Annotated in this window: 42 protein-coding genes; 26 read left to right on the forward strand and 16 right to left on the reverse strand. The window is 47.7% G+C overall.

Translation table 11 applies throughout. The features are described 5' to 3' along the window. On the forward strand, window positions 1-556 hold a 556-nt coding region (locus KKE17_08785; protein ID MBU1710083.1), incomplete at its 5' end, for an NAD(P)/FAD-dependent oxidoreductase. Between the two features lie 13 nt (window positions 557-569). Continuing rightward, window positions 570-1475, forward strand: a complete 906-nt coding sequence (locus tag KKE17_08790) for a hypothetical protein (GenBank protein ID MBU1710084.1) — start codon at window positions 570-572, stop codon at window positions 1473-1475. Between the two features lie 20 nt (window positions 1476-1495). Here the strand turns inward: KKE17_08790 and KKE17_08795 are convergent, their stop codons facing one another. The 7 genes from KKE17_08795 to KKE17_08825 form a co-directional block, all read right to left on the reverse strand. Further along, window positions 1496-3124, reverse strand: a complete 1629-nt coding sequence (locus KKE17_08795) for a right-handed parallel beta-helix repeat-containing protein (GenBank protein MBU1710085.1) — start codon at window positions 3122-3124, stop codon at window positions 1496-1498. Continuing rightward, entirely contained in the window at window positions 3121-3876 is a 756-nt protein-coding gene (locus tag KKE17_08800) for a WecB/TagA/CpsF family glycosyltransferase (GenBank protein MBU1710086.1), read from the reverse strand. The genes KKE17_08795 and KKE17_08800 overlap by 4 nt, the downstream gene beginning before the upstream one ends. Next, the gene (locus tag KKE17_08805) at window positions 3876-5174 is read right to left on the reverse strand and encodes a hypothetical protein (GenBank protein MBU1710087.1); all 1299 of its coding nucleotides are present in this window, start codon (window positions 5172-5174) and stop codon (window positions 3876-3878) included. Before KKE17_08805 ends, KKE17_08800 begins: the two co-directional genes overlap by 1 nt. 182 nt (window positions 5175-5356) lie before the next feature. After that, window positions 5357-6238: a glycosyltransferase gene (locus tag KKE17_08810; protein ID MBU1710088.1), complete on the reverse strand. Its 882-nt coding sequence runs from the start codon at window positions 6236-6238 to the stop codon at window positions 5357-5359. Beyond that, window positions 6235-7365, reverse strand: a complete 1131-nt coding sequence (locus KKE17_08815) for a glycosyltransferase (GenBank protein MBU1710089.1) — start codon at window positions 7363-7365, stop codon at window positions 6235-6237. Before KKE17_08815 ends, KKE17_08810 begins: the two co-directional genes overlap by 4 nt. Window positions 7366-7369: 4 nt before the next feature. After that, window positions 7370-8605 carry a hypothetical protein gene (locus tag KKE17_08820; GenBank protein MBU1710090.1) on the reverse strand — a complete coding sequence of 412 codons (1236 nt, stop codon included), beginning with the start codon at window positions 8603-8605 and terminating at the stop codon, window positions 7370-7372. Window positions 8606-8694: 89 nt separating this feature from the next. Next, window positions 8695-8973 (reverse strand): hypothetical protein, encoded by a 279-nt coding sequence (locus tag KKE17_08825; protein ID MBU1710091.1) that lies wholly within the window; start codon window positions 8971-8973, stop codon window positions 8695-8697. A gap of 431 nt (window positions 8974-9404) precedes the next feature. Here KKE17_08825 and KKE17_08830 point away from each other — a divergent pair, with 431 nt between their 5' ends. The 6 genes from KKE17_08830 (at window position 9405) to KKE17_08855 (ending at window position 22487) form a co-directional block, all read left to right on the forward strand. Continuing rightward, entirely contained in the window at window positions 9405-15779 is a 6375-nt protein-coding gene (locus KKE17_08830; GenBank protein MBU1710092.1) for an SDR family NAD(P)-dependent oxidoreductase, read from the forward strand. Beyond that, entirely contained in the window at window positions 15772-18840 is a 3069-nt protein-coding gene (locus KKE17_08835; protein MBU1710093.1) for an acyltransferase domain-containing protein, read from the forward strand. Before KKE17_08830 ends, KKE17_08835 begins: the two co-directional genes overlap by 8 nt. A 482-nt stretch (window positions 18841-19322) precedes the next feature. Next, entirely contained in the window at window positions 19323-20117 is a 795-nt protein-coding gene (locus KKE17_08840) for an ABC transporter permease (protein MBU1710094.1), read from the forward strand. A gap of 54 nt (window positions 20118-20171) precedes the next feature. Next, a complete protein-coding gene (locus tag KKE17_08845) occupies window positions 20172-21413 on the forward strand; it encodes an ATP-binding cassette domain-containing protein (protein ID MBU1710095.1) in 1242 nt (413 codons plus the stop codon). Further along, window positions 21410-21880, forward strand: a complete 471-nt coding sequence (locus tag KKE17_08850) for an outer membrane lipid asymmetry maintenance protein MlaD (GenBank protein MBU1710096.1) — start codon at window positions 21410-21412, stop codon at window positions 21878-21880. Before KKE17_08845 ends, KKE17_08850 begins: the two co-directional genes overlap by 4 nt. A 10-nt stretch (window positions 21881-21890) precedes the next feature. After that, window positions 21891-22487: an ABC transporter substrate-binding protein gene (locus tag KKE17_08855; GenBank protein ID MBU1710097.1), complete on the forward strand. Its 597-nt coding sequence runs from the start codon at window positions 21891-21893 to the stop codon at window positions 22485-22487. 72 nt (window positions 22488-22559) lie between these two features. On the opposite strand, the gene KKE17_08860 is transcribed toward KKE17_08855, so the two are convergent. Further along, window positions 22560-23270: a DUF502 domain-containing protein gene (locus KKE17_08860; GenBank protein MBU1710098.1), complete on the reverse strand. Its 711-nt coding sequence runs from the start codon at window positions 23268-23270 to the stop codon at window positions 22560-22562. Window positions 23271-23597: 327 nt separating this feature from the next. On the opposite strand from KKE17_08860, the gene KKE17_08865 reads away from it, so the two are divergent. Then, on the forward strand, window positions 23598-24401 hold the full coding sequence (locus KKE17_08865) for an endonuclease/exonuclease/phosphatase family protein (protein MBU1710099.1): 804 nt from the start codon (window positions 23598-23600) through the stop codon (window positions 24399-24401). Here KKE17_08865 and KKE17_08870 read toward each other — a convergent pair whose 3' ends face one another. Continuing rightward, window positions 24402-24875 (reverse strand): hypothetical protein, encoded by a 474-nt coding sequence (locus KKE17_08870; GenBank protein MBU1710100.1) that lies wholly within the window; start codon window positions 24873-24875, stop codon window positions 24402-24404. Window positions 24876-25168: 293 nt separating this feature from the next. On the opposite strand from KKE17_08870, the gene cls reads away from it, so the two are divergent. The 8 genes from cls to KKE17_08910 all read left to right on the forward strand — a co-directional run bounded on the left by cls (window position 25169) and on the right by KKE17_08910 (window position 37307). Then, on the forward strand, window positions 25169-26629 hold the full coding sequence (cls, locus tag KKE17_08875; GenBank protein ID MBU1710101.1) for a cardiolipin synthase: 1461 nt from the start codon (window positions 25169-25171) through the stop codon (window positions 26627-26629). 166 nt (window positions 26630-26795) lie between these two features. Continuing rightward, window positions 26796-28229 carry a pyruvate kinase gene (pyk, locus tag KKE17_08880; protein MBU1710102.1) on the forward strand — a complete coding sequence of 478 codons (1434 nt, stop codon included), beginning with the start codon at window positions 26796-26798 and terminating at the stop codon, window positions 28227-28229. Between the two features lie 137 nt (window positions 28230-28366). Beyond that, window positions 28367-28771: a hypothetical protein gene (locus KKE17_08885; GenBank protein MBU1710103.1), complete on the forward strand. Its 405-nt coding sequence runs from the start codon at window positions 28367-28369 to the stop codon at window positions 28769-28771. Between the two features lie 371 nt (window positions 28772-29142). Continuing rightward, complete coding sequence (locus tag KKE17_08890) at window positions 29143-29499, forward strand: DMT family protein (protein MBU1710104.1); 357 nt, start codon at window positions 29143-29145, stop codon at window positions 29497-29499. Window positions 29500-29572: 73 nt separating this feature from the next. Then, window positions 29573-31222 carry an NAD(P)/FAD-dependent oxidoreductase gene (locus KKE17_08895; protein ID MBU1710105.1) on the forward strand — a complete coding sequence of 550 codons (1650 nt, stop codon included), beginning with the start codon at window positions 29573-29575 and terminating at the stop codon, window positions 31220-31222. Between the two features lie 239 nt (window positions 31223-31461). Beyond that, window positions 31462-34926 carry an ABC transporter substrate-binding protein gene (locus KKE17_08900; protein MBU1710106.1) on the forward strand — a complete coding sequence of 1155 codons (3465 nt, stop codon included), beginning with the start codon at window positions 31462-31464 and terminating at the stop codon, window positions 34924-34926. A 286-nt stretch (window positions 34927-35212) separates the two neighbouring features. After that, window positions 35213-36403, forward strand: coding sequence for a hypothetical protein (locus KKE17_08905; GenBank protein MBU1710107.1), 1191 nt, complete (start codon window positions 35213-35215; stop codon window positions 36401-36403). 37 nt (window positions 36404-36440) lie between these two features. Further along, on the forward strand, window positions 36441-37307 hold the full coding sequence (locus tag KKE17_08910) for an SGNH/GDSL hydrolase family protein (GenBank protein MBU1710108.1): 867 nt from the start codon (window positions 36441-36443) through the stop codon (window positions 37305-37307). A 93-nt stretch (window positions 37308-37400) separates the two neighbouring features. On the opposite strand, the gene KKE17_08915 is transcribed toward KKE17_08910, so the two are convergent. The 4 genes from KKE17_08915 to KKE17_08930 form a co-directional block, all read right to left on the reverse strand. After that, the gene (locus KKE17_08915; GenBank protein ID MBU1710109.1) at window positions 37401-37889 is read right to left on the reverse strand and encodes a universal stress protein; all 489 of its coding nucleotides are present in this window, start codon (window positions 37887-37889) and stop codon (window positions 37401-37403) included. Further along, window positions 37886-38827, reverse strand: coding sequence for a hypothetical protein (locus KKE17_08920; GenBank protein MBU1710110.1), 942 nt, complete (start codon window positions 38825-38827; stop codon window positions 37886-37888). Before KKE17_08920 ends, KKE17_08915 begins: the two co-directional genes overlap by 4 nt. A gap of 148 nt (window positions 38828-38975) precedes the next feature. Further along, window positions 38976-40976 (reverse strand): radical SAM protein, encoded by a 2001-nt coding sequence (locus KKE17_08925; protein MBU1710111.1) that lies wholly within the window; start codon window positions 40974-40976, stop codon window positions 38976-38978. Window positions 40977-40985: 9 nt separating this feature from the next. Next, complete coding sequence (locus tag KKE17_08930) at window positions 40986-42617, reverse strand: NAD(P)/FAD-dependent oxidoreductase (protein ID MBU1710112.1); 1632 nt, start codon at window positions 42615-42617, stop codon at window positions 40986-40988. A gap of 621 nt (window positions 42618-43238) precedes the next feature. Here KKE17_08930 and KKE17_08935 point away from each other — a divergent pair. Then, window positions 43239-43730: a hypothetical protein gene (locus KKE17_08935; protein MBU1710113.1), complete on the forward strand. Its 492-nt coding sequence runs from the start codon at window positions 43239-43241 to the stop codon at window positions 43728-43730. A 52-nt stretch (window positions 43731-43782) separates the two neighbouring features. Here KKE17_08935 and KKE17_08940 read toward each other — a convergent pair whose 3' ends face one another. From KKE17_08940 to KKE17_08950, 3 genes are all read right to left on the reverse strand, one after another. Continuing rightward, window positions 43783-44169 carry a YkgJ family cysteine cluster protein gene (locus tag KKE17_08940; protein MBU1710114.1) on the reverse strand — a complete coding sequence of 129 codons (387 nt, stop codon included), beginning with the start codon at window positions 44167-44169 and terminating at the stop codon, window positions 43783-43785. Between the two features lie 304 nt (window positions 44170-44473). Then, on the reverse strand, window positions 44474-45268 hold the full coding sequence (locus KKE17_08945) for a DsbC family protein (protein MBU1710115.1): 795 nt from the start codon (window positions 45266-45268) through the stop codon (window positions 44474-44476). Window positions 45269-45398: 130 nt separating this feature from the next. Then, the gene (locus KKE17_08950; GenBank protein ID MBU1710116.1) at window positions 45399-47900 is read right to left on the reverse strand and encodes an MMPL family transporter; all 2502 of its coding nucleotides are present in this window, start codon (window positions 47898-47900) and stop codon (window positions 45399-45401) included. Between the two features lie 364 nt (window positions 47901-48264). Here KKE17_08950 and KKE17_08955 point away from each other — a divergent pair, with 364 nt between their 5' ends. The 8 genes from KKE17_08955 to KKE17_08990 all read left to right on the forward strand — a co-directional run. Then, on the forward strand, window positions 48265-49077 hold the full coding sequence (locus tag KKE17_08955) for a VacJ family lipoprotein (GenBank protein ID MBU1710117.1): 813 nt from the start codon (window positions 48265-48267) through the stop codon (window positions 49075-49077). 66 nt (window positions 49078-49143) lie between these two features. Beyond that, a complete protein-coding gene (locus tag KKE17_08960; protein MBU1710118.1) occupies window positions 49144-49779 on the forward strand; it encodes an ABC transporter substrate-binding protein in 636 nt (211 codons plus the stop codon). Between the two features lie 369 nt (window positions 49780-50148). Then, a complete protein-coding gene (locus tag KKE17_08965) occupies window positions 50149-50664 on the forward strand; it encodes a DUF177 domain-containing protein (GenBank protein ID MBU1710119.1) in 516 nt (171 codons plus the stop codon). 89 nt (window positions 50665-50753) lie between these two features. Beyond that, window positions 50754-50945, forward strand: a complete 192-nt coding sequence (gene rpmF / locus KKE17_08970; GenBank protein MBU1710120.1) for a 50S ribosomal protein L32 — start codon at window positions 50754-50756, stop codon at window positions 50943-50945. A 10-nt stretch (window positions 50946-50955) separates the two neighbouring features. Then, entirely contained in the window at window positions 50956-52005 is a 1050-nt protein-coding gene (gene plsX / locus KKE17_08975; protein MBU1710121.1) for a phosphate acyltransferase PlsX, read from the forward strand. Continuing rightward, window positions 52002-52982, forward strand: coding sequence for a ketoacyl-ACP synthase III (locus KKE17_08980; protein ID MBU1710122.1), 981 nt, complete (start codon window positions 52002-52004; stop codon window positions 52980-52982). The genes plsX and KKE17_08980 overlap by 4 nt, the downstream gene beginning before the upstream one ends. A 159-nt stretch (window positions 52983-53141) precedes the next feature. Beyond that, the gene (locus tag KKE17_08985) at window positions 53142-54302 is read left to right on the forward strand and encodes an acyl-CoA dehydrogenase family protein (protein ID MBU1710123.1); all 1161 of its coding nucleotides are present in this window, start codon (window positions 53142-53144) and stop codon (window positions 54300-54302) included. Between the two features lie 233 nt (window positions 54303-54535). Further along, on the forward strand, window positions 54536-54873 hold a 338-nt coding region (locus KKE17_08990; GenBank protein ID MBU1710124.1), incomplete at its 3' end, for an electron transfer flavoprotein subunit beta/FixA family protein.

The raw sequence follows: 54873 nt of genomic DNA on the forward strand, positions 1-54873 counted from the left end.
AGGGGATTTCTCGGACCAGCCGCATAAGGCGGTAATTCAACCCTCCGAGGTGATTGAAGTTGCAGGAGAAATCCTTGATCGGATCAGTATCAGGCATTACGGTTATGACCCGACCATGGCGCCCAATGGCAAATCAGTGCTGATCATAACCTTCAAGGCATCCTATGATTACTGGAAAAAACTCCGTGGCAACCGCGTTGGGTATAATAAGGAGAAAAAGCAAGTTGCAGATCAGATTATCAAGGAACTTGCAAATCGCTTTCCCGGGATTGCTGAAAAGATTGAAGCGATTGATGTTGCAACACCTGTGACCTACGAACGATATACCGCTAACTGGAAGGGGGCCATCGAGGGCTGGCTGGTTACTCCTGATACCATTGGAATGGCAATGGCGGACGGCATGGGCAAGACGCTTCCCGGACTCAAGAATTTCTATATGGCCGGGCAATGGGTGGAACCGGGCGGCGGCATCCCGCCGGCCGCGATTTCCGGCAAAAAAGTCATTGAGATGATCTGCAAACAGGACGGCAAACCATTTAAGGCGCTAAAGTCATAGCTGGTATTTTTTCATGGACCCTGTGAAATTCATCATACTCGGCAACGCCCGAACCGGTTCGAATCTCCTGGTAGACCAGCTCAAGGCCTGCCCTGAAGTCCGCGTGCTCGGCGAATTATTTAATCTCAACAGCTTGAAAAAAGTGCTTCAGATTCGGTTTCTTGATAATCCGCTGCAATACCTTGAGGATCAACTGGCTCTCGCTGCTAATGATTCCATCAAAACCATCGGATTCAAGATTTTCTACTATCATGCCACCACGGGGCAACTCTTGCCGGGAAATTATCCGGACAAAAACATTGAATATGCCCCGCCGCATCTGAAAAAAAGGATCAACCGACTCCATGATCTTCTCCGGGAAAAATATAATCTGGAAGAACTTGGCCCCAAAATCCAGGGAGTTTGGGCGTATCTCAAAAATGATCCCGAACTCAAAGTGATTCATCTGAAAAGAAAGAATAAGCTTGCGACGTTTTTATCGCTCAGGCGCGCCTTTATGACCGATGAGTGGACAAAACCCAAAGGGGTAAAAGCACGGGCCATCAAAGCGATTAAAGACATACCAAGAAAGATTTCCGGGGCGGGGGAGATTAATAGCGGCAAATCATCCCGAGAGCCGGTATATCTCTCATATGAGGATTGCCTTGAGGCCTTTGAAAGGAGCACCGCCTGGGAACAGGAGTATGACGAGTTTTTCAAGGATCATGCCAAAACAGATATTCTTTACGAAAATATCAAATCAGATCCCAGGGTGGAGATGGAAAAGATTTATTCATTGCTTGGGCTTGAAGGCGAGGTGGAACTATCCGATTCTCTTGCAAAACAGAACCGTAAGCCCCTGTCGGAATCCATTGCCAATTATCAGGAACTCAAAAACCGATTTGCACAGACCCCTTGGCAGGAGTTTTTTATTGATTAGCGAGGTCTGGTGCTTGATCTTCAATCAACCTTGATTTTGGATTTACCTTTAAGCTCTGCCCCGGTCAAATCCGCAGGATTGGTATATTTTCCGCCCCATTTATAGAAATATTGGCCGCCTTTTGTGGTAATTGAATTTTCCTTAATTGTGATTCCCTGATTGTCATTCCATTGCTCTGTTTCATCGGAGACATAAACCTGAGACAGCTGGGAATCATGGATGGAATTTTTTTCGATAGCCGGTTTGACGGCAGCCTCGAGAAGCACGCCAACCTTGCAGTTTTCTATGGTATTCGAAGTCATCATCGTCTCAATGGGGGCATTGTCTTTACCCTGTCTGGAATTTACCGTCCCTATCTTTATTCCTGCACCGGATTCTTTGACCGTGTTGTTTTCGACTTTTACATAATTGGATTTATTTTCGACAAATATCCCGGCCTTGCCCACTCGTGAAATAGTGTTGTTTGCAATTATACCATGGGAGGAGCCGACATCGAACCAGATGCCGTTGATATTCTCAGCATAATCAACTATACAGTTTTCGACTTTAGCGCCGCGGGTGGCCATGATCTTGATGGCAGCGGATCGAGATCCACCGCCGCCCTGGATCGGCGGATAGTGGTTGTACATCCATTTGAAAGTGGTATCGGTTATGTGGATATCGTCGTTTTTCCCTTCAATCAAATCCTGTTTGTTGCCTCGGTAGGCGGCGATTCCCTGATCAAAGCATTCGATAAATCGGCAATTGGATATTGTTACGTAATCAATCTGTACGAGCACCACCGGTCTGTAGCATTTTTCAAATGTGCAGTTTTTAATTTGAATTTGTGAACGGAAATATTGATTTTTCGTGTCCCATTGAGCAAAAAAGATGCCGCCGCCGGCCTCGACCTTGTCGAGTTCAACAAACGAAACCCCGGTGTAACCGTAAAAATGCAATCCGTCGATGATAATTCCCCTGAAGACCTTTGAGCCGCTCTCAATAATTGCCGTTGCCAAAACCCCGACTTCAAATGTGTAATTATTTGCATCAAAGCCTTTATTATCAATATCTCTGGGAAAAACAGAGAGAGTGCCGTGTTGTGAATCAAAAAACCATTCTCCCGGTTCATTTACTTCCGATAAGGAAATTTCCTGGTGCGGCGGTATGGGGGTTGCCCCTATGGGATCGGCTTTGAGGAAATCCCCCATTTCTTGGCCATTGCTGTTCTGGATCAGGATACGAGGCTGGAATCTGTTTTTGTTGCTTTTTTTTTTGGAAAAGTTTTTAGCATCATCCCATATATTTCTTTGCCAGAGGGTCTTGCCGTTATTGTCATATTTCTGCCAGCCGCCGTTGATCGCAACGGTTCCGGTAAGCACTACTTTTTCGTCTTTGTAATTTCTGATGGTGATCGGCTGTTCATGGCTGCCGGTGATTTTGAGTCTTACGGATTCACGATACACTCCTTCACGGATATTCAAGATGTCCCCTGGACGGAGTTTCTTGACACCTTTGGATATTGTCTTCCATGGATGGATTATGGTGCCGGCTCCGGCCTTATCGTTTCCCTGGGGGGATACGAAAAATTCCTGTGCAAAAGCTTGTGCGCTGAACAGCAGGAAAATTATGATGAGCAGTAGTAATAATGGTATTTTGATCAGCTTCATGGTGTTAATCGTTCCCGCAAGACTCTTAAAATGAATACTGTGTTTCCGACCACATAGCGCTTGAACATTCTTTTCGGTTCCTGAAGAAGGCGATAGAGCCATTCAAGGCCGGCATCTCCCATCCATTTTGGACATCTTTGTTTGGTGCCTGATAAATATTCAAATGCCGCGCCGCAGGTTAGTATTATTTTTACATTTAGACGGTCCTCGTTTTCAAGTATCCATTTTTCCTGAAGCGGCATGCCAAGTCCAACAACGAGGATATCCGGGGTCGCCTGGTTGATTTGTTCCAGTATAGCATGGTTTTCATCTCCCTGTTTTGCAAAATATCCGTGATGCGTGCCGACTATGTTTATTGAGGGATTTTTCTGGCGGAAGATTTCCGCAGTCATTTGCGCAGCGCCATGAGGCCCGCCTAAAAGAAAAAGGCTGTACCCTTTATCGGTGATGAACTTGGCGAGAGGCAGGCCCCAATCGGCCCAGGTAAGTCTAGGCGGTATGGCATGCCCGAGGATTCTCGCACCCAGCACCAGGCCTGCGCCGTCCACACGGACAATGTCGGCGCGGTTGAAAAAATCCTTGAGCCACGGAAGTTTTGCGGCAAGATTCATGCTGTGGACGTTGCCGGACAAGACAAACCCTTTGTCGTTTCTGGCAATGATTTCGGCGATTCCGGCGTGAAGTTCACTAAGGGTGGCCGGGGTTATCGAACTTCCTGCAATATCGACTTTTTTGAGGGGCGAAGGGTTCATTATCCGATTGAATCCAGAAATTCTTTCATGGAGAGGACATAACTTTGCCGTTTGCCGCTGTGGGTCGAGTCGATGGAAATGAAGTTGTTGTCCTGGCTCCAGCGGGGATGGAGGTCGCAGCGGTTGTACTCATAATAGTTCCACGGAGTAAAAAAAGTGCCTACAAGATGCGATTTATTTTTTTCCAGATCATAAATTACCAATCGCTGATTCCTTGCTTTATCCGGATAGGTGTCGGTGAGCAGGAACCGGCCGTCAGTGGAAACCGAGCAATGGCCGTCACCGAAGTGTTCGAGAACATTTTCGCCGATAATTGATATATCCCCATTGGTTGCATTGACCCGGTAATATTTGTCGCCATGCTCATGGGTTCTTGCCCAGGCGACGAGAGTATCATCATCCAGCCAGTGATAATGGGAAACCATGCGGGCGTTCAACAATAGTTTGAGGCAGCTACCGTCATTATTTGCCGCATACAGCCTTGAGAAACGGCCTTGGGGGTTATAATACCGATGCAGGAAAACAAATCTCTCGCCATTGGAGGAATAGATCAGGTGATTCACCTTGTGGTCGGCTTCGAACATCTCGGGAACCGGATGGAGCCCCATAAGTTGCTTTAATGAAATGATCAGATGACCGATGCCGGTCTTGAGATTTATCCGCCATACACCGTCTTTTTCAGCATCCATTTTTCCTGTAAAATTATTTACTTCAGGGGCATATCCATAACAATCCCGGATCAGAAAGAGGCGTTTGTAATTGATGGACAGGGCTTCGGGTTTCCGGGGACTGAGCGCCTGAATCGGCCAGGGGATGAACTGCTCGTAAGTTGAACCTGGACGGATGATTTTCATTCCCAGGATGCCTTCGTTGATCACGTTGAACACCACGCACTGTTCCTGTTCCTGGTCGATTGTTGCCCATTGCGCCATTGCCCCTTGCTGCCAGTTCCAGGAAAGAGTGGTTCCCAGTTTTGCTGGGGCAGCCTTACCCTTTTCAAGAACTATAACTTCCAGTTTGCCTTTCTGCCAATGGTGGAGAAGCATTTTTTGCATATCGTCCGACCAGGGGGATTTGTCGTAATAGCCGTAGAAATATTCACCGGGGATTGGTTCGATTCTCGCCCACTCAAAGGCTGATTGTAACTTCACCAGCGGCTGCAGCCTGAATTGGAAGCCTCTTTTTCGATAAAAAACGTAGGTGAGGCGTTTATAGGATTCTTTTACAACAATGCGAAGCAATGGAAAATTCTCCAGCACTTTTGCAATTATCCTTTCGATTTTTGAATAGCCGCCCATAAGCCAGCGTCCTTCTGATTTTTGAGGCTGATTAACTAGTGTCTGTCCCTAAACGGTCTTTTTTCCCGATCTCTGTGTTATACGAAAAAAATAATGCTCGGAATATCCTACATATGCCTGTGCTTATTTTTTTCGTATGCCTTAATCTCGAACAAGAATCCTCGTTTATGGACAGACACTAACTACTCATCTTTTGTCCGAAACTGGGCGATTTCTGAAATCAGTTTTCCCGCAACAAGAAGGGAGAGAAACGATAACCGCCGGAAGATATTTCTTTTTTTTGTTGCTGCCCAGGCGGTTTTCAGGGTTTTTGCCAATCCCCATTTTCTTGTTTCCGTATTAAACGACCCCTTCTCGAATTTCTGTTTCAAGAGCCCTCTGGCAACGCCCGCCTTCCAGCGCACCCCAATATACCCTTTGAGGGTTTGGGGCCAGTGATGATAGTTTAGCGCATCTTCGGCATAGATAATCAACATATTATTGCGCAGCAGCTGGTGGCCGAAGTTACGGTCTTCCCCCCTTGTCAGGGATGTATCAAAAAAAATTCCATGGTTTTTTACCGGATTCATTTTGAAGGCAAGATTCATGCTGCAGATCATTGAGGGCGACTTGACGACATTGCCGTCTCTATCGCGAAGTTTGGGCATATCCTGGCTGATGAATTGCACGAGAGAAGCATACAGATTTTCAGGAAATAAATTATCTGTTCTGCCTTGAACTGCAACAGCTTGAGGATTTCTCAGGAAAGTTTGGTCAATTGTGTTGAGCCAGTGGGGATCTGCCACGGCATCATCATCAATAAATGCCAGTATTTCCCCCTTGCACTCTGTCAAAGCGGCGTTTCTGGCAGAGCTGATGCCGATTTTATCTTCAAAAACGTATTGTATGGGAAAATGTTGCGCCATCTGCTCGACTACTTTTTGGGTATCATCAGTCGATGCATTATCGATGATGAGGATTTCATCGGCCGGGCGTGTCTGGGCGGCAAGACTGTCCAGGGCTTTTTTCAGCAATGGCGCCCGGTTTCGGGTTATGATGGCAACGGTGATGGAACTTTTGTTCATTTTTTGTGTTTCTTGATCTGTTCCTTATACGTATCTTCAAGGATTTTTGTCTGTTTTTTCAGGTCGAATAATTCTAAGGCCCTTTTTCTGCCGATGACGCTCAATCTCTGCCACAGATCATTATTATCAAAGAGCCGCATGATTTTTTCTGCAAGTTCATGACTGTTTTTTGGTTTTGCAAGGCAATCGGCCAAATCTTCACCCAATGCTTCCCGGACAGGAGCTACATCGAATAAAGCCATGGGAAGCCCCATGGCCATTGCTTCCTGCACAAAGGTCGGTAAACCTTCCCACAGGCTCGGAACGCTCAGGACGGTTGCTTTATTCATCCATTCTTTTACCACATCATGGGGTTGTGTTCCCAGAAATTCGATGTTTTTCAGAGAGATCTGCGTCTGTTTCTCGAGAGTTTGACGATACGGTCCGTCACCGATCACCACAAGTCGAATGTCCGGCCTGAGTTTCTGGATTTCCGCCATGGCTTCAATCAAATACTGGCAGCCTTTGAATTCTTCCAGGCGGCTCACAAAAAGGACAACGGGTTCCCGCTGGATGGTCTGATCGGGTTTGAATTGGTCAAGATCGATGCCGATATAATGGACAAGGATTTTTCCTTCGGGATATCCCTGAGCCAGAAGCCCTTGTTTCACGGAGTTTGATACAGCAATGAAAAGGTCGGCGGTATGGATGAGTCTGGCACGTCTCCGAAGGTATATTTTAAAGGTGATTCTTTTCTGCTTTCTTTTCCACTCATCCGAAGTGTATGCGTCGGTGCCGTGAAAGGTGACGATCAGCGGGATTCTTTTGTTTTTATGGAGCGGCAGATAGAGGGTTGCGTCCTTTCCCATATGCACATGAACAAGGCGGGGATTTATTTCATTGATTTTTTTTTCAAGATACGGCGCAAAACCAAAAAGCTTATACATTGCCTCGCGGATAAGGCCCAGAGCTGTGCCGTTATTTAATAAAAAAACTTGATTATTTGGCAGCTCCAACCCGGGTACTCGCCGGGAGCCTATAAAATACGGCGTGAATTTCCTGAGCGTTCCGGCCTGGTTTCTGATGAAGGTTTCGGATGGTGGGAGGATAAGATCCCTGTAAATGATGATGGATTCCAGCGCAGTCATATCTTCAGTTATCTACCAGATCGGTTCTTGGAGCAGGGGGGATGTTGAAGCCGATCACCCCGGAGCCATTATTATCATTATTAAAGATCATGGCGTTAAGGGCTTTCCCCTGCATGTGAATAATTGTTTCCGCCGGTGACGGAGTATTAAAGCATACCCCGGCCAGTTCATTTACATCCGGAATCCTTGGGCCGGTGACCGGGTCATTAACCTGCCTGATATCAATAACTATCTTAGTACCTTTCTGCTGTACATTCCAATCAAGGTAATTCTGCATCAATCTGAAATTGAGAATCTGGGCGGTAGTCCCAACCCAGATCGATCCTTTTTGATAGAAGTCGGCAAGCATCTTCAAGGCTTTCGCATCTTCCGGCGGAAAAAGTTCATCCTCCAGCGCCGGCGGTTTTGCCAGATGCGTATAAATTATCATATAGCCTTGATTTTTCACCAGGTCTGAAAGCACTGATTTGTCGAGGCTGTATCGCAGACTATGGCGGGTAGGGTCCCAGAGTTTTTGACGATCCGGATGTCTGGCAAATCGATTAAAGGCGAGCATCGGGCTGCCATCGCGGAGAAATGTTTCGTGTGTAAGATCAAGAAGTTGTTGTGAAGTTCTAATCCGGGATGACCTGCGGAGCATCTGTTTGGCAGTATTTTTTAAAAGGTTTACCGCGATTCGTTTTAAGTTTTTAGATTTTACCCCGGGATGATTTGTGGATAAAGGCCAGGGTGAGAGTTCCGAGTTCCAGTAATATTTGATTCCCAATTCTTTGATAAACGGCATGGTGAAATAAGGTGATGTCGGGTTATCGCCTTGATATTCCGGCCAGAGTCTGGCATGTAAGTTCTGATAGTTATTGGGGGAGCCGTGATTGATCCAGATTGGAATCTGTAGGTTGGCGTGTGCAAAATCTGAATTGAGATTTTTGGCGATGGTTTGCAGAAATTCAGGTTTTGGGGGCCCATGATTAAAATCACCCCAGGCATGGAGCGAATCGATAAGCCCGTCACGAACCGCCTGAATGATAAACTCCGCTTCCTTGGGGCGATTCGAGCCGTCCGGGTTAAAAAAAGCCAGGTGGCGAGGATCATTGGCCACGGCGAAGAATGAATCGGCAACCGGCAGCCCCAAACCGTGTTTTGTGGAGTTGATAAATTTGTGAATTTCAATAAAGGTTTGAAGATCGCAATTATCAATATCCGAACACAAGGCCAGGCAGGCCTTGAAGGGATATGGCATGGGCCTCAGAGTTATTGATGTAGTTGGCTTTGTGTTTGCGAGAAGCATTTGATCTTTGGCGGATGTTGACGAGGTTTAAGCAAATAGTATCATAAATGTCTGGAAAGAAAATCAGCAACATATCGTACTTGAATGTCTTCCAGAATTGAGCCGTCTTCAGCAATGAAGAGCTCCTGAAAGGGGATATCATGCCGGCCGAAATGTTGATTGATTGCACCGACCAGTCGGATAAAATCAAGAGATCGGAGCTGGAGATCGCCCCCCAGATACGTATCAGCAGTAATATTGTGAACAGGCTGGCCGGATTGGCTCGCCATCTCAGTTATAATTGTAATGAGTTCATTGGTAATATCGTTGCTGGCAGTCATTTTGGTTCCTTTATAATCGGTAAAAATCAGAGTCAGAGTTAATCGAAACGTCAGCCAGGATATATGCCGGATAGATTTTATCTGCAGGATCTTTCGTCATATTTCAAGCAATATGCGGGTGTTGTCCTGGATATTTACCAAATTAACGGGTTTATTTGGCTTGACATTTCGACTGTTTTTTTATCATTAATGACGCATATGATTAGTTAAATCGTTCGTGAATTGGAAGTCAAATCCAAGGATAATGTAACAGTTTTTTCCCTTATAATTTCTGCATTTTCTATACTGAAAGGAAAACGTTAGGAAGTTACACTGAACAGAAAGAATATCAATAGAAATTTATTAATGATTTGTTGATTTGTTTTACTGGCACTACGAATGATATGAAAGCGGCAAGAGGATTTTTTTTACTTTGAGTGCATGGAGTTACAATGACTGAAAAGAAACAGATAGAATTATCAGAAAAATTGAACAGCAAACCTTCTGATATCGCAATCATCGGCATGTCCTGCCTCTTGCCCAACGCTGCCGATCTGCCTCAGTATTGGGATAATATCATTTACAAGGTAAACAGTCTTCGTGAGATCCCCGCCGACCGCTGGGATTGGCGGGAATTTTACAATGCTGATTCTGGAGACGAGCACTCGATCAATTCAAAATGGGGCGGTTTTATTGATCCGCAGCCTTTTGACCCGGCCGAATTCGGCATGCCGCCAAACAGTGTCCAGTCGGTGGAACCCCTGCAATTACTCACCCTGGCCACTGCGCAAGCGGCCCTTAAAGATGCCGGATATCTTGATAAAACGTTTCCCCGGGAGACAACCTCGGTGATACTGGGTATTGGCAGCGGTATTGCCGATCTTGCCCTGCAATATAGTTTCAAAGCCCATGCCCGTATGTTTTTCAAGGATGTTTCGGGGATCGACCAGAATCTGCCGAAATGGACCGAGGATTCCTATCCAGGCATATTGCCCAATGTGACTGCCGGTCGTATTGCAAATCGTCTGGATCTTGGTGGGGTGAATTTTGTAGTGGATGCCGCCTGCGGATCATCCCTCGGGGCGATTTATCAGGGAGTAAAGGAGCTTGAGACCGGCACCAGCGACATGGTGATTACCGGCGGTGCTGAAGGGAGTCAGAACCCGTTTGCTTATTTCTGTTTCAGTAAAACCCATGCCCTGTCTTCAACCGGCGAATGTCGGGTCTTTGATCAGGGCGCAGACGGCACGGTTTTGAGCGAAGGAATTGTCATTGTCATCCTCAAACGGCTTGACGATGCTGTCCGTGATCATGATCGAATCTACGCCGTGATAAAATCCGTTGCCGGATCCAGCGACGGCAAGGATAGGGGCTTGACGGCTCCCCGTCCCGAAGGTCAGCACCGGGCGTTGGAACGGGCTTACGCTAAATCCGGCGTTGATCCCGATGATATCGGTCTGATTGAAGCACACGGCACCGGTACGGTGGTTGGTGATCGCATTGAAATAGAATCCCTCAGCCGGATATTTACCCAAAAGGAGAATCAACCGCCGAAACATGCCATCGGCTCGGTCAAATCCCAGATCGGTCACTCCAAGGGGGCGGCCGGTGCGGCCGGACTGGTCAAGGCGGCCCTGGCGCTTTATCACAAAGTGCTGCCGCCCACCGCCAATGTGAAGTCGCCAAACCGGGCCCTTGAAAATACCTCCCTCTACGTCAATTCTCAAACCAGGCCATGGATTCATTCCAGGGATACGGTGGGACGTTGCGCCTCGGTCAGCGCATTCGGGTTCGGCGGCACGAATTTTCATGCAGTTCTTGAGGAATTTACTGCTGCTGAGAATTTCAAAGAGGCGCCGGTAAACAGGTGGCCGGAGGAGTTGTTTGTCTGGCGGGGTGAGAATCCTGCTGCAATACAAAAGAAGCTGCAGGGGTATGTGATAACGCTGCAGAATGCCGGGCCGCCAAGCCTGCTTGAACTTTCCTGTAAATTATGGGATGAGGCAAGGGCTTTTTCCGGAAAAACCCTGGCGATTGTTGCATCATCCAAAGAAGACCTCAGGAACAAGATTCTTAAATTCATCCGTAAAGCCGATGAGGCCGGCACCGGGAATCCTCTGGCCATCAATGACAGCCTTGGGATTTTTTATAACGATGAACCGCTTCTCGATACAGGAAAAGTCGCGTATCTGTTTCCCGGGCAGGGCGCGCAATATCCCGGCATGCTTAATGATCTTGCCGTGCATTTTTCTGAGGTGCGTATAGGTTTTGAGATTGCTGACCGGATACTTTCCGGGAAATATGATCAACCTTTGAGCGCCACAATATTTCCGCCGCCTTTTTTTACTCCCGGGCAGGAGGAGGCAGCTAAAAAGCAACTCAGCCGGACCCATACAACCCAGCCAGCGGTGGGTGCCGCAAGCCTGGGAATCTGCAATTTACTTGATTCCCTGGGTATCCGGCCGGAGCTTGTCTGCGGCCACAGCTATGGCGAACTTTCAGCGTTGCGGCAGGCAGGGGCCATAACTGTGGAAGATTTTTTTACCCTTTCCGAAATACGCGGCAGGTTGCTTGCCGAGGCAGGGAAAGAGAATCCCGGCGCCATGGCGGCAATTGATACGGAAGAAGAAATTGTTAAACCGATGCTTAGCGAGTACGTCGAATTATGGATTGCAAACTGTAATTCGCCAAAACAGACGGTTGTTTCCGGCAATATCGGAGAAATAGAAGCATTTGTCGAAAAAGCAAGGGCCGCAGGCTTTCGCGCCACCCGTCTTCCGGTTTCAGGTGCATTTCACACGCCCTTTCTCTCCACAGTTAAGGAGGCGTTTTCCGCAGTTTTACAGGATACTGATTTTTCCACAGGCACGGTCCCGGTCTACTCAAATACCAGAGCTGAACAATATCCCGGAGACCCTGCTGCAATGCGTGAGGTGCTTGCCGGGCAGATCATCAATCCGGTGCGCTTCATTGAGGAGATTCGGGCCATGTATGAGGCCGGGGCACGGGTATTTATCGAGGCAGGACCCCGCAATATTCTCGGCACACTTGTTACGCAGATTTTAGCGGATTTTCCCCATGCGGTAATCACCCTGGATAATCCCGGCGAACACGGGGTACGGCAATTATTGCTCGGTCTCGGGAGTCTGGCCGCCCAGGGAGTGAATGTCAACTTTGATCGATTATTTGCGGGAAGGATCCCAGTAGGGGAAAAGGATGGAAGAGCCACATCCTCTGTAAAGAAGAAAGCCAGTTCCACCAAAATCATGCTGAAGCTGGGGAAGACCTGGCCATCAGCCGAGTCGCGCAGCAGTGTAGCAAACAAGGCTGCGCAATCTGCTCTTGAAAGAATCCAAAAGAATCCTGCCATGGAAATGTTTGCAGCAGGCCGCGGGGCAGCACATATCGGCGACGGAGATATGGACGGAGTGATCATCCAGTATCAGAAGAGCATGCAGCGCTTTCTCGACATGCAGCGCGAAATAATGCTCACTTACCTGGAAGGCGCTCCCCCTGAGGGGGCGGCAAAATCTCAGGCCCTTAAACAGAATGGTGCGGGGGCAAATATTGTTGTGCCTTCTCCGGAACCAGTCCCGAAAGCACCGCAACCATTGACAGTCGGGCTTAATGCCGAGGTTTTGAAAGAGAAGATCCTTGCCCTGGTCAGCGACCGTACCGGGTATCCCCGTGATATGCTTGACCCGGATGCTGACATGGAAGCGGATATGGGGATTGATTCCATCAAGCGTGTGGAGATCCTGGGGGCCATTCAAAAGGAACATCTTTCCCAATACGATGAGCCCAATGCCCGGCAGACTCAGGATTTGGCCGAACGAAAAACCCTGCAGGGGATTATTGACTGGCTCATCGATTTTATCAGTTCCCAACAGGGGGTGGCGGAAGTTTCTCAACCAGTTCAGCAAAAAGCCGCCGGCCCTGACGTGAAATCCCGGATTCTCAATATTGTCAGTGATCGGACCGGGTATCCCCTTGATATGCTTGATCCGGCTGCGGACATGGAAGCGGACATGGGGATTGACTCCATCAAGCGCGTGGAAATTCTTGGGGCGCTGCAAAAGGAACTCCTCTCGCAATACGATGAGCCAAATGCCGGGCAGACCCAGGATTTGGGCGGCCGGAAAACCCTGCAGGGCATAGTTGACTGGGTGGTGGAATTTACCGGGGCAATCCAGCCTGGGGCAGGCGAGCCGGTAATCCCTCAACACACGAAAATCCTACAACCGGAAAAACTTGAAGTTCCTTTGCAGGCAGAGGATCTCATCTTGCCGCGCTACGAGGTGCGGATCTCTGAAATGCCTTTTCAGGAGGACGCGAAAGAGGTTCTGCCGGCAAAAGGGGTGGTTGTCATAACCGACGATGAGCAGGGCCTGGCAAGGGAAATCCAGGGAATTCTACAAAACAAAGGTTTGAGCACGGTGCTTCTTCGACTGAGTGAAGCCGAGGAAAGCAGCGCTGAAAATGAGCTTTGCTGCCGTTTTGATTCCTTTGAAGGGGCAAGCAAAGCAATTGGCACCATCCGTAAAAAATACGGACCGATCAGCGGCTTAATCCACCTTGCAGGGTTGCGGGAGATGATGCCCTACGATAAGTTGACCCTGAGCGAATGGCAGAAGAGGCTCAGGGAGGATGTGAAAAGTCTCTTCTATCTTATCAAGGCATCGGCTGCTGACCTGCAGGTCCAAGCGGAAACCGACCGGGCATGGATTGCCGGGATCACCAATCTTGGCGGTACGTTTACCCTTGAAGACCTGATCAGCGAATCGACCTTTAATCCCGGTCACGGCGGAATTGCCGGAATGCTAAAAGCCCTTCAGCGGGAATGGCCGGTTGCCACCTGCAAGGCCATTGATTTTGATCCGGTTCTCGACCAATCTTTTGTCGCCCAACAGATTGTCCGTGAGCTTACTTCGCTGGAATGGGATGTGGAGGTGGGATTCAGGGAAGAAAAAAGGCTTGTGGTGCGGGTTATTCCCACTCCGTTGATGGATGATCCTGAGAAACCAGCTCCACTTGCCAAGGATGATATTGTCGTGATAACCGGCGGCGCCCGGGGGATTACCGCGGAAATCGCCATTGAAATCGCTGAGCAGTATCAGTCGACCCTCTTGCTTCTCGGACGCTCTGCCCCCATTGAGCCGGAATCAGAGGATACGGTGGATTTATCCGATCACAAAGAGATCCGTGCCGCTCTATTTAAGAAAATGCAGGTAAAGGATAGTTCTGTAAAACCAGCGGATGTGGAAAGGGTCTTTAAGCAGATTCTAAGAACTCGAGAGATGTCGGCAAATTTCAGGGCCATGGAAAAAGCGGGCTCCATCGTGCGATATTTTCAGGCGGATGCCTGCGATGAACCGGCAATGACCCGGACCCTTGAGAAGATTTACAACGAATACGGCAGGATTGATGCATTTGTCCACGGCGCGGGAATTATCGAGGATGCATTTATTGAGTCCAAGTCGCCGGAGTCCTTCGAGCGGGTGTTTGATACCAAGGCGGAGAGTATTTTTATATTGGAAAGATTGCTCCGCGGCGAGACTCTGAAACTCATGGTGCTTTTTGCCTCGGTGGTCGGTCGTTTCGGGAATGCCGGACAATTGGATTATGCGGCCACCAATGAGGTAATGAACAAGGTTGCCTGCCGTCTGAACCGAAGATGGCCGGGAAGGATTCTCTCCATTGACTGGGGGCCGTGGGCCGATGCCGGCATGGCTTCCCCTGAAGTTCAGGCGCAGCTCAGAGAGCGTGGCATCAAACTCGTTGATCCGCCAAGAGGCCGGTACATGTTTGAGCGGGAAATCCGCCTGGGCCGCAAAGAGGATGTTGAAATTGTCATCGGCGGCGGACTCTGGGGTTCAAAGGACGAAGAAATCAGGCTCACCGACCAGGACGTTCTGCCATTGCTTGATGGCGATCCTCCCGGACTTGTCGGTCATGAAGTCTGGCACTATAACGAGATCATTGATCTGCCTCGGCATCCCTATCTCCTTTCCCATCTCATGGCGAGCAAACCGGTGATCCCGGTGGCAATCATCATAGAATTGATGGCGGAGATCATTAAATACGGCTGGAATGATTGGATTGTCACCGGCCTTGAAGACCTGCGGATCATCAAGGGAATCATTATTTATCCGGGGCGGACCGGCATCAGAATTACCGTGTATCCCACTGAATCACAGGCGTTGAAAGCCGGAACAAGAGTAGTGGAAGCCAGAGCCTTTCAGGCGGACAATCCCAAGTTCCCGACCCATATGGCGAAATTCACCCTGGCGCATCAATTGCCGGATTCGCCGCGCTATGATCCTGAAACACTGGGTGAATTGGAAGCTTATCCGCTTTCCATTGAAGACTGCTACGACCAGCTGCTTTTTCATGGCCCGAAACTTCAGCATGTCGAGGAAGTCCTGGGAATCGGTGAAAATGCCATTCGCAGCCGCATGAGAATTTCAGATCCTAAAGAATTTCTTGACCGATTCGTGGAACACGGCTGGATAATCGATCCGGTAATCATTGATTGCCTTTCCCAGCAGATTAACTTCTGGACCAGGGCGAAGCTGGGCTCTTCAAGCTTTCCCACGAACCTTGGCAGTTGCCGTCTGTTTAATGCGTCGCCGGCTGAACAGCTTTTTTGCGATACGCGAATCACCAGAGTCAGCAGCGGCGGCAGTCTGGTTGTGGCGGATATCCGGTTGTGGAACGATAAGCACGAGACCGTGATGCTTGTCGAAAACATGGAGTTTTCAAGCAGTGAGAAATTGAATTACCTGCACAAGGAAGAATTGAGATCGGAGATGATTCTAGATGATTGAGCCGCAAGATATAGCAATAATCGGCGCAGCCGGTGTTTATCCGAAAGCAGGGAACTTCAGGCAATTCTGGCGCAATATCCTCAACAAGGTGGATGCGATCACCGATGCCCCGGAAGAGTGGTTGCGGGAAGACCTCTATGATCCGAATTCAAGCGAGTTTCATCATGTGTATACGATTCGCGGCGGCTTCATCAACGATTATACCGATTTTGATCCAACCGAGTTCGGGGTGCTGCCCAACTCCCTGGAAGGGACTGATCCGGAACAGTTTCTGCCCTTAAACGTTGCCAAGGCGGCGCTGATCGATGCCGGATATTTTGAACGGGATTTCAACCGCGCACGCACCGGGGTGATATTAGGCCGTCAGACCCTTTTTCACCGGGCCAACTGCACCTATCTTCAGCAGGCCCATGGGGTGGGGCAAACCATTAAGGTTATTAAAGCGCTGCTCCCGGAAACCCCGGACTCGCTTCTTAATACTCTGGAACAGAAATTACGCGCCAGCATTCCGAAGGTCACCCCTGATAACTGCAGTATTGCCGCCCCCAGTCTGATCACCGGGCGCATTGCCAACCGCCTTGATCTGCAGGGCCCTAATTACGGGATTGACGCGGCCTGCGCCTCGTCGCTCATTGCAATGGATCAGGCAATCCTTGAACTTCAACGCAACCGCTGCGATATGGTGATCAGCGGCGGTCTCCAGGCCAGCAGTCCGTATGCGGTTTTTATCGTTTTCTGCCAGCTGAGCGCTTTGACGAGAAAAGCTTCGCTGCGTCCCTTCGGGGTTGGCGCGGACGGGACGCTGCTTGGCGAAGGCATGGGCATGGTGGTTCTTAAAAGACTGAGCGATGCGGAGCGGGACCATGACCATATCTATGCAGTGATAAAAAGTGTGGGCTCGTCAAGCGACGGCAAAGGCTTGGGTGTGCTGGTGCCACGCTTTGAAGGACAGCTCCTGTCCCTTGAACGGGCTTATGAGTCACCGGACCTTGATCCGCAAACCGTCGGGCTTATCGAAGCACATGGAACCGGCACTCCGGTTGGAGACGAAACAGAAATCCGCACGCTCAAACATTTTTTCGGGGAAAGAAAAGGCGAAATGCCTCATATGGCGCTTGGCTCTGTGAAATCGATGATCGGCCATAGTATGGCCGCGGCAGGCGCCGCCAGTGTGATCAAAAGCATGATGGCCCTGTATCATAAAGTTTTGCCGCCAACGTTGTGTGACGAGCCCGATGCAAAATTTGAATTTCCAAAAAGCACGATGTATGTGAACACTCAGGTCCGACCCTGGATTCACGGATTGGAAACTCCAAGACGAGCCGGAATCAATGCCTTCGGGTTCGGTGGAATCAATGCCCACCTGGTGCTTGAGGAATACCTGGGAAATTCCAATAACGATAAGCAGATTCCCATTCCCTTGGAATGGCCATCGGAACTGGTTTGCCTTAAGGCATCAAGCCGTGATCAATTACTGAAAGATATTGAGCGGTTGCTCGTGTATCTTATTGAAAATAATGATAAAAGTCTTGCTGATATTTCCTATACAATGAACTGCGATCAGTCTGGAACAGGAGATAAAATCCTTTCTGTTATTGCTCCAACGATTGATGGACTTCTCGATAAACTGACTTCAGCAAAGGAACAACTCGAACAATCAGATAAAACCATTTATGATCCGCGCGGCATTTTTTATTTTGCCGACCCTCTGGGGAAAAAGGGCAAGATTGCAATACTCTTTCCCGGGCAGGGCGCCTCTTACGTCAACATGCTTTCCGAGCTCTGTATGCATTTTCCGCCGGTCAGGGAATACTTTGACAAGGCGGATCGGATATATGTAAAGCACGGGTTTAGTACACCGTTGAGTCGGGTTCTGTACCCGCCGCCAGCGCATTCCATTGAAGATAAAGAAGCGCCGGGGCGTTTGATGTTTTTGCGGCATTACAATAATTCCGCCCTGTGGAGCGCTAACTCCGCATACTATTATCTAACAACAAAACTGGGTATTACAGCTGAGCTTTTTGCCGGGCACAGCACCGGGGATTTTAACGCTCTGATTGCCGCAGGCGCAATTCCTCCTGAAGCGGAAAACTTTATCGTTGATTTGGAACTGGACTTTAATGACCACGTGAAGGCATACGCTGAAAAACTTCCAAAGGTGAAAACGCTCACTGTCGGAGGGATTCTGCCGGAAGAAATCATAAAAGTGGCAAAAGAATCCAAGGGAGAAGTCCAGGTGGCCCTTGACAATTGCCCCAACCAGATTTTTCTCTGCGGCAGTGCGTCCGGGATTGTCCGCGCGCAGGAAAAACTTGTATCCAAGGGGGCGATCTGTCTGCCGGTGGCAATTAATCAACCATTTCATACAAGCTGGTACGAACCGCTTTTTAAACCATTACGCGAAAAATTTTCAGATATCCCCACTCAGAAAGCTCATGCAAAGATTTATTCAAGCGCCCTTGCATCAGACTATCCTGCAGATCCCGAAGAGATCCGCGATCTTTTCTTAAAACAGTGGATGATGCCGGTGCGGTTCCGTGAAACCATTGAAAAGATGTATGCCGATGGTGCACGGGTATTCCTGGAAGTTGGGCCGAACAGCAATTTATGCGGTTTTGTCCGGGACACGTTGGGAAAAGCCGAACATATTGCCGTACCACTTAATATGCAGGGTAAAAGCGATCTCAATCAGCTTAATCTTGCTTTGGGAACCTTGGCCGCCCACGGGATAGACTTGGATTTGGCTTATCTCTATGAGGGAAGGGAGGCAAAGGCTTTGCCGATCTTTCGTGAAATACAAACAGGTCAAGATACTGCTCTACCTAAAAAGAGCCGGGCGGTGAAATTAAATCAGGGGCTTCCCGTACTCAACCTGGATGAGGAAACAGTGCAACTCTTCAGGAGAACAATTCGAGCATCTTCAAGCGGTGTTGGGGATGAACTTCCCTCAGGAAAAAAGGAGGACGCAATGTCTTCATTCATGCAGACCATGGACCAATTTCTTTCCCAGCAGCATGAAGTCATGACCCGCTATCTTGCAAAGAAAAAATCGAAGCCTTAATGCCAAATCTTCAAGTACGGTTGTGGGCCACAAACCCCAAAATAAGGGCTCTGAACATGAACATTCAGAGCCTCCGCCGTTGCTCGAAGTCCAGGAGCCTGTCGGCGAATTCCGAATCTACTGCAGGGAGCGTAGACTCCGAAAACGATAAAATCGGTCCATATTTCCGAAAATCTGGTCTCGATTTCTCAATTTTTCGTACTATCTTAATTCTCCGACAGGCTCCTACTAGCGTTTATCTGGCCATAATGTTTAACTGTCAAACATTATGGCTAGAGCCGGGATTTTAATTGCTCACCTTGGATGAAGAAACAGTTAGCTAGTCCATTGGCAATGGCAATGCTTTTTAGGGTAACATCCTTAAATCAAGTCGGCTGCATCAGTTGGTTGACAAAATGATCAAGTAGCGCCATTAAGCAATTAACCTTCGGCTTCGCTCTTCTGGCTATCATGTCGGAAAAGAAAGGATCAGACGGATTCCAATGGTAAAGAACATAACTCATTTTATTGATAATTTGGGGAAAACCGGCATCGGAATTATTGATATGCTGGGATCTGTTCTGTTGTTTTTTCTGCGAGCCGTTATTTCTGTTTTTCAGCGTAAGCAGTTGGCGAGCATTGTAAAACAGATCTATTTTATCGGCACCAAGTCAATCCTCATCGTCCTGCTGGTGGGAATATTCACCGGGATGGTCCTGGGGTTGCAGCTTTATCATACTCTGGTCAAATTTGGCGCCGGCGGCGTTTTAGGCTCTGCCGTGGGTCTTTCCCTGATCAGGGAATTGGGGCCGGTGTTGACCGCCATGATGATTACCGCCCGGGCTGGCTCTTCCATGACCACCGAAATCGGCATCCAGCGGATTACCGAACAGATTGATGCCCTTTCCACCATGGGCGTCGATCCCATGGGTTACATCGTCAGCCCCCGGATTATTGCGGCGGTTATCAGTTTCCCCCTGCTGACAACATTTTTTGACCTGATCGGCATATTTGGCGGTTATATATCCGGAGTGCAGCTGCTCGGACTTGATTCCGGGGCATATTTTTTCAGGATTCAGTCAAGTGTTGAAATGGAGGACATAACCAGCGGTTTTTTCAAGGCAGTGACCTTCGCCCTCATCGTCTCGACAATCTGCTGTTATCAAGGATATTTCTGCCATCTTCAGAAAGACAGTCATGGCGCCAAGGCAGTGGGGAATGCGACGACAACCGCGGTCGTTACCTCCTGCGTGCTCATTCTCATTGCCGATTATGTGGTGACTTCATTGCTGTTTTAGCAGGCAAAAAAAAGCCGACAAAGGGCACTAAACAGGCTCCCGGGTTAGATATTTATGGATATTCCTTTGATTGAGTTCAGAAATGTTACCAAACGATTCAACGGTCTGACCGTTCTCGACGGTGTCAATCTGCAGATCAACCAGGGAGAAGTAACGACCATCATTGGCAAGAGCGGCAGCGGCAAGAGTGTGCTTCTCAAGCATATCGTCGGCCTGATGATTCAGGATGAGGGGAGTATTCTGTATAAAGGGCAGGATATTGCACAATTTTCCCCAAAGGAAAAAAAATCCTATTTCATGCAGATAAGCTACATGTTTCAGAATAATGCCTTGTTTGACTCCATGACGGTTTATGAAAATATTGCTTTTCCCCTGCAGTACACCACAAAATTGAGCGCCGGTGAGATCAGTGACAAGGTGAAAGTCAAGCTGGAGCAGACCGAACTTGTCGATATGGCGGGCAAGTATCCTGCGGAACTGTCCGGCGGCACCCAGAAACGGGTTGCTCTCAGTCGCGCACTGGTAACCGAACCCCAGTTGGTGTTGTTTGATGAGCCCACCACCGGGCAGGATATTGTGCGGCGGAACGCTATTCTCAGTATGGTTTCAGAGTATCGGAAGAAATTTGGATTTACCGCCGTAATTATCAGCCATGACATCCCTGATATTTTTTTTATTTCCGATCGAATTCTGGTGCTTCATGACGGAAAGATCGTCTTTCAGGGCACCCCGGAAGAGCTTGATGATTTCCAGCACCCGTTTGTGGACGAGTTTATTGAGAGTCTTGAGGGGTTTGAGGAACGTCTTACCGGGCTCTATTCCAAACGTGCATTCAAGATGCGCTATCAGAATGAGCTGAAGAAAAATGATTCAAGCGAAACATTTATTATAATCGCCTTCTCGGTCAAAAGTTTTGGATCGTATTGTGAAAAGGTCGGCTATACAGCCGGTCAGAAAATGATCAGGGCTCTGGGCCAGTATATGAACAAGCATTTCAGTGCGGTGGGTGGGTTTTCTGTAAGGCAGAAACTGAATCAGTTCATCACTGTTCTGCCTTTTTCAGATTATAATGAAGCCCGTGAGCTTGTCGAAGAATTTTCCCGGGATCTGGCCAGTGACGGGTTGGAAGAACTGAAGCTGCAAATACCGGAATGCGAGTGTGCCGAACTGAGTGTTCTGGTAAATTTTGCAGAGGGTAAATCCGGACAGGATGAGATACTGGATATTTTCAAGAAGGCCCGGAATAATCAAAAAGAGATTTTAAGAATACAAATCGGAAAGGGCAGTGCATCATGAAAAAATATTCCCAAGAGACAATGGCTGGAATTTTTGTGCTGGCAGGTTTAATCGCTATCGGAATCCTGACGGTAAAGGTGGGAAGCCTGACCCTGCTCGGCCAGGACACCTATTCTCTGTTTGCAAGATTCAAGACAGTTGCCGGACTGAACAGCGGAAATACCATTGAAATGTTCGGCATAGAAGTGGGCAAGGTCGCAGGGTTTACCCTGGATCAGGACAAACAGCTGGCCGTAGCGGAACTGAAGATCAGAAAAGGGGTAAAGATTTATGATGACGCCCTTGCTTCAATCAAGACCTCCGGATTGCTGGGGGATAAATATATCAGTATCGATCCAGGCGGCGGGTCTGACAAACTTTTGCGCCCCGGGGATTTTATCATTGATACCGTGCATCCCATGGATTTGCAGGATATGATCGGTAAATTCGCTTTCGGCAGTGTGCAGGAAGGCAAACCAGACAAATAAAGGAACATTGATGAAAATAATAATGGCTGTAATCCTGCTGGTTTTGATCCCTTCGGCACTGCTTGCCGCCTCGCCGATTGATTCCGTCAAGGTCAACGTGGATGAGGTTTTGCAGATCCTGCAGGATCCAGCTCTCAAAGGCGAGGAGCATAAAACCGCTGCAAAGGCCAGAATATGGGCGGTGGTTGACCGGGTTTTTGATTTCAGCGCCCTTTCGCAGCGAACCCTTGGCAGGAACTGGAACGCTATCTCTGCTGAGGAAAAGGAGACCTTCATTCGTTATTACCGGCTGTTCCTTGGCCAGATATATCTGGACAGGGTCATGGAATTTACCGGTGAAAAAGTTGAGTATGTCAAGGAGGTCATGCTGAGCGCCGAGAATTCGGAAGTGCAGACCAAACTCATATCGAACACTCAGGAGATTGAGGTCGACTACCGGTTGCTGAGATTCCAGGATGATTGGAAGGTGTATGATGTGGTGATCGAGGGGGTCAGCATGGTCCAGAATTATCGCAGTCAGTTCAATCAGATCCTGGCCAGGCAAAGCATGAAAGAACTCCTTGATATCTTGATTGAAAAAGTCGATAAAAAGCAGCAAAACAGATGAATTCCTGCTTGATATATCTTCCGGTGCAGAAGCTGTCTGTCTGAAGCGTTCTTCGCATGTCTTCCCGGATTTTTATTCAGGGGTTCTGGTGGCGGCCGTCAGGTCCCTGGATTCGGAAGGCGGGGCTGCCGGCTGGACGGCAATCCCTTGGCCCTTATCCGGCGGAACGACCATGCCGCCGGAAATGATCAACTTGAAGGCCTCGTCAGTAGTCATGTCCAGAGAGACCATCTCTTCTTCCGGCACCAGAATATAGAATCCCGAAGTGGGGTTGGGGGTGGTTGGCAGAAAGACGTTGATGACCTTTTTGTCCGTGATCCGCTGCACCTCACCCTTGGTGATCCCGGTGACAAAGCCGATGGCCCAGATGCCGCGGCGGGGATACTCGATGAGGACAACCTTGCGGAAGCCCTTTCTCTCCTGACCGAAAGTTGTGTCCGCCACCTGTTTGAACAGGGTATAAATGCTCTTGATCAGCGGGATTCTGTACATGAACCGTTCGAACATGCCCACGGCCAGGCGGCCGATAAAATTTGCGGTGAGCATGCCGGTGAGGATGATAAGCAGAATGCTGATGATAATCCCCAGGCCTGGTATTTTAAAGCCCAGCAATCTTTCCGGCTGCAGAAACGGCGGGATGATTTTATAGAAGAGAATGTCTACTCTGCTCACCACGGCATGGACGACCATGATGGTCAAGCCGATGGGACCAACCACGAGCAGGCCGGTGATGAAATAGGTTTTCAGCTTCTGTTCTAAAAAATGATTCAACTTGTTTTTCATGGCAATTCCTGGTCAACCTGAACTAGAACTTTTTAAATTGTATGTTTTCTGTCTTCTTTTATACTTAATAAATGCGGCAGGCTTTTTTCTCCCAGGATTTTTTTTTCGGATTATCCATGTTTCCCTATTGTCTGGGAAGAGGAAAAAGGTATCATTGAGACATCAATTTATCGATATTTCTGATATACCATTGTCAGTACACCGGGGGCAAATACTATAATCCGGTTTTATTTCCGGGTTGATAAACAATCCGGTTCCGTTGATGATCAGCGTTCCATGGGTTCATTAATCTTTTGAAGCAAAGATGTTGAGGGGAATTGCTGGCGGATGGAATTCAGGATTCTGAGTTATAACATGCATCGGGCCATCGGCCTTGACCGGCGTTTCCGTCCGGAGCGCATCGCCAGTATTCTGGCCCATCATGATGCCGATATCATACTGCTGCAGGAAGTTGATGTGGGGGTTCCGCGGTCGCGGATGCTGGACCTTGCCCGGGAAATGGCCGACCGTCTGGAATTTAGTCATGTTGCTGTCGGCCTTAATGTCAAATTGCGTAAAGGCATGTATGGCAATGCGACTTTGAGTCGTTTCCCTATCCTTCAGGAAAGAAATATTGATCTGACCATCGGCGCCCTCAAGGCCCGTGGCTGCCTGTTCACGAATCTGGAGCTGCCGGGAGATGTGACAGGAGAGATGCCTTTAGGCCTTGCCGTCTTCAATCTGCACCTTGGCCTGTCGGCCAGGGAAAGGACACAGCAGCTGGGGCGTCTGGTCCGGTCTGCCGAGTTCAGCCGACTTTCATCCCAGGATCTCTGTCTGGTTGCCGGAGATTTTAATGACTGGCGGACATTGCTGACCCCGATCCTTACCGAATTCTATGGTTTTACCTGCGCCACCGACCACGGGATCGTCACCCGCAAACCCTTGTTGACCTATCCATCCTTTGCTCCGGCCGGGGGCTTGGATAAAATATTTTGTCGCGGCAGGATAAATGTTCTCAACAGCCGCCGCTGCCGCCTGATGACCTCAAAAGTGGCAAGTGATCATCTGCCGGTTCTGGTAGATTTTCAGGTTCAGGATGCCGATGAGCATATTTCAGGGAAAACCACAGCGAGCAGGAATGCCGGTTGATTACTTGAATTTTGACAATACTTTCTGGGCGCCCTTTTTCAGTTCCTCCCAGGAGCTGTCGATTCCTTTCCTGACGGATTGCCATGCATCTTCACCGGCCTCGGAGAGGTCCTGCAGTTTTTCCTTGATCTCTTTTTCACTCTTTTCTTCCAGCCGTTTAATTTCTGTCAGGGCTTCCTCTTTGGTCTTGCCGATCATTTTCCCGGTGCTTTTTTTAAGGTCTTTCAGCTTGGCATTGAAGTCATCAAGTTCCGCCTTGATTTTATCTTTATACGATTCTTTCTGGCCGGAGTCTGCCGGCATACAGTCGCTTCTCCAGCAGCAGGCGTACTGATCGCAAGTAATCAGCCCGGTCTGAAAACAGGCGATATTGCCTTCCTTGATCTGGATGGCATGGATCAGGTCGGCCTTTTTCATTTTACCCGCGGAAATTCCCAATTCTTTTGCCCGTTTTTTAATTTGAACCATCTGCATGAATGAGCCTCCTTCAATGTTTAGAGTCAGTTTGTAATAGACCGTGATATTTTCTCTTGGTTTTATGGAATCCGTATATTTTGATTGTAGCTTGAGCATAATAGAACTCTGCAGAAAACAGTGGGCTTAAGTCAAGGAAAAAACACGGGCAATCTCGGCAAGTACCGGAAAAGATATAATCCTTGCATTGCAGGCTATTTTCTGAAGATCATAAGATACCCGTCAAGTGCGGAACTGATCATGGCGGTGGGCGGAGATTTCTGTCCCGATGCTAAGTGAATATACAGGAAACAATGGATACTTATTTACAATTCATTTTTGATTTCTGGCCGCATTTTGTAACGGCGGCCACCATCCTGTTCACGGTCTTGACCGCAGTGCATGTCATCATGCTGAAGCGTGATCCCCGGGCAGCCATCGGCTGGCTGGGTCTGGTCTGGTTCGCTCCGGTGCTGGGGGTCTGTATGTACTGGCTGTTCGGCATCAATAGAATAAAGCGGCGTGCCAGAACAAAATTCGCGGGCCGGGAAGCGGTTTATTTTCCCAGACAGGAAGTCGCTGTTTCTCCTGAACAGGTTGAGAATTTGTTCGGGCGGACCAATTCCGGGATGCAAGCCCTCTGTCGTCTGACGGACCAGGTGACCATGAAACCGCTACTGGGCGGCAACAGGATTGTTCCTCTGATAAACGGCGATCAGGCCTATCCGGCAATGCTTTCGGCAATTGAGGAAGCCTGTATTTCAATCTCATTGTCCACCTATATTTTTGACAATGATTCCTGGGGCCGGAAGTTCAGGACGGCCCTGCGTGAAGCTGTCCGGCGGGGAGTCGAGGTCCGGGTTCTGGTTGATGCGGTGGGTGCCCGTTATTCATTCCCATCGATAGTCGGCGGGTTGACCAGCGATGGGGTACTGGTATCCAGATTTATGAAAACTCTGCTGCCATGGCGTTTCAGATATGTGAATCTGAGGAATCACCGGAAAATAATGGTGACGGATGGAAAGACTGGATTCACCGGGGGAATGAATATCAGGGGGGGCCATGTTCCGGAGGGCAAGGCCGATTATCCGCTGCAGGATATCCACTTCAAGATTCAGGGTCCGGTGGTGGCTGGACTGCAGCAGGTCTTTGCCGAGGATTGGCTCTTCAATACCGGGGAAAAGCTTGAGGGGCCAGCCTGGTTTCCGGTTCTTGAACCATGTGGAGAGATAATCGCCCGCGGGATATCGGACGGACCGGATGAGGACTTTGACAAGCTTCGGTTTGTGATGATGGGGGCGATTGCCGCGGCCAGGACTTCCATAAGGATCTCGACCCCATATTTTGTGCCTGACAACGACCTCATCACCGCGCTGCAGGTTGCCGCTCTGCGGGGGGTGCAGGTCCAGATTCTGCTTCCTGCCACAACCAATCTCCGCATGGTCAAGTGGGCATCTGATGCCTCACTTGAGGATTTGGTCCGATCCGGTTGCATGATCCTTTATTCGACAGCGCCGTTCGATCACTCAAAACTGATGGTGGTTGATGGGGAATGGGTGCTCCTTGGTTCCGCCAACTGGGATGCAAGAAGCCTGTCGCTTAATTTCGAATTCAATGTGGAATGTTACGACAGAAGATTTGCCCGGATCGTGGAAGATATTCTCGACCGCAAGGTGGGGAATTCAAGGGAGCTGATCTTAATGGACCTGATCTCAAAGAATATTGCGGTGCGATTCAGAAATCGATTTTTCCGATTGTTTTCACCGTATCTGTAAGGGATAATTGTTTTTATTCCAAATTGAACAGGCAAGGCGAAACATTTAACAATCCCCCTGTGGGATGAAAACACTACCCTTTTGGGGCAGTCCCCAGTGCCGGGAGTCCTTGTTCCTGCCACCGGGCGCTACAAATATTGAAGATAAATTCAGGAGATAGTATTTCATGCTAAGACGGACAAAAATTGTGGCCACAGTGGGTCCGGCGACTGCAACGCCGGAACAGCTCGAAAGGCTATGGAGGGAAGGTGTTGATATCTTCCGGCTTAATTTTTCCCATGGTAATCTTGAGGAAAAGCGCCGGATATTAGCGGATATCCGTTCTCTTCCCCCCTTGACTGGACGTGAAGCGGCTGTTCTTGCTGATCTGCAGGGGCCGAGAATTCGTGTGGGCCGACTCCTTGATGGTGGGATCCTCCTTGAAGAAAACAGTGAAGTCATCATGACAACCCGGGATGTAATCGGCCATGGAAATCTTATCCCGACGGATTACTCCAGGCTTCCCGACGATGTGTGTCCCGGCAGCAGAATCCTGCTTGATGAAGGGCAACTTGAAATTGAAGTGATTGAGTCTGTGAGGACTGAAATACGTTGCTGGGTGGTGATCGGCGGATTCCTGAAGGAGCGTAAGGGGATCAATCTCCCGGGAATAAATATTTCCGCGCCGATTCTTTCCGCGCGGGACATGGAGGACCTTCAATTCTGTATGGAAAACGGTGTTGACCTTGTGGGGCTGTCTTTTGTCCGGTCCGCAGCTGAGGTGGTGCAGGTCAAGGAGATCATCAGCCGAGGTGGTGCTGGTTGCCGGGTTATCTCTAAGATTGAAAGACAGGAAGCCATAGAGGATTTTGACGCGATACTTCAGGAATCGGACGGGGTGATGATCGCTCGGGGGGATCTCGGGGTCGAACTCGGACCCGAACGAGTGCCGCTTATCCAGAAAGATATTATCAGAAGGTGTAACCGGGCTGGGAAACCGGTGATCACCGCCACCCAGATGCTTGAAAGTATGATGAGGAGTTCAATCCCCACCAGGGCCGAGACCTCTGATGTGGCCAATGCAATTCTCGATGGAACCGACGCAGTGATGCTCTCCGGAGAAACAGCGATAGGGAAATACCCCATACAGGCCGTCCAGGTTCTCAAGCGGGTTTCCCTTGATGTTGAGAATACCGTTCATGATAAGTGGCTGAAGGATGAAAGGAAGAGCACAGGAAAAGATCTGCTTCCGGCGGACGCCATTGCCCAGGCGGCCTGCAGTCTGGCGAAGATTGTAGGGGCAAAGGCTGTTCTGGCTTTTACCCGCAGTGGAAGAACTGCCATGCTCATATCAAAATACCGCCCTGTTCTTACGGTGCTGGCCTTCACGCCTTCAATTGAAGTGCAGCGCTATCTGAGCCTGATGAACGGCGTATATTCCTTTCAAGTGACGTTGAAGGGGAGCGTTGAGGATCAGCTCCGCTCGGTTGAGAGTGTGATTTTTTCCTCAGGAATTATGAGGCAGGGGGAAAAGGTGGTCATAGCCATGGGCTGCCCGGTGAAAATTGAAAGTGAGACCAATCTCCTCAAGGTGCACCGCCTTGGGGAAGAGCATCTGTAAACAAATTGATGAATGAGCGGAATGTTCAAATGAGCCTAGGCATTATCTGATCTTCATCTGTCCACTTTAGGCGTTTATCACAGTTGAGCAGTCATTGACAAAACACAGGAGGCAATATGGCAAAAACAGCGCACACCATGATGAAAAAAATTGGTATCTGGATCGATCACCGGGAGGCAATTCTGGTCTTCCTGAAAGGCGACCAGGCAACAGTTGAGCGTATCGAGTCAAACGCCGAAAGCCACTTCAATCCATCGGGCGGATGGAAGGCAGGTGGCACCTCCGTGGCCCAGGCAATATCAAAGGAGCAAAAAGCGGATGAGCGTCGCATGCACCAGTTTCATAACTTTTATCAGGAGGTAATCAAGAAGGCCGGTCAAGACTACAAAATCTACATCTTTGGCCCCGGTGAGGCTAAGCTGGAATTGGTAAAGGAAATTGAGAAAATAAAAGACCGGCAGGACAGGATTGCAGCAGTGGAAACCAGTGACAGGTTAACCGAAAACCAAATAGTTGCAAAGGTGAAAGCATTTTTTTCATAGTCAGGGAATCGGCAGATACCAATGGCTGCTGAACCATGAAATCTTGAATCGACCGGTCGGGGCGACATCTGGGGGTATCCTTTAGGGGGCCCCCTTTTTTTTCGGCTGGGATTGGGAAGAATAAATTCCCTGTGGGCGTTTTCATTGGAATGATGTTGTTTTGTTGATTGACAAACAATTTTTCAGAGGTAGATTTTTTTTGGAGAATTGATCAATCTTCAGGAATTATCCGGTTTCCGGATAAAATGAATTATTACTGAGTTGTCCGGTGAGAACAAGTGCAACACCATAGATCAATACAATAAAGACAGCTATTTGAATTGGAGTTTATCCAGAAACGATTTAATTATTTGTTATGTGAAGGAAAAAGAATGCGCGCCTATATCATATCCGCAGGACTGCTGTGTTGCAGTAATATATTCATGACCTTTGCATGGTACGGTCACCTGAAAAACCTTTCAAGCAAGCCATGGATAATTGCCGCTCTGGTCAGCTGGGGCATCGCTCTCTTCGAGTATTTATTACAAGTTCCGGCAAACAGGATTGGCTTCCAGGTGATGAATCTCGGGCAGCTTAAAATTCTTCAGGAAGTAATAACCCTCCTGATTTTTGTCCCTTTTTCAGTATTCTTCATGGAAGAAGAAGTCCGATTGGATTTTTTATGGGCAGGGCTCTGTATTCTGGGAGCTGTGTTTTTCATCTTCAGACAAAAAATATTTTGTGCATAACACTTAAGCGGGCTTCCGGTTGTCAAGACTTGTTACCAGGCAACAAAAGAGGAACAGCAATCATAGGGTATAGATGACGGATTTCGATGCGGATACAATTGTTATAGGCTCCGGTTCAGGAGGGTTGAGCGCAGCGCTTGCTCTGGCGCGCGCCGGGCAAAAGGTTCTGGTTTTAGAGCAGCACTATGTCCCTGGCGGCTGGTGCCACAATTTCAGCAGGGGGGGATTTTCTTTCAGTCCAGGGGTGCATTATATCGGTGGATTGGGACCTGGCGGTGGAACCAGGGAAATTTATGAAGGTCTTGGCGCGGCCAATGACCTTGTGTTTTTTGAACAGAATCCTGAACACTACGAGCATTGCCATATTGCTGGAGTAAAATTTGATTACCATGCTCATCTTCCCACGATGACTGATCGTCTTCTGCAGAGGTTTCCTAAGGAGCAAAAGGGTATTGGAGCGTATATGGAGCTTCTGCAGAATCTTGTGCGCCAGCTTCCCCTGATATTTGAGATCAACGGCATTAAAGATATCCTGCTGATGCCATATCGTACCAGGCATATCGGCCGCTACGGACTCTACAGCCTGAAACGGATTCTTGAGGATCGGATTGCCGATCCGGTTGCCCGTGGGATTCTTTCGATTCAGTGTGGTGATCAGGGCTTGCCGCCATCGAAGACCATGATGCTGCTGCATGCCGGGATGGCCAGGCATTACGAGCAGGGTGGGTATTATCCGCATGGCGGTGGCGGAGCCATTGCTCAGGCACTGGTCAAGGCGATTCGGAGTGCGGGAGGCGTTGTCAAGATGCGAGCCGGTGTGGACAAAATACTTACTGAAGCAAACGGCAGAAGGCGCAGAGTGGTAGGTGTTAGACTTGCCGATGGAAAAGAACTGCGTGCTGCACATGTCATCTCAAATGCTGATCCGCACAAGACTTTTTATGGCATGGTGGGTGAAGAAAACTTGAGTTCGAAGTTGAAAAAGCGCCTGAATAAAACCCGTTATTCGTTAACTTCGCTGCTGTTGTTTTTAGCGGTTGATATGGATATGAAAGCCGCAGGGCTTGATTCCGGAAATATCTGGTATTTTGCAGAAACGGATTTTGATAGAGTTTTTATTAATGCTCAGGATCCCAGGCTTTATGAAAAAGATGCCTTTGAAGCATTGTTTATTTCAGCTCCGACCCAAAAAGATCCAACCCGCTATAACGGCAGGGGCCATACCATAGAAGTTGTCACCTATGTCGGGTATGAGGCGTTTCGGAAATTTGAAGGAACTGAATCCGGTTCCAGAACAAAAGAATATGAAATTCTCAAACAAAAAATCATTACAATGTTTTTCAAGACTCTGGAGCGGGCTGTTCCAGGGATTACTGAGCATGTTGTGTTTTGCGAACTGGGAACCCCGATGACCAATTCGCATTACATACATTCCACCGATGGCTGTGCCTATGGAACAGAAAAAAATTACTCACAGATTGGTCCAATGGCATATCGGGTCAGAACTGAAATTAAGGGTTTGAGATTAGCTGGTGCCAGTACGGTATCTCATGGGGTTTCCGGGGCGGCTGTATCCGGATTACACGCCGCAGCGTCTATCGTCGATTGCAAGTGGCCGGAGCTGCTTAATCCTGAAGGGCAACAATTAAGGACCTATCCGTCTGAGGATCAAAGCGACTGGCCCCAATGGCTTAAGGAAAAAATTCGATTACCGCGTGGGTAAGAGTAGATGAAGTACAGTATCAGCGCGATTTGCCTTCATTCTGATCATATCAAGTTTCCCTCTCTGAATCAGGAATAAGCTCCAGGCTTGACATAAATCCCCATTCCATGTGACTATTAACGATAAGATTGGTATGGAAATTAAAGATATCTTCTATCTGACGTTGAGAAAAACGGCTGAAGATAAATGGTGTTTATTAATTTTATTCAAGATTGATCAATAAGATCGTTGGCAGGTATATGACAGAAGCTAATTGTACAAGAAACTATCTCTCAGACAATCTATTGCCAATATTCTATTTTTCCCTGGTTTTTACATTCCTGAGTATTTCCCTGTCTGAAGCCACAGAGAGCTTTGCTTCCATCCAGAAACCTGATCAGGTCACTCTTCAGCTTAAATGGACCCATCAGTTTAATTTTGCCGGTTACTATGCAGCTGTCGAAAAAGGATTTTATAAAGAGGCCGGACTGGAAGTAACGATCAGGGAAGGTAAGCCCGGCATGGATTTTGTTAACGAAGTAGTCTCCGGGCGCGCCAATTACGGTGTGGAGATGCCGGAGCTTTTGATCGCCCGCAATAACCGAAGACCGGTGGTCGTTCTGGCCGCTATATTTCAACACTCCCCGCAGATCATTCTTGCACGGGCCGATTCCGGCATCAGATCACCGCATGATTTAATCGGGAAAAAAGTTATGTGGCGATTTGACAGTGCCGCAGAACTTCGAGCCATGCTCAAAGATGAAAATGTCCCTCTCGAACAGATCGAGTTTATGGAGTTGTCATGGGATATTAACGACCTGATCGATGGAAATGTCGATGCCCTGCATGCGTATGTCACTGATCAGCCATTGATGTTAGAGCAGGCCGGTATAGAGAGCGTAAAGCTTTACCCGATACAATACGGGATTGATTTTTATGGTGACTGTCTCTTTACGTCGGAAAAAGAAATATCTGTTCATCCGGAGAGAGTAAGAGCTTTTCGAGAAGCGTCCCTGCGCGGCTGGGCCTACGCGATGAATAACCCGGCAGAAATAATGGATAGTATCCAGAAAAAGTACGGGACGAAAAGCTCAATGGAGTTCATGCAGCACGAATTTGAACACATCAATCAGCTGATGCTTCCGCAGCTTGTTGAAATTGGCCATATGAACCCGGGCCGGTGGAAGCACATCGGCGATACGTTCGTGAAACTCGGAATGCTTAACCCTAATTATTCTCTGGCCGGTTTTCTTTATGACCCGGATCCTCAACCTGACTCTGCAAAGGTTATGAGAATTCTTTGGATTCTGTTGAGTGCGATAACGATCATTACCCTCAGCGGAATAATTTTGTTTGTTTTTAATCGGAAGTTAAAAAGAAAGGTCCTGGAAAGGACCAGACATCTTACAGCTGAAATTGCTGAAAGAAAGCAAGCCGAAGAGGCCTTGTATGAGAACCAGATTATTTTCCAATCCTTTCTTGAAAACAGTCCGGTATATATTTTTTTTAAAAACCATGAAATCCGTTCTTTGAAGTTGAGCAGAAACTATGAACAGATGCTTGGCATGCCCCTTAAAGACCTCATTGGCAAAACAATGGATGACCTTTTTCCTTCTGATCTGGCAAAAAGCATGATTGAGGATGACAAACGAATCCTGCGTGAGGGGAAAAATATAACTGTGGTTGAGGAATTTGGTGGCAGAACTTACGAAACTACAAAATTTCCAATATCCTTTGATCAAAAGCCAACCATGCTTGCCGGTTTTACACTGGACATCACTCGTCGCAAAAAGGCCGAGGATGATCTGCTTGAAAGAACCAATTTCCTTGATAAGATCATCGACAGTTCAGCCCTGAGCATGTGGATTTCTGATGAAAAAGGAACCGCCATCAGGACCAACCCTGCCTGCCTGGAGTTCTTCGGAGCTACAGAGGAGGAGGTCATCGGCAAGTACAATCTCTTCCATGATGCTGTCATAGAGAAGAATGGGTTCATGCCGGTTATTAAAGCTGTGTTTGAAAAGGGGGAAGCTGCCAGTATCATACTGGACTACGATTTCGGCGCCGTTGGCCATGTTGCTGTTAAAAAGCCCACCCACAAGATCGTAAAATCAGTCTTTACGCCGGTTCTGGATAACCATGGCACGGTTTCCAACGTCATAGTCCAGGCAATAGACCTCACAGATATAAAAAAGCAGGAAGAGGCATTACGCAAGAGTGAAGAACGCTACCGTCTTCTGTATGCCAAGACCCCGGCCATGTTGCATTCCATTGACCGGAATGGTCAGCTGATCGATGTCAGTGAGACCTGGCTTGAAAAACTCGGATATCAGAAAGATGAAGTGATTGGCCGCAAATCCATCGATTTTCTTACTGAAGAATCAAGGCGTTACGCTTCTGAAAAAGTGCTGCCGGAATTTTTGCAGAAAGGGCACTTAAATGATATTACATTTACCTTCGTGAAAAAAAATGGGGAGGAGATGGATGTTCTTCTTTCAGCAGCGGCTGAAAGGGATGAAGAAGGAAATATAGTTCGTTCCCTTGCCGTGTTGGAGGACGTTACAGAAAAAAATCGTCTTGAAGCTCAACTCCGTCATACGCAAAAAATGGAAGCCATCGGCACATTGTCCGGGGGGATAGCGCACGATTTTAACAATATTCTTGCGGCAATCCTTGGCTACACTGAGATGGCTCGTGATGACATTCCAGAGTGGAGTCCGGCAAAATTTCAGATTGAAGAGGTTTTAAAAGCTGGTAATCGTGCGAAAGACCTGGTGAAACAGATATTAGCCTTCAGCCGTAAAGCCGAACAAAACCGAATCCCCGTACAAATTCCTCTATTAATTCAAGAGACTTTGAATTTCCTGCGGGCCTCAATCCCAACGACTATTGAGATCAAGCTCAACGTTGATCCTGATTGTGGATCAATATTAGCTGATCCGACTCAAATTCATCAGGTTCTCATGAACCTCTGTACTAACGCCGCCCATGCCATGGAAAAAGACGGAGGAATTTTAACTCTTGATTTGCGTGAAGTTGATCTGACTATTGCTGATCTGGGAAATGATATAAACCATAGGCCTGGGTCTTACATTTTGCTGGAAGTCAGGGATACTGGTTCCGGCATTGAAAAAGAACTTCTTGATCGAATATTTGATCCATACTTTACAACAAAAGAGGTCGGCAAAGGATCAGGCATGGGCTTGGCTGTAGTGCATGGAATTGTTCGCAGCCATGAAGGGTTGATTACTGTTGAGAGTACTCCTGGGCAAGGAACTGCATTTAAGCTGTTTTTCCCGAAAATTATGGATGAAGTTGAGGCCATTGCCCCTGATACCAGCCCTCTTCCCGTGGGCAAGGAGCATATTCTTATTGTTGATGATGAACCCAGCATTTCGACGCTTACCCAGAAACGATTAGAAATGTTGGGGTATCAGACGACTGCAATGACAAGCAGCGTTGAAACTCTCGAGCTTTTCCGGTCTGCCCCCAATGCCTATGATCTTGTTATCACAGATCAAACCATGCCCTACATGACAGGCGAAAAACTGGCAAAGGAATTACTGAAAATAAGGCCGAACCTCCCGATTATAATGTGTACTGGTTATAGTTCAAAAATAGATGCAGACAAGGCAAATACTCTCGGCATCAGCGCATTTATCATGAAACCGGTGGACAACAAGGAATTGGCAAGAACGGTGCGACAGGCTTTGGATGCTTCGTGATGTACGCATTTTCAAGAAAATTGCCGACGTCCAATATTTATGTGGTTCCCGGAAGATTCAATTTGGTTCCTATGATTTCATCTGGGATTTTTGCCGGACTTCCACGATCCATATCACAAAAGTCAAGCTGGGCCCTTGGAAAACTCCTTAACGGAGCTTGAAAGATTTGCAGCAATTATTTCTCCCCAAATTAATTCTTTGACTAAGAGATATAACCGGTTAAATATATATTGTCTAATGGGCTGCTCGTTGTCAGCACCTATCAATTGTAACGGATGAGGAATGGATGAAAAGATTTATTGTTTTAATGGTACTGATATTTATGGGGAATGGTTGTTCTTTAATCCATCAAAGCAAACAGCCCGAAAGATCCGGGAAAGAAAGTATTGTTAATTATAAGGATAAGGATAATTTGTTTTCACTGACAGCAAAAGAAACTGAAATTTTTAGAAATCTTCCTGATGATAGTGACCAGAAATGGATTATACCTAATATAAGTATTAATAGTGTTAATAATAGCATATATGTACAGTTGATACATAATGATATACCAATAAAAACTGGAGATATTGTATTAAGATTAACAGATAATATGAAATCGTTTGCAGTAGCAATTACATCATTATCTGGATATTCCCATTGTGGAATCATATTAGAGGAAGATGGAAATCTGTTTGTTGTTGATATTCATCCGGATGATGATAAAGAGAAAAATTCAATCAGGAAATCAGCTTTAAAAGATTGGGTAAAAGATGATGATACTACAAAAATTATTCATGCTCTTGTATTAAGACCAAAAGAAAAAATTGATAAATCCACGATGACTTTAAAGTTAAATGATTATTTATCGCGAAATATAGAATTCGATTATGACTTTCAATTTAATAATAATAAAAAAGATAAAAACTTATATTATTGTGCTGAACTGATATATGAAATTTTGCAGGAAGTTTCTGAAACTAAATGGGAAACCTTGCAAGCTGAGGAAATTGTAAGAACAGTTGGCAGCAAAGTTGTCGACATTGTTAATATACGAGCAAATCAATCAGATTTAAGAATTAATAAATTCAGAAATTTGCTGGTGAGCTATGGCGGTAATAATGATAAAACAAAAAAAGGCTTGATTACGCCAGCAAGTTTTGCTTTCTCCTCAAATTTAGAAAGAATTGGCTATGTAACAAGTAAATATATTAACAACTATTCAAAATCAATGTATTTATATAAGAGAACAGAAAAGAAGTATTTAGCACTGATGTCATTGCATGCAAAAAGTACATCCATCCCGGATGAGACCATTAAAGAAAGTTTTTTAAATAAAGGACTTTCAGAAAAAGATTTAAATCAAATCATGTATGTCATTAAATCATATAAGGGTGAGTTTTATAACTCAGATACCTTAATTTATAACATGATGAAATTATACGCTGAAAACGATATGACATATGAATATATATATTATTGCCTGCAAGAAATATGAAATAAGCGATAATTTTTTTAAATTAACAATGAGTATTATGTCAGTAGCAATATTTTTCTTGTTATTGAACGGATGTACTCTTACTCAATCATTATTCAGTAAAGAATCTGATAATTCAGTAAAAGACAGTTTTATATATGTTGCTCTCGGCGATAGTATTCTTATCGACAAATGGGCCGGTGGTGAAGATTGTAACTGTGGTGCATCTTCTTTATTGTTAGAAAACTTAAATGATAAATTTCCTTATTATTTTGGTAAGGATTTGCTCACTCTTTTTGCTGATGCGAAGTTGATATCATTAGCAAAAGATGCGGCTCTTTTTGAAGGATTTTTAGATGATCAAATCGATGAATTCAAATCAAAAAAAATTATTCCTGATTTAGTTACTATCAGTATTGGCGGAAATGATTTAGTTCAGTTTTTGAAAACAAAGTTACATGAGTCAAATAAACCAGAATTAAATATCTTTATTGCTAATTTTGAACAAAATCTTCTAGAACTTGAAAAGTTTATCACCTATCTCAACAGCCAGAATGAAGATATCATAATTTTTCTTCTGAACATCTATGACCCGACTGATGGCCTGGGTTTTGATTTCACACGAAATGAATTTCTGAGTCGATCCAACAATTTAAAAATGTATTTTCTGCTTAATCAGTTGAACACAAAACTCGCTGTATTTTCTGCAAAAAACAACCTGCAACTTATTGATATTCACTCACATTTTCTAGGGCATGGATTATCCGCCGTCAAATACAAAGACATTAACCCTTTCTATGACCCGGGAAATGATACATTCTGGTATCATCCGCAAGTAATAATTGATGTCAATGGTCTGGGAGCTCATGAGATACGCAAGCTGTTGTATGACGCGCTGAATACCCAATTGGACAAAATGGATTGAATACTTTTTTCGATTTTCATCTAAGCCAATTGAGAAAAAAGTACCGGGCAGCCCCATTAATTCCAAAGAGTCCATTAGATTGAGTCGGTGATTTTATTCCACTACCATGACCGCACAGTTTTTTGCATGATGCAGGATCTTGTTGGAGGTGGAGCCGAAAACGAACTCCTCATTGTGAGTCAGTCCTCGCCTTCCAACCACCACAATGCAACATCGGAGTTTGGCCTGTTCTTCGAGGATGGCGTCGCCGATGGATACGCACTGTCGGACCGAGAGCCTGGTTTCGAGCTGATTTTCCTTAAAGCCTGCGTCGGTGAGGATTTCCTTGTAGCCGGTCATGATTTTTTCCATTTTTTTCTTTTTGTCTTTTAACCACTTGGCACGCTCGGCTTCGCTGTTGAAATAATCTTCGGAAGGCTGCGGGATGATGGAAAGCAGAGTGATAAAGACGTCTTTATTGTCCCCGAAAAAATCGGCCAGATACATCACCGCCCGTTTGGAATTGTCAGACTCATCGACTGCCACCAGCAGGTGGCGTTCGGTATCCCGGCGCGCAAGATCACTGAAGGTTTGTTTGTTCATGATTTCCTCCCTGAAATTTTACTTACATCTTCCCGGGCCTTGGCCAGATCGTCCAGCATCTGGCCCGTGGTCTCGTAAAATATTTTTGCCCCAATGGAAAAATGAAGCAGAATTCTGTTTAATGAGTCAGGTATATATGGGTAGATTTTTTTGAGATTTGCCACCCTGTTTTTATACGAGATGTTGAGATCTTCGCCCCAGAGGCTGTCAAAGAGGTCCCGCTGGTTGTTATACAGGTCCGGCACCAGGACGTCGCCGCGGCCGGTCAGGAAGATAATAATATTGCCCAGCCCCTGCAGGTCGAATCCCCACATGGATTCACCGTGCATGTAGTTGTAGTCGAAGTCGATCCAGCGGTTAGTCTTGAGTTCCCTGTCATGGATGATATGATCGCGCCGGATGTCGCCGTGCTTCTCGCCATGATCGTGGAGGAACTTAATGGCCGTGACCAGTTCGATATATTGGTCCAGGACCTCCAGAAAATAATTATGAAAATAATCCTCATGGTCGGCGCCGTAGTCGGCAATGATCTGCTCATACGTTTGGCCGGGAATGAACTCCAGAATGCGCACGATATTATCGGCCGAGTCCAGGACCCAGTGGCCGTGCATGAAGTTCTTGTGCTTGGCCACCAGATCGAGGATGCGCGCCTCCTTTCTGGGGCTGCGAAAGCATCTGATCATGACCTCGCCGACTTTTGTCTCAAACTCTTCATGGAAGACCAGTTTCAGAATCTTGGTTGAGCCGTCGTTGAGATCAATGGCTCGCCTTACCCAGTATTTCGGCTCATCATCCAGGCCGAAGCGGCCTTCCTTTTCATAGCGCTTGACCCAGTAAAGGGTTGCGCCGAGGACAATCACATCGTCATATTCGACTTGGAAGAAGTCGCTGGTGTCGGTGATGATCTTAAACTTCTTCGGTACACGCTCCGGCCCCATGCTATGGGCAATCAGGGCTTCGGCAGCCTCCCGGGACAGGGGATTTGATTTCTGCATCGATTTGCTTTCCATATTTTATGGTAGCACTCAACAGAGGGGGAAATGCAAAGATTTTTTGCAAAGAAATGCGGGCTGGAGGTAATTCTGCTTATTTTTTCTGCAGGGCCTTGTGGAAATGATCAAAACTCAAAGGGGCCGAACCATTTTTCTTCGGTTGTAATGCCTCGGTGAGATACCGGTTCATGAAGGCCTGCTCCCGCCTCCGGCAATCTTTCAGAGAGAATTTCAGGTGAAGCGGCGACGAACCGTCTTTGCAGCGTTTTTCCGGGGCAGGTTGTTGCCAGGGATGGGCAAAAACCCTCGGGCCGGAATGCAGCAGACAGAGAAAGGAGTGATGGGTGGAGATCGCCCCTGCCCAGGGGTAATGGTCAAGATGGTAGCGTTGGGAGATGGTGTCGATTTTTTCTTCAAGCAGATCGTGGTCCGGCGACTGAGAGTTGTTTCCGGCCATGCGGAAAAGGGGGAAAAGCCGGAAGATATCACCTTGCGCATGGTAAACAGAAGCGATGCCGTATTGTTCCGGATGGCAGGAAATAAGTGAGCCGGGGGTGAGGTTGAACTCACCGGCAATGAATTGGTCGACCATCCCGCTTTGCTCATCGATAAGGGCAAGGGTCTCAGCCGCTTCCAGCTCCGTTTCGCCGGGATGATTGAGAAAGGTCATCCAGCTTGTAGAAATCCCGGCCTGATGAAAATTACGATTAATCCGGCGGATCAGGCCTGTATCGATGCCTTTGTTCATCAGACGCAGGACCCGATCAGAACCGCTTTCGATGCCGAAGGCAACGGCCCGAAGTCCGGCCTGGTAAAGCAGACGGCAGCGTTCCGGGGTATAGGATGATTCGATGCGAAGGTCGGTTGACCAGCGGATATCAAGGCCCTGGTCGATGATCCTCTGGGCCAGGGCCAGGGCATAGGCCGGAGAAAGGACATCGGCGGAGAGATAAAAATTCGTTACGCCGAATTTTTCCTGCAGAATCTGCAGGTCGGCAACCGCCCGTTCCACTGGAATTTCACGGTAGCTGTGGCGGCCTGATTGATTAAAACCATAGCTGCAGAATGAGCATTTGTTCCAGTAGCAGCCCCTGGTCGGGCTGTACAACAGCATCCGGTCAGGAGCGAGATAACGGTCAGGTTCAAGGTCGGCATAGTCGGGGGTTGCCGCATCGGCAAGGTCAAAGGTCAAGGCGGGGCTGCGGATAAGGGTTCCAGGAGCCCTTCCTTTCATCATAAGATTTGGGATGGCGGCGAAACATTCCGCCTCCTGACTTTCAGCGTCCAACAGCGGCAGGAGCTGTTCCAGGGTTTTCTCCCCTTCCTGCATGCCAACGGCGTCCACATAATCGAAGATCCGGTTGACTGTTTTCGTGTCGCTGTTGCCCACAATCTGATCAATGCATGGACCGCCCAGCATCAGGAAACAAGCAGGGAACTGTTCCTTGATTAACCGGCAGAGGTAAAAGGTCTCGGGGATCTGGGAGACAAAGGTGAGGGAAATGCCGATAAACCGGGGATTGCCAAGGTTGCTCAGTTGCCGCCGATAAAATTGGTCAAAGGGACTGCGCTTCTCCGCAATATAATCCTCTAGGAGATTGAAATCCCAGGGAGCCACCAGGTGGTCGGCCCGGTTGAAGCTGAACCGGAAGGGGAAACAGACCGCTTCCATCACCTGAAAAAGTTCTTCAAAACCGTCACGGGCCCGGAGATAGGTTTTTTTATGATAGAATTGCTGAGGGTCCTTCATGACGGAGAGGCACTGGGATAAATCCCGGCAAAGGGGAAGTGCCTCGGCAACGCGCCGATACTCCATCTGTTCATATAAAGTCAGGCGTTTGCGGCTGTTTAACTCATGAAATCGGGCCGTCAGCTTCTGTTGCCAGCCCTCCATGGTTTCAGCGGCCAGGAGAAAGTAAAGGCCCTCAATATTATAATCCCGTAACGCAACGCTGATCCCACGTTGGCGCAGATATCCTTTGAGAGTCGGTAGTCCCACATACGTCCAGGTGGGATCGGCAAAGGGCGGAAAGATCAGAAAAGAGGAGTTTGTCTGGTCTGTGGTCTGCGTGTTGGTTTGCGAGTCGATAATCATTTATGCAGGTTACTCGGTGTGCTCGTCCTGACCGTAGCAATCCAGCAGGCTTATGGCCACGGCTTCGGCAACCTTGATGCCGTCCACGGCCGAGGAGAGGATGCCCCCGGCATAGCCTGCGCCTTCGCCGGTGGGATACAACCCTTTGGTGTTGATGCTCTGTAGATCAGCGGCGTTACGGGTGAGGCGGACCGGTGACGAGGTGCGCGTTTCCACCCCGGTGAGTACGGCATCAGCCAGATCAAAGCCTTCAATTTGTTTGGCAAAGGCGGGCAGGGCCTCGCGGATGGCCTCGATGGCGTAATCCGGCAAAGCGGCACTGAGGTCGCAGAGGTGGATACCGGGGGTATAGGAGGGCTGCACCGAGCCAAGCTGGGTGGAAGGACGGCCGGCCAGAAAATCGCCCACCAGCTGTGCCGGAGCCTGATAGTTGCTGCCGCCCAGTTCAAAGGCCCGCGATTCCCAGAAGCGTTGAAACTCCATACCGGCAAGTGGACCGCCAGGATAGTCAGCCGGAGAAATGCCCACCACGATGCCGCTGTTGGCGTTTCGCTCCTTGCGCGAATATTCGCTCATGCCGTTGGTCACCACTCGACCGGGTTCGGAAGTGGCGGCAACTACAGTGCCGCCCGGACACATGCAGAAGCTGTATACCGACCGGCCATTGCCGGCGTGATGGACCAGTTTGTAGTCTGCGGCGCCGAGTAGCGGGTTGTCGGCATTTTTCCCGTGGCGGCTGCGGTCGATGAGTGATTGCGGGTGCTCGATGCGAAAGCCGATGGAAAATGGCTTCGCCTCCATGGATATGCCGCGCCTGTGGAGCATCTCAAAGGTGTCACGGGCACTGTGGCCGATGGCGAGAACAAGATGACTGGTGGCGAGGTGTTCGCCGCTTGCCAACACGATACCGCGCACCTGGCCGTTTTCGATATCGATATCATCCATCCGGCTCTGGAAGCGAAATTCTCCTCCCAGCGCCTGGATGGTGGCACGCATCTGTTCGACAATGCCCACCAGCCGGTAAGTGCCGATGTGCGGCTTGCTGACATAGAGAATTTCCGGCGTCGCCCCGGCCTGGACAAATTCTTCCAGGACTTTTCTGCCGTAATGCTTGGGATCTTTGATCTGGGTGTGCAGCTTGCCATCGGAAAATGTCCCGGCCCCGCCTTCGCCGAACTGCACATTTGATTCCGGATCAAGGATGCCTTTGCGCCACAGACCGAAGGTGTCCTTGGTGCGTTCCCGCACCGCCTTGCCTCTCTCCAGAAGCAGCGGCCGGAATCCGGACTGGGCAAGGACCAGCCCGGCAAAAAGGCCGGATGGTCCCATGCCGATGATTACCGGCCGGGTCGGGAGCGCATCCCTGGGAGCACGGGCGACAAAATGATAGGTGGTGTCCGGTGCCTGCCTGAGATGCGGGTCGCCCTCGAATCGCGTCAGGATGTCGGCCTCATTGGCCACCTCAACATCAAGGGTGAATATGAAGACGATGGCGTGAGATTTTCGCGCATCAACGCCGCGACGGAAAATCTTATAGCTGATGAGATCGTCTGGCTGGATGCCAAGCCGCATGGTGATTGCCTTCCTGAGGTCGGCATCACTATGGTCAAGGGGAAGTTTGAGTTCTGTCAGTCTCAGCATGGTATGAATCGGGCCTGGTGGCCAACGTTGATCAGGAACGGTTGCATGGCGGTGGCTATGGACAACCCGGCGCCGGAATTGTTGGTTTTCAATGAAATCATTCAGGGCGCGTGTTGGCGAACTGCCTGTTTCCTTTAGTGACTTATTATCGATTATATTGAGGACTGTCAACCTCAAACTTGATCATGCTGGGAAGGCGCCTCATGCGCATTTGCAAGTCATCTGGAACCCAGTCAAATATGACAGAAATCATCCATTCCGGAGGCACAATCAATCTCTGACGCCCAATTGCATTTGATGGAAAATTTGCAGTCCTGAGAATGTGGAGGTGTTGATATGGAATCCATTGACAAACCTGTCGCGCCGAGCTATTTTCTCGCAATCATCACAAATAATTGCAATAAACATTGTAATAAACTTTTTTTGCTGATGAAATACTTACACTTGTTCGAGGGTGAGTTTCACAAGTTTCCTTAAATTCTCTAAACCAGCTGATACCGTGTTCATGGCGATTTGACTTTAATGTCACCTGCCGTGGGTTTTGGACGTGGCAGATTTTGCTTTGTATCGGCTTTTAGGGCAGTTTTCAAACACTTATAATATACTACTGTGAGGAACATTATGCGTTTATGTGCGATTTGTGCCGGGCAGGGCAAATCATGCTGTGTCTGCCGCGATATACTGGTCAGTGATGGGGATCTGCAAAGAATTGCCGCCCATACCGGATCATGGGATTTTTTTGAAACGCGACTCCCGCAGACCGTCGCCTATCTTGACCAGGACGACGACCCTAACTGGAACAACTATACACTGCAGTTAAACGGCACCCGAAGAGTTCTGAAATACACCCGGCCCGGTATCTGTTGCTTCCTGACCGATACCGGTTGCCTGTTGCCGGAACATATCAGGCCACTGGTTTGCCGCCTGCACCCCATGGAGTTCAACGAGGCCAGGCTCACTGGTCTCTCGCCGGAATGCCCGGCCGAGCATCTGCCGGAAGGAGAGTCGGTGCTTGCCAATCTTGAGATGAATGTTGACCTGGCCGAGAACTGGCGGCAACAGCTTTATACAGAATTGCGCGGCTCACATCAGCTCCGTCCCAAGGCGGCGTGAAGAGTAGTAACGCACCAGGTCTGTCCGGCGGCTCATGATAGAAGCAATTTTTTCAGGCGGCGATGGGCAGGGGGGTCGGGTTGTCGGGTTGCCAGTGGTGTGGTTGAAGAGGGTCCAGATTAAATCTGGCGCGGACTTTGTCACAGTCCGGTTGTGGTCTGCCGTCCTGCCATGAGGAGATAAAGTTACGGCAGACCGATGAGCGCCGGGAATGGATGGCACAGTGGACCTTTTTACCGATGATCCCCATTAAGGCTTTACAGCGTGGATTCTGGCCGTTTGTCCCGAGCATGAAGGCGCGGTGATGCGATAACTGGCCGGTCAGTTCAATTGGTACACAGCTAACGTCCTCTCCTGCCTCAGACCAGTAAAAAGAGACCCGGTAGGAGGCGCAGCAGGCGCCGCATTCGAGGCAGGGATTATTGCTTGTGCCGATCATGCGTAACTTTCTGAAATCAAATAGGAAATTTGTTTATCTGGCTGTAGCGCGCAAGAATATGCGATAAGTTGAAGGAAAAAGCAATGAAAAAAGATGTCGGAAGGTAAAAGGAGGTCAGATTTTTGACCTTGCCAAATGGATCATTCAATAAAATTTAAAAGGCTTTCATGAGTATTTACACACCAACTTTCTGTTTTTTTTCAGATTAGAACACCTGGTCCTCCCTGAGTCTCGTAACTCTCGCGAACCTATCCAGGTCAAGGCCAGTTATTACTCTGTGCCTTCTGGCCCGGTGTCCGGATTTTTACTTCTTCTTACCCTGTTTTTCGTCTTCTTCCATCAACTGGATAATCATCTCTGCCTGTTTATAGCCGGGGATTACGCGACCATCGGGGTAGATCAATGTCGGGGTTGATTGGACACCGATTTTCAGCGCCAGGGCAATGTTCTTGTCAATTTCGTCGGTATCACAGTCCGGAGGAGGGATTTCTTTGCCGGCAAGGCTGTCTTCCAGTAATTGTGCAGAGTTTTTGCAGATGATGGTTTTGGCCTTTTCATACGCCTTTGGGTGAGATTGCAGCGGAAACATTTTAATGAAAAAGGCAATATCAGGGTTTTTCTCAACCACGGCTTTCATCTCAGAGTGGATTTTCATGCAGTAACTGCATTCCGGATCATCAAACACAATGATTTTTTTTGGTGCATTCGGGTTCCCGATGATTATGGCTTTATCCAACGGAACCTGAGTGATGTCAATTTTATTCAGGCGGATGAATCTGTCGCGGGTGACATCTGTTTTGTTGTTCAACCTGAGGATTGATCCGGTGAGTATATATTGTTTGGAGAAATCAATATAAATGGGAATGGTCTTGTCCCGCTGCTTGATGTCCACGGCCCATAGTCCGGGCACTTCACTGAAGGTAATGTCCATGACCTCAATGGATTTATCGTTGAGAAGCGTTACAGCCTCTTCTTTGGTTAAGTTGTGGCAATCCTTGCATTCTCCTGTGCCGCAGCCGTCCTTGACAAAGGAGGTTGCTGGGGAGGTCATGATGAACAGTATCGAAAGAAAAATTCCAGTGATTACCAATGGTTTCATTTTGTTTTGCGCCTGTTATTTGTTGAAGGTTTGGTTTGCTGATTCGATAACTTGATATGTGATTAATGAGTGTTTTTCAATAAAATTGTTCCGCAGCAACAGGATTTCTTTCCCGGGAAATTTATTCGGGTTAGGGATTTTCAGTTTTTACCTGTTCCGGGCCAAAGGGTTTCAGGAGGATTATCAGTTGCGGCAACAGGGTAAGTGCCGCAAGCAGGGCCACGACCATGGCGAATCCGGTAAAGATTCCAAAATAGATGGTCGGGATGAAATTGGACATGATCAGGATGGAAAAGCCGATGATAATCGTCAATGATGTATAGTACATGGCTTTACCGATACTGCCGTGGCATCGGTAGACCGTAGCCAGATAATTCCGGTCAACGGGAAATTCCGCTTTGAACCGATGTATATAATGGATGGTGTCGTCAACCGCGATGCCGATGGTTATCGCGGCAATGGTGATGGTCATCATGTCCAGGGGGATGCCGAACAGGCCCATGGTTCCCAGTACCATTGCAGCGGGCAGCAGGTTCGGGACTATGGCAATCAGCGCAACCAGCAGCGAGCGGAAAAGCACCATGAACATCAATACGATCCCCAGGAATACCATGCCGATAGTGAGAATCTGTGAACGGTAGAGGCTTTGCAGCATGTTGTTATAGAGGACGAACATATTGGTGAAATGGATCTGGTCGTCGCTCAAACCCAGCTCTTTTTTTACGAAACCCCGGATGTTTTCAAGCAGCTCTTTTCTCTGTAGATTTTTGTCGGTCTCGGTTGCCCGCATGGTAATCCGCGCTTGGGGAATGTCTTCTGAGACATAGGGGTCAATCAGAAGTTTCCGGATGTTTTCAGGGCTTTTCTTGTGCAGCAGAGAGATTTCATAATTTTCAAGAGATGTATTGTCATTGAGGCGTCTGGCGATTTTCATTGCAGTGGCGATTGACAAAACCTCGCCGATTTCGGGGAAATCTTCGAGATAATCATGAACTTTTTCGATCTGTTCCATTCGGAAGGATGAGGCGAACCATGCGGTTTCGTCGTCCTTATCTCCTAATTCATCAAACGGGTCGATTTCATCAGACTCCTGCTTTGCCGTGACGGCCTTAAAGTCGATTATCAGATCAAGGGGGGTTGTGCCGCCCAGTTTCTGGTCAATGAGTTTCATTCCCTGATAGATCTCGGTTCTTTCTCGGAAATAATCTATAAAGCGGTTTTCAACTTTGAGTTTGGAGATGCCGATGCCGCTGACAATCGTAAGGATTATGCTCGCTATAAGAATTTTCCCGCCATGGGCTTCGGTGATTCGTGCAAAAAACAGCGTAAACGGGGGCCTGGATTTTTTTTTGGTATTTTGGGTTTCCTCGGAGCCTTTGGCGAGAAGCACGGCGGTGGCAGGAAAGAGTACAAAAGAAAGAATAAAGGAAACGATCAGTCCGATGGTCATCATCAAGCCGAAATCCATTACCGGGCGGATGTCGCTGACCAGAAGAGATATGAATGCGACAATGGTGGTGAGGGAGGTATACAGGCAGGGAATCACTTTGAGGCGTACTGTTTCACGGACCAGGGTTCGCTGGTCGGCATCGGGCATTTGTGCATGGAGTTCGCGATAATGGACGATCAGATGAATGGTGAGCGACATGGTGAAAATCAGCATCAGGGAGATGAAATTTGATGAAATAACTGTTACCCGCCAGTCGGCGTAGCCAAGATAACCGATCATCGTCAGGCCTGCGGCAAGACAGCAAAGCATGGGCAGAATTACCCAGCGCGGTTTGCGGAAGATGATCGCCAGGGTGATGAGCAGGAAGAAGAAAACGCCGATGCCGAAGACGATAAGGTCGTTTCTGATAAAGGCGGTCATGTCGGTGACGATCATCGGCACCCCCCCGAGAAAGACCTGGGCGTTTGGCCGGTATTTGCCCATCACCTGTCGTATGGCGCCGACAAGTTCATTCTGCTTCTTGGTTACTACTGTCAGATGCCGGCGGAACTCTTCAGACACTTCCTGGAGTTGGTTTTCTTCATCAGGAGAAATTTGGCTGTCGTATTTTTTTTCGCGGAGCTTGTAACGGGTTTTCAATAAGTTCCGGTATTTTGCATCCGGGAGAAGATTGATCAAAATCGCTGTGGTCTGTCCGTCCTGGCTCAACAGACGGTTTCGGTACAGCGGACTGTCGCGCAGTTCTAATTTGACGGCATCCATATCAAGGCCCGGATCTTCCAGAGTCTTGATTTTTTCAGTATCCAGCAGATCTCCCAGGGAAACATCGGAACTGAAAAGCAGCGGGACGTCAAGAATGGTGACCAGCGAGGCGACGCCGTCAAGTGTCTTCAGTTCATTACGGAATGATTTCAAATCAGCGAGGGAATTTTTACTGAAAAGATCCTGCTTGGGGGAGTAGGTCAGCACCAGGACATCATTTGTGCCGTAGCGTTCGGTGATCTGGCGATGATATCGCAGGGCAAAATCGTTTTCAAGCACCAGAGAATCAGCAGATGCGTCGAGCTTGAATTCGGGTATCTTGAAAACAAAAAAGCCGATTATGGCAAGGGTCACCAGAAGAGAAACAACCGGTCGCTCAAGAATGAGTTTATCGTAAATACGTATAAAAAAAGAGCCCATAGGAAATATCTGCAATAATAGTGTTTGATTGAGCCGGATCAGTCGGCATATTGTCTGTAACAATAGCTGGACGGGAAAGAGAAGACAAGGATAAAAAATGAAAAGATTAGTTGGCAACTTGTTGATATCATTTCAGATGGAGGAATAATCGGCGAAGAGATAAAGAAGACTGGAGCGTAAGAGATCAATATACTGAGAAAAGAAGGATTGACGAGGGGTATTGATTTAATATATGGATCGGACTCGTAATCGGGAACTATTTCTTGACCCGTCAATATATTACGGGTTATTTTGTTTTCTGTATACGCTTGTAAAATGGGCTGTTTCTCGATGATAATTTATTCCCACAGGTTTTAATTAGTTAATGGATTTAAGAATAAGGGGTTGGGGCATAGTTTTTTTTTGCGGGCTGATTTTTTATGCCGTCATGTTTGTTTCATTGCCTGCTGCATTTGCTGCAGAGGATGAAAGCGTTGATTTGTCAATAAATGAATCGTTAGGTGAAGAGGATTGGGTCGATCCCTTTGAAGACGAATATAATGATGCAAGTGAAAATGTCCAGGAGAGTCTCTGGGTTGATCCGTTGGAACCGGTCAACCGGGCGTTTTTTTACTTTAACGATAAGTTTTATTTCTGGTTATTAAAACCCGTATCCCAAGGGTATGCTTTTGTGATGCCGCAGGTCGGCCGGGTCGGCATCAGTAATGTTTTCCGTAATTTGATGATGCCGGTGCGATTTGCCAACAGTTTTCTCCAGGGGGAATTAGTAGATTCCGGAGTGGAGCTGACCCGTTTTCTGGTGAATTCAACGGTGGGAATAGTAGGATTTTTTGATCCGGCCAAGGATTGGCTCGGGCTTGAAGAAAGCCAGGAGGATTTTGGCCAGACTCTGGGATTATATGGGGTTGGCGATGCTGTTTACTTCTGCTGGCCGATTCTGGGCCCTTCAAATCTGCGCGATACCATCGGCCTGAGCGGCGATTATTTTTTGAACCCCATTTCTTATCTTGCCTTGTCTGAACCACTGGCGGGCTATGGCGCTGAAAGTGTTAAGAGGATTAACAAGACCTCCTTGAACATCGGCAAATACGAGACGATTAAAGAAGATTCATTTGATCCATATATTGCTGTTCGAGATGTTTATCTGCAGTATCGCCGCGGGAAGATTACGGAATAATTTATAATTTAAGACCTTTGCTGGCTTTCCGCAGGCCCGCTGACTAATGTATAAAGGAATGTTACAATGAAACACCCGTACAGGAATTGTTGTGTAAAGATTATGAAGATGCTTTTACTGATGCTCTGCCTTTTCATGTTATTCGGGACAACTGCCCAAGCAAAACAGGAGATACCTCCTTTGGGGCAGATACGATTAACGGTTGATAATATATTGACGGTTCTCAGGGATGAAACCCTCAAGTCTCCGGATAAGAATCAGGAGCGGCGGGAAAAAATATTGATCGAGGTCGACAAACGTTTTGATTTCGAGGAAATGACGCGTCTGGCTTTGGGTTCTGAATGGGACAAAAGAAACAAGAAAGAGCAGGAAGAATTTATCGATCTGTTTAAAAAGATCCTTGAAAATCGATATATCGGCAGGGTTGAAGCCTATTCGGATGAGCAGGTGAATTTTCAGGATGAATTAATCAAGGGCAATAAAGCGCTGGTTTCCAGCGTTTTTTCAAAGAACGGTCAGGAAATGTCGGTTGATTATAAACTTAAGAAAAATAGTGACAACTGGCTCGTCTACGACGTTATCATAGAAAAGGTCAGCCTGATTAAAAACTACCGGGCTGAGTTTGCACAGATTATTGCAAAGGAAGAGTATGCCGGTCTTCTGAAACGGCTTAAAGGAAAAGTCGAACAGATTTCCGAATAATTTGATTGCCATATTCGCAGATAAGCGAGCTTTGCGACACTCCGAAGCTCGATTGTGATCTGTGTTGAATTGTCTAACATATTGATTTTATTTGGTCTTGTCAAGAAAGGCGAAATTTTGTCAGATTGCATCAAGTTTGGGTGGCCCCCTCAAGATTTTCATCCCTGTAGAAATACTTCTGCACAAACTCGGAGCGTATTCCACAACAGGTTTTGGGCATTTTTATTGAAAATTATTACAGATTTCTCGTTTGCTCAATCCAATAGTAATTGCATTGAGCTGTGGGAAATAACTTGACATTGATTTAAAATCTCTTATATTCCATCGGTTTACAATTTAACAATAACTCCCTGGTCTATGGGTGGATAAGTGCTTGTTAAATTTGATGAAATACCCGAAGATGGTTTGCGGATTGAAATTGAGGACGAGTCCTGGTTCCCGGACCGTGATCTTAAGCGAACCGGTGCGGTCCGTTCATGGATTTTTCTTGAGAGACGTGGCTGTCGCGTTTTTGTATCGGGTTACATAGACGTTGAATTGCAATTGTCCTGTGACCGTTGTCTTGAAGCTTTTAGTTTCAGACCGATTCCTGATTTTCGTATGGTTGCAGAACTTGTTGCAAGCAGTTCGACTGGTCAATCCATTGAGGAACATTTGCTGGGTTCAAATGAAATGGATGTCATGTTCCTTGAGAAGCCGGTTATCGACGTATTTGAATTGCTGGATCAGCAGATTTTGTTGGCTTTACCCGTGAAAAAACTCTGTAATGAAGAATGCAGGGGGATCTGCAGTCAATGCGGATCGAACATCAACGTCCAGGTCTGCTCATGTGAGAGCAAGGCTAAAATAACACCCTTCACTGTGCTTGCGCAGTTAAAAAAATGAATTAAATCCTGTGGAGAAATATCTCCCGGAAAACCAATTAAAATTCTTAAAATTAATGACAAGATATATATCCGAAAGGAGGATTGATAATGGCATTACCAAAAAGAAGACATTCACATTCTAGAACCAGGAAGCGTCGTGCCAATGACGGCCTTACCGCACCAACTGTTTCATCCTGCCCAGAATGCGGCGAACCTAAATTGCCCCACACACTGTGCTCCGGTTGCGGAACCTATAAGGGCAAGTCCATAGTTAAACTCAATGAGGATGACCTGGAATAGGTGAATGATGGTGCAAATTGCACTGGACGCCATGGGGGGCGACAGGGGGCCGGATGAGCTGGTTGCCGGCGCTGTTCAGGCTGTAAACGAGATGGACCTTGAAGTGACACTTCTAGGTGATGAAAATCTCATTCATGATGCGCTAAAAAAACATCAGGGAAAGGACTCGGGGATCAGTGTTTTTCATGCCCCTGAAGTCATTTCCATGAATGAATCACCCATTGATGCTGTCCGGAAAAAAAAGAATTCTTCCATCGTTCAGGCCTTTAATCTCCAGAAACAGCAGAAAGTCGGGGCGGTTGTCAGTGCTGGGAATTCCGGTGCGACAATGGCTGCCGCTGTCATGCTCTTAGGCCGTCTTAAAAAAATAAGCAGGCCTGGAATAGCCAGTATTTTCCCCACCCTGAAAGGGCCGGTGGTAATGATGGATGTCGGGGCTAATGTTGACTGTCGACCTCAGCATCTTTTCCAGTTTGGCGTCATGGCCGCGGCCTTTTCAAAGATACTGTTCGGAGTTGAAAAACCCCGGATTGGTTTATTGAGTATCGGTGAAGAAGGGGGCAAGGGAAATATTCTCACCAAGAAATCCCACGAACTTTTTCAAAACAGTTCGCTGAATTATGTCGGCAATGTTGAGGGGCGTGATACCTTTCAGGGAGATGTCGATGTAATTGTCTGCGACGGGTTTGTCGGTAACGTCTGTCTGAAATTGAGCGAAGGGCTTGCCGAAGCGGTGGTCTCAATGCTCCGGGATGAAATCAATAAGTCTTTTGCTGCAAAAATGGGATATCTGCTGGCCCGTGGCGCTTTTAAAAATCTGCGAAAAAGAATTGATTACGCGGAATACGGTGGCGCACCGCTGCTTGGATTAAACGGCAACGGCATTGTCTGTCATGGAAGATCCAACGCCCTGGCAATAAAGAACGCCATTGGCGTGGCCGCAGAACTCGTGCGCAATAATGTCAACGACCATATTCTCAATCTTTTGCGGGAAAGCGATTATGGAGAGAAAATATCGTTTGACGATTCAGGCCTTCCCGATGATGGGGGAGTCCAATGATTTCAAGGGCGGTGATAATCGGCACAGGTTCCGCGCTTCCTAAGAGGGTTCTTTCCAACGTCGACCTGGAAAAGATGGTGGACACTTCCGATGAATGGATCACAAGTCGGACCGGCATTAAGGAAAGACGAATTGCCGGCAAAGGCGAGGAGACTTCAAAGCTTGCAGCTGCCGCCGCAAATAAGGCCCTTGAAATGGCTGGGCTTGCCGCAGATGAAATTGATCTGATAGTCGTTGCAACCATAACCGCCGAGATGGGCATGCCCTCCTGTGCCTGCCTGGTGCAAAAGGAAATCGGCGCATACAATGCCTTTGCTTATGATCTGAACGCCGCCTGCTCCGGTTTTCTCTACGGTCTTGACCTGGCTGATAAGTATATACGATGCACGCCCGATATGAAGATATTGGTCATCGGCGCCGAGAATCTCTCCACCAGGGTTAACTGGAAAGACCGGAATACCTGCATATTATTCGGTGACGGCGCGGGGGCTTGTGTGGTCACCGGCAATGATCAGGGGCGTGGATTAATTGCCAGCAAACTTTTTTCCGACGGCAGGCTTGCGAATTTATTATATATGGATAGTATTCCTTCTATGAATCCGGATCTTCAAAGGGATGATTATGAGGGACCCTATATAAGGATGGTCGGACCCGAAGTTTTTAAAAATGCCATTCGAGCCATGGAAGATTCAGTCAAGAAGATTCTTGATTCAGAAGGGATTTCCACCGATGATGTGGATATAGTAATTCCGCATCAGGCTAACATGCGGATTTTAAAGGGTTTATCCGACAGGATGGGAATATCTTCGGAAAAATTCTACATAAATGTTTATAAATATGGTAATACATCGGCGGCTAGTGTCGCAATTGCAATTGATGAAGCTAACCGGGAGGGGCGTCTTAAGCAGGGTGATCTCCTCCTTCTTTGTGTTTTCGGCAGCGGTTTTACGTGGGGTTCTTCTATTATCAAGTGGTAACGATAGCGGTTAATTCTGCAGGCGATTCTTTAGCCGGCTTGTATATTTTTGAATTTTGTCGATGAGACTCTGGCGGTTTGTTTTTTTAAATCCATGTGGCGAAAACGTGGTTTATCATTAACCATACGGCTGATAACCCTATAACAAAAGGTGAGTAGAGTGGATTATTTCTTGAGCGAAGAACAACAGATGATTGTTGATGTAGCTCGTCAGATTACTGATGAAATGATTATTCCGCAGCGGGTGGAACTTGATGAAAAAGAGGAGTATCCCAAAGAAATCCTTGGGGCAATAGCCCAGGCAGATCTTTTTGGTCTTTATATTCCAGAAGAATACGGCGGTTACGGCGGCGGTTGTTTTGACATGGTCCTTGCCCTGGAGCAGTTCGGCAGGGGGTGCGTCGGTATCGCCACAAGCTTTGCCGCCAGCGCCTTGGGTGTTTATCCTATTTTGATTTCCGGCAGCGATGAGATGAAACAGAAATATCTCCCTGATGTTGCCACGGGCAAAAAAAGTGGCGCTTTTGGTCTCACCGAAGCAAATGCCGGCAGTGATGCTTCAGGTATTCAGACTACTGCGGTGCTGGATGGCGATGAATGGGTTATCAACGGCACGAAACAATGGATTACCAACGGCGGGGAGGCGCAGATTTATTCGATTATTGCGATTACCGACCGAACCAAGGGGCCACGTGGTGCCAGCATGTTCGTTCTTGAAGATACTGATCCGGGATTTACTTACGGCCCGAAAGAAAAGAAACTCGGCATCCGCGCTTCATCCACCCGTGAACTGATTTTTAAAGATTGCCGAATTCCCAAGGACCGGCTGATCGGCAAGGTTGGTTCCGGTTTCATTACAGTTATGAGAACCCTGGATCTTTCAAGACCCGGCATTGCCGCTCTTGGTGTCGGTCTGGGACAGGCTGCGCTTGATGAAGCGGTGACTTATGCTAAACAGCGGGTCCAGTTCGGTAAACCGATTATTTCGTTTCAGGCAGTACAGCACATGCTCGCCGATATGGCCATTCAGGTCGAGGCGTCACGGGCACTGGTTTATGGTACCGCAAAGCATATTGATGCGCACAAGACCGGCGTATCCAAAGTATCGTCAATGTGTAAGGTTTTTGCAACGGATATGGCCATGAAGGTTTCAGTGGATGCTGTCCAGATATTGGCCGGTTATGGGTACATGCGTGACTATCCCGTTGAAAAGATGATGCGCGATGCGAAAATTCTGCAGATTTATGAAGGAACGAACCAGATTCAGCGGAATGTAATCGGCCAGGAATTGAATAAGGAATATACCAGGAAGAACGGTTAAGTTTTCCTGTTCGGGAAAAAGTTTTTCAGCTGTGTTGAAAAAAACGTTTTTTCGGCGAAAAATCAGTGTATCTTTTATCCCAAAGAGTTAAATCAAGACCTGCGGATATAAAGTCATAAATTCTGAAAGTCAAAGGTATCGAAAAAAAACTCGGACTGATTGTAGATGCGTAAACTATAACTGTCTCGTAATAATCAAACGCGACTGGAAAGCGAACAGCAGCCAATACAATTATGAAAATCGTTGTTTGTGTAAAACAGGTTCCTGATGCCAAGGATGTCAGGCTTGACCCGAAGACCAACACCCTGGCCCGCGAAGGGGTTCAAAGTATAATGAATCCCTATGACCGCCATGCCTTGGAAGAAGGTGTCAGGCTTAAGGAAAGATTCGGCGGTACGGTAACCGTGATAACCATGGGGCCGCCTCAGGCTGCGGAAGTTTTGCGGGATGCAGTGGCCTGCGGCGCTGATGAGGCTGTGCTTGTATCAGACCGGGCATTTGCCGGGGCAGATACCTGGGCAACCACGTATACGTTGTCGCGGGCTATCAAGAAACTTGGCGGGTTTGACCT

The organism is Pseudomonadota bacterium (genome assembly GCA_018823135.1).
Classification (GTDB): domain Bacteria; phylum Desulfobacterota; class Desulfobulbia; order Desulfobulbales; family CALZHT01; genus JAHJJF01.

Coding starts and splice junctions, on each gene's coding strand:
- KKE17_08790 (MBU1710084.1), top strand. CDS start 570: ATGGACCCTGTGAAATTCATCATACTCGGCAACGCCCGAACCGGTTCG.
- KKE17_08795 (MBU1710085.1), bottom strand. CDS start 3,124: ATGAAGCTGATCAAAATACCATTATTACTACTGCTCATCATAATTTTC.
- KKE17_08800 (MBU1710086.1), bottom strand. CDS start 3,876: ATGAACCCTTCGCCCCTCAAAAAAGTCGATATTGCAGGAAGTTCGATA.
- KKE17_08805 (MBU1710087.1), bottom strand. CDS start 5,174: ATGGGCGGCTATTCAAAAATCGAAAGGATAATTGCAAAAGTGCTGGAG.
- KKE17_08810 (MBU1710088.1), bottom strand. CDS start 6,238: ATGAACAAAAGTTCCATCACCGTTGCCATCATAACCCGAAACCGGGCG.
- KKE17_08815 (MBU1710089.1), bottom strand. CDS start 7,365: ATGACTGCGCTGGAATCCATCATCATTTACAGGGATCTTATCCTCCCA.
- KKE17_08820 (MBU1710090.1), bottom strand. CDS start 8,605: ATGCCATATCCCTTCAAGGCCTGCCTGGCCTTGTGTTCGGATATTGAT.
- KKE17_08825 (MBU1710091.1), bottom strand. CDS start 8,973: ATGACTGCCAGCAACGATATTACCAATGAACTCATTACAATTATAACT.
- KKE17_08830 (MBU1710092.1), top strand. CDS start 9,405: ATGACTGAAAAGAAACAGATAGAATTATCAGAAAAATTGAACAGCAAA.
- KKE17_08835 (MBU1710093.1), top strand. CDS start 15,772: ATGATTGAGCCGCAAGATATAGCAATAATCGGCGCAGCCGGTGTTTAT.
- KKE17_08840 (MBU1710094.1), top strand. CDS start 19,323: ATGGTAAAGAACATAACTCATTTTATTGATAATTTGGGGAAAACCGGC.
- KKE17_08845 (MBU1710095.1), top strand. CDS start 20,172: ATGGATATTCCTTTGATTGAGTTCAGAAATGTTACCAAACGATTCAAC.
- KKE17_08850 (MBU1710096.1), top strand. CDS start 21,410: ATGAAAAAATATTCCCAAGAGACAATGGCTGGAATTTTTGTGCTGGCA.
- KKE17_08855 (MBU1710097.1), top strand. CDS start 21,891: ATGAAAATAATAATGGCTGTAATCCTGCTGGTTTTGATCCCTTCGGCA.
- KKE17_08860 (MBU1710098.1), bottom strand. CDS start 23,270: ATGAAAAACAAGTTGAATCATTTTTTAGAACAGAAGCTGAAAACCTAT.
- KKE17_08865 (MBU1710099.1), top strand. CDS start 23,598: ATGGAATTCAGGATTCTGAGTTATAACATGCATCGGGCCATCGGCCTT.
- KKE17_08870 (MBU1710100.1), bottom strand. CDS start 24,875: ATGCAGATGGTTCAAATTAAAAAACGGGCAAAAGAATTGGGAATTTCC.
- cls (MBU1710101.1), top strand. CDS start 25,169: ATGGATACTTATTTACAATTCATTTTTGATTTCTGGCCGCATTTTGTA.
- pyk (MBU1710102.1), top strand. CDS start 26,796: ATGCTAAGACGGACAAAAATTGTGGCCACAGTGGGTCCGGCGACTGCA.
- KKE17_08885 (MBU1710103.1), top strand. CDS start 28,367: ATGATGAAAAAAATTGGTATCTGGATCGATCACCGGGAGGCAATTCTG.
- KKE17_08890 (MBU1710104.1), top strand. CDS start 29,143: ATGCGCGCCTATATCATATCCGCAGGACTGCTGTGTTGCAGTAATATA.
- KKE17_08895 (MBU1710105.1), top strand. CDS start 29,573: ATGACGGATTTCGATGCGGATACAATTGTTATAGGCTCCGGTTCAGGA.
- KKE17_08900 (MBU1710106.1), top strand. CDS start 31,462: ATGACAGAAGCTAATTGTACAAGAAACTATCTCTCAGACAATCTATTG.
- KKE17_08905 (MBU1710107.1), top strand. CDS start 35,213: ATGAAAAGATTTATTGTTTTAATGGTACTGATATTTATGGGGAATGGT.
- KKE17_08910 (MBU1710108.1), top strand. CDS start 36,441: ATGTCAGTAGCAATATTTTTCTTGTTATTGAACGGATGTACTCTTACT.
- KKE17_08915 (MBU1710109.1), bottom strand. CDS start 37,889: ATGAACAAACAAACCTTCAGTGATCTTGCGCGCCGGGATACCGAACGC.
- KKE17_08920 (MBU1710110.1), bottom strand. CDS start 38,827: ATGGGGCCGGAGCGTGTACCGAAGAAGTTTAAGATCATCACCGACACC.
- KKE17_08925 (MBU1710111.1), bottom strand. CDS start 40,976: ATGATTATCGACTCGCAAACCAACACGCAGACCACAGACCAGACAAAC.
- KKE17_08930 (MBU1710112.1), bottom strand. CDS start 42,617: ATGCTGAGACTGACAGAACTCAAACTTCCCCTTGACCATAGTGATGCC.
- KKE17_08935 (MBU1710113.1), top strand. CDS start 43,239: ATGCGTTTATGTGCGATTTGTGCCGGGCAGGGCAAATCATGCTGTGTC.
- KKE17_08940 (MBU1710114.1), bottom strand. CDS start 44,169: ATGATCGGCACAAGCAATAATCCCTGCCTCGAATGCGGCGCCTGCTGC.
- KKE17_08945 (MBU1710115.1), bottom strand. CDS start 45,268: ATGAAACCATTGGTAATCACTGGAATTTTTCTTTCGATACTGTTCATC.
- KKE17_08950 (MBU1710116.1), bottom strand. CDS start 47,900: ATGGGCTCTTTTTTTATACGTATTTACGATAAACTCATTCTTGAGCGA.
- KKE17_08955 (MBU1710117.1), top strand. CDS start 48,265: ATGGATTTAAGAATAAGGGGTTGGGGCATAGTTTTTTTTTGCGGGCTG.
- KKE17_08960 (MBU1710118.1), top strand. CDS start 49,144: ATGAAACACCCGTACAGGAATTGTTGTGTAAAGATTATGAAGATGCTT.
- rpmF (MBU1710120.1), top strand. CDS start 50,754: ATGGCATTACCAAAAAGAAGACATTCACATTCTAGAACCAGGAAGCGT.
- KKE17_08980 (MBU1710122.1), top strand. CDS start 52,002: ATGATTTCAAGGGCGGTGATAATCGGCACAGGTTCCGCGCTTCCTAAG.